The sequence below is a fragment of the Mycobacterium sp. 48b genome (assembly GCF_048282725.1).
GTDB lineage: Bacteria > Actinomycetota > Actinomycetes > Mycobacteriales > Mycobacteriaceae > Mycobacterium.
Genome location: NZ_JBLVUL010000001.1, coordinates 3336753 through 3393720, shown reverse-complemented (window position 1 = coordinate 3393720; position 56968 = coordinate 3336753). Strand labels below are relative to the sequence as shown.

Here is a 56968-nt window from a genome sequence, read left to right as displayed (position 1 = left end):
CTCGACCCGGCTCTGGCGACCGACGTGATCACGCTGCTGGGCAATCTGATCGACAACGCCGTCGACGTGTCCGTCGGCTCGGCGGCAGCACAGGTAACCGTCCGAATCGACGACTCGGCCGGGCTGCTGCTGGCCGTCTCGGATTCGGGACCCGGAGTGCCCGAACACCTTCGGGAGTCCATCTTCTCCCGCGGCGTCACGTCCAAGGCCGACGTTCCCGGCGGCAGGGGGATCGGGTTGGCCCTGGTACGCCTGGTGACCGCCCAGCACGGGGGCCACGTCGAAGTCACCGACGCGCCCGGTGGCGGCGCCCTGTTCGAGGTGCGGCTCCATGCGTGACGTACTGGTCGTCGACGACGACTTCATGGTCGCCGAGATTCACCGCCGTTTCGTCGACCGAATCGACGGCTACCGCACGGTGTCGTTGGCGCGCAACGGAACCGAGGCCCTGGCGGCCGCCGCCGAACTCCGTCCCGACCTCATCCTGCTCGATGTCTATTTGCCGGACATGACCGGGTTGGAGGTGCTGCGCCGACTGCGCGCCGAGGGCAACCCCGTCGGCGTCATCATGGTCACCGCTGCCCGCGAACTCGACACGGTACGTGGCGCATTGGCCGGTGGGGCCGCCGACTACCTGATCAAACCGTTCGACTTCGGTCAGCTGCAGTCGAAGTTGGCCGCCTTCGCGGCGCGCGCCGATGCGCTGGCGGCTGCCGGAGGTGCGGATCAATCGACCATCGACGCGCTGTTCGGCGCCCCGGCGGCCGTCCTGCCCAAGGGACTCGGCGCCGAAACCGGCCACCTGGTCATGGACGCGGTGCGCACCGCAGGAGAGGTATCGGCCACAGAATGCGCTGAGCTGGTGGGAATCTCACGGGTCAGCGCGCGCCGCTACCTCGAGTACTACCTGAGCACGGGGGCGCTCGAGCTGCGGTTGCAATACGGCGCCGGCCGGCCCGCACGCCGTTACCGGGTGCGTTGAGATGCTCCCCCGGCGCCGAAACTACGGTTTCTGACGACAATTCGGCGTTTCCGCATCAACAACCGTAGTCTCGGCGCGGCCAGAATTGGGGTAGCCCTTCCCACGCTCGACAACGAGCAGGAGACCGACCCCGAGGAAGTGCACCGGGCGATCGCAGCAGCCCGCGCCTGGTCCCCGATCGCGATGGGCCCGCACGCTCCGGAGCTGCTGAGCTATGACCTGGTCCGCGCAGGGAATCACCTCCGGACCGCTCTTCGAGGCAGCCTGAAGGTCCAAAAATTGGACCTGAAATGCGATCGCACCCGGCGACCGAAATAATGACGGCGTGACATCGAAGGTTCTGTTCCTGCGCAACGACCGCACGGCCACCGAGGCCATGCTGGCCGACGTCTTCACCCGGTGCGGATTCGACATCGACACGTTCGACGTCGTCGCGCCGGGGCGGGACGACGACCCCGCCGGAGATGTGGTTTTCCCTGACCCGACCGACTATGACGTGATCGTGCCGCTCGGCGCTCGCTGGGCGGTCTACGACGAATCCCTGGTCGACAGCTGGGTCGGAGCCGAGATGGCCATGGTGCGCCGGGCCGTCGAGTCCGGGGTCGGTGTGCTCGGGGTGTGCTTCGGCGGACAGCTGATCGCGCAGGCCCTCGGCGGATCGGTCAGCAGGTCGCCGGTGCCCGAGGTGGGCTGGTACGACGTCACCACCGACGATGAGCAACTGGTTCCGGGCGGCCGGTGGTTCCAGTGGCATTTCGATCGCTGGACGCTTCCGCCGGGTGCCACCGAGATCGCCCGGACGACCGGCGCCTCACAGGCCTTCATCCTGGGCACGGCACTGGCGCTGCAGTTCCACCCCGAGCTCGATCCGGGGCTGCTTGAGGTCTGGTTGGCCAACGATCGCGACGGCGACGTGGCCGGAATCGGCCGCAGCCACGACGAATTGCGCTTGCAAACAAAGGAATTCACCGGTGACGCGGCCGCCCGGCTGAACACCCTGGTCCGCGGCTTCGTGAACCGGGTGGTCGGGACGCAGCCGTCGACGTAGGCTGACATCAACCGGCCGATTCCTCGACGGCCGGCAACAGCACCGATGAACGCCTGGAGTCTGCGAGCGAGCAGAGAACGCATCTACCAGGACCGCCACGAAGCGGGCCGGGTCCTGGCGGAGCAGCTGGCGTCCTACCGGGATCAACCCGACGTCCTCGTCCTCGGCCTGGCCCGGGGCGGCGTCCCGATCGCCGCCGAAGTCGCCTCCCACCTACACGCACCGCTGGACGTCTTCGTGGTCCGCAAGCTGGGCGTGCCCCAGTGGCAGGAACTCGCGATGGGCGCGGTGGCCTCCGGCGGCGGTCTGGTGATCAACGACGGTCTGGTGGATCGACTCGGCATCGACGAAGACACCATCGTCGAGACGATCCGGCGGGAGACCGCCGAGATAGAGCGCCGGGAACAGGCCTACCGCGGCGGACGTCCGGCACCCGACCTGTCCGGCCGGACGGTGATCCTGGTCGATGACGGCATCGCCACCGGCGCCACCATGCTGGCCGCGGTCCGCGCCGTACGGGCGGCCCGGCGGGTCGTGGTCGCCGTACCGGTCGGGCCGCCGACCCTGAGCACTCAACTGCGGGATGAGGCCGACGAGGTGGTGTGCGCCAGTACACCGCCGATGTTCGAAGCGGTGGGTCAGGCCTTCGTGGATTTCCACCAGGTCAGCGACGACGAGGTCCGGCGCCTGCTGGCCGAGCCCGCCACGGGGCCGGGCGAGAGTTAGTTCTTGTGCTTCTCGGCGGAATCGTCGATCTCGACGTCGACGTCAGCGGCGTCGGACTCCACGGCGACATCTGATTCGGGCTCGGCGACCAACTCGTCGGGATAGTCCACCGGCGCGTCCACCGCATCGAAGGTCTCGGTCGTCTCGGTGTCGTCGGCGCCAGGTGTATCCGAGGCCACGACAGCATCTTCACCGGCACCGGCCTTCGTCCCGCGCGAGCGTTCCCGCAATGCGTCGACGATCAACAGCAGCACGCCGATCACGCTGGCACCGATACAGACCCAGGCGATCAACTCATTGCTGGTGACGACCGCGGTCACCAGCGCGGCCAGGCCGATGACGGCAAGCACGAGCGCAATGATCAACATCGTTCAACCCTAAGTGTGGTGGCCCGGGGATCGGGCCGGTTCACGACAGTGTGAGGAAGTCAGTCTCGACGGCTAGTTGTTGCCGCGGTTGAACTGGCTGAAACCACCGGCCGAGTCGTTGTTGGCGCTGGAGTCCACCGGTGCGGCCGAACCGCGCTGGCCCAGCTCTTCGAGCTGAGACTCCAGGTAGGTCTTCAGACGCGTCCGGTACTCACGCTCGAACGTGCGCAGCTGCTCCAGGCGGCCCTCCAGGACCGTGCGCTGCTGGTTGATGGTGCCCATGATCTCGGAGTGCTTGCGCTCGGCGTCGGCCTGCAAGGCATCGGCCTTCTCCTGAGCCTGACGAAGCTGGGTCTCCGAGCGGGTCTGCGCGTCGGCCAGCATGGCGTCGGCACGGGTGCGGGCCTCCGAGACCGTGGTCTCGGCGGTCTTGCGGGCGTCGCTGACCATGGCGTCGGCCTGGGCGCGCGCGTCCGAGAGCAGCTTCTCCGACTCGGCCTTGGCCGTGGAGGTCAGGCGATCGGCAGTGTCCTGCGCCAGGCTGAGCACCCGGGCGGCACGTACGGCGGTGTCCTCGCTGGGCGGCGCGGCGGGGGCGGCCGGCGCCGGCGGGGCCTCGTACACCGGCTGGGGAGCCGGTGTCGGCTCGGGCTCCGGCTCGTAGAGCGGGATGGACTGGGTGGACTGGGCGCCACCGCCGGACCGCGCCGATGCCAGCTCCTGATCGAGCTCGGACACGCGCTGCCGGAGATCGGCGTTCTCCTCGATGAGCCGAGTCAGCTCGTTCTCAACCAGATCGAGAAAGGCATCGACCTCGTCCTCGTTGTAGCCACGTTTGCCGATGGGCGGCTTGCTGAACGCGACGTTATGGACGTCCGCTGGTGTGAGCGGCATTGTCTGCCCCCTTGAAGTCTTGGACCGTCAACCGATCTCAAAGTGTAAAGCCTTGCTTGATCGCAACTGGAGTCCATCCTGTCACACCAGACCCGGCGGTTGCAGTGGAGGCCTATTTTTAAGAACGAATTTCAATCTTCTTACGCAATTGTGGACCATTCGGCAAACCCGAGATCGCGTCTCCCCCACCCGCTCGGATCGCCGACTACATGGCCGCGTTGAACGCCAACTGCATCCCGATGAACGCCGCAAGGAGCAGCACCATGATCGACAGATCGAAGCGCACGGCGCCTATCGTGAGCTGGGGAATGAGCCGCCTCAGCAGTTTCACCGGCGGGTCGGTCACAGTCATGATGAGCTCCAGCACGACGACCGTCAGCCCCTTGGGGTGCCAGTCGCGGCTGAACGACCGGATGAACTCGACGACGACGCGCGCGATGAGCAGCAGCCAGAAGATGAACAGCGCGAAACCGAGAATTTCGAAGAACAGCGACAACTGAGCCGACCTCACTACAGCAGGATGTGTGACATTGGATACAGGTCGCCGTAGGCCGGACACATCTCACACAGAAGACGTGGTCAACCGATAGTGCGACGCCGCCAGCCTACCCGGGCCCTATGCGGAGATCGGGTATGCGTGGCGGCGGCGCCGTGGCGCGACAATGGTCGCGGCTCTACTGGTAGGCGTAGAAACCGGCTTCGGCGATCCGACGCCGCTGCTCGGCACTGACGTCGACGTCGGCCGGCGACAGCAGGAAGACCTTCGTGGCGACCTTGTCGAACGAGCCGCGCAGCGCGAATGCCAGGCCGGCGGCGAAATCGACCAGGCGCTTGGCGTCGGCGTTGTCCATCGACACCAGGTCCATGATCACCGGGGTGCCGTCACGGAACCGCTCGCCGATGGTGCGCGCCTCGCTGTAGTCCTTGGGCCGCAGCGTGGTGATCTTCGCCAGCGGGCTGCCCGCTTCGAACAGTTCGGCCATCCGGCGGGGATCCATTGCCAGCGAACCCCTGGTGGAACCGGCAAGCCCGCCGAGACGCGGTGCGGGACGGTCGAATTCGCGGGGGGCGCGCATCCGGGCGTCGAACCGCTGCTCGTCGGCGAAGCCGCCCGGGTAGCCACCCCGGTAGGCCGGGCCCTCGTCGTACTCGGGGGCCTCGTAGCCGTAGCTGTCATCCTCGAATCGCTCGTCACGGGGACGCCGGGCATAGCTGCGGGCGGCGCCGCGGTCGTCGTCCTCGTAGTACTCGTCGTCGTAGTCCTCCATCGGCGCCATGCCGAAGTAGGCCTTGACCTTGTGCAGTGTGCTCATCTCGGCGACCCTTCTGCGGACGGTGGGGTTTGTGATGTCTGTGATGAAGATGTGACTGGAGTGACTACTGCGGGTGACGTTAGCGGGCGTTGCCCCATGAGCGCGGTACCGACACGCACACATGTCGATCCGTGTTTGACCGCGCTTTCGAGATCTCCCGACATCCCCGCCGACAGTTCGAGCCGGTGCTGGTAGTCGCGCTGCACCCGTTCTCGTTCGGCGGCCAGGCGCGCGAACGCGTCGTCGGGATCCCATTCCAGCGGGGGGATTCCCATCAGCCCGACGAACTCCAAGGCCTCGGCGGCGTTCGCTGATGCGCAGATTTCGTCCACGAGGTCGGTGGCATTCACATCGACGCCGCCCCGTTCGGTGTCGCCGTCCAGACTGATCTGGATGTAGACCCGCAACGGCTCGGGCCGCCTGCCCGCGTCCAGTGCGTCGCCCGCGGCCCGGTCGAGCGCGGTCAGCAGCCGGATGTTGTCGACCGAGTGCGCGGTGTGCGCCCACCCCGCGACGGCCCGCGCCTTCTTGCGCTGGATGCGCCCGACCATGTGCCAGCGAATCGACACATTCGGCAATTCCGCCCGAACTGTTTCGACTTTATCGGCGGCCTCTTGTTCGCGGGATTCACCAAATGCGAAGCACCCTAATTGGTTGAGAATAATGACATCGGAGGCCGGAAAATATTTGGTGATCGGAAGTAATTCAATTTCATTGACATTTCGCCCGACAGATTCTGCGGCGCGTGCCAGGCGCGCCCGCGCCGCACCGAGCGCAGCGGTCAACTCGGCCGTCCGGTCCGCGTCACGCCCGCGCTGCACGGTGCTCATCTCACCCTCACTCCAGGCCCGTCCGGGAATCGTTCACCGGGGCTGCTCCATCCACACGACACTCGCCAGACGCCCGGTCGGCGCGTCCCGGCGATGACTGAACAGCGCGCGGTCGGCGACGGTGCACCGCGGATCGATATCGATCGCAGTGACACCCAAACCCGTTAATTGCCGGGCGATTCCGGCCCGCAGGTCCAAGCCGGGCGTGCCGCGCGAGGTGGTGGTGCGCGAGCCCGGCAGGTCTGCTTCCACCTCGCCCGCCATCTGTTCGGGCACCTCGTAGTTGGCGCCGCTGACCGCTGGACCGAGCAGCACCGAGACATCCTCGGCACGTGCACCGGCGGCCAGCATCGCCTCCAGCGTCCGGACCACGATGCCCTTCTGCGCGCCGACCCGTCCGGCATGGACAGCCGCGATGACCCCGGCGCGCGCGTCGCCCATTAAAACCGGGACGCAATCGGCGGTCACCACGACCAATGCCAAACGCGGGGTCGTGGTCACCAATGCGTCGGCATTATCGACCGCGGTGTCGCGCGGACCGTCCACGGTGACGACATGATCGCTGTGCACCTGATTCATCCAGACCAGCGCGTCGGCCCCGACGGCCGCCGCCAGCCGCCGCCGGTTCTGTGCCACGGCCCCGGGATTGTCGCCGACATGGTCGCCGAGGTTGAACGAATCGAAGGGCGGTGCCGAGACGCCGCCGGCGCGGGTTGTCGTCACCCGCCGAATACGAACACTCACGATCCCAGTATCCGAACCCGCCGCCGGGCCCGGCTCAGTGCCGCATGAATGGCGGCACGTCGACATCGTCGTCGGCGATCCCGCCGTCTCCGTCGCCACCGACGCTCACCGTGGCTCCGTTCGTGTGTGCCGGGACGCTCACCGCATCGTTGGGCTCGAACAGCGACGTGGTCACCTTGCCCGCCCGCGCCGAGGCGATCGGCTGGGTCTGTGCCGCGCTCGGGCTGACCACCGGCTTTCGACTGGGCCCGGCGCTGTCGAAGCCGGCCGCGATGACCGTGACCCTGACCTCGTCGCCGAGCGAGTCGTCGATCACCGTGCCGAAGATGATGTTGGCCTCGGGGTGGGCCGCATCCTGAACCAGCGAGGCGGCTTCGTTGATCTCGAACAGGCCCAGGTCGCTACCGCCGGCCACCGACAACAGCACGCCCTGCGCGCCCTCCATCGAGGCCTCCAGCAGCGGCGAGTTGATCGCGATCTCGGCCGCCTTGAGCGCGCGGCCGTCTCCGCGTGCCGAGCCGATACCCATCAGCGCCGTGCCCGCACCGCTCATCACGCCCTTGACGTCGGCGAAGTCGACGTTGATCAGACCCGGTGTGGTGATCAGGTCGGTGATGCCCTGGACGCCGTTGAGCAACACCTCGTCGGCGCTGCGGAAGGCATCCATCAAGGACACCGCGGCATCGCCCATCTGGAGGAGCCGGTCGTTGGGGATCACGATCAGGGTGTCGCAGCTCTCGCGTAGCGCCTGAATACCGTTCTCGGCCTGATTGCTCCGCCGCTTGCCCTCGAACGAGAACGGCCGTGTCACGACACCGACGGTGAGCGCTCCGAGCTTGCGCGCGATCGATGCGACCACGGGTGCGCCACCGGTTCCGGTGCCGCCGCCCTCACCTGCGGTGACGAACACCATGTCGGCGCCGCGCAGCAGCTCCTCGATGTCGTCCTTGGCATCCTCGGCGGCCTTGCGGCCCACCTCGGGGTCCGCGCCGGCGCCGAGTCCGCGGGTGGAGTCGCGACCGACATCGAGCTTCACGTCCGCGTCGCTCATCAGCAGTGCTTGTGCGTCGGTATTGATCGCGATGAACTCGACGCCCTTGAGGCCTTGTTCGATCATCCGGTTGACGGCGTTGACACCGCCGCCACCGATACCAACCACCTTGATTACCGCGAGGTAGTTATGCGGGGGGGTCATCGATCGTCTTCCTCCCAGGTTGGGTGTTCACAGTGTTCCTGGCGCCGAATCTTCCCCGGGGCAAACCCTCAACCTCAACCATAGGCTTAGAGTTATGTCAAGTAGTTCCGCGCAAACAGAACGGTAGGGGGCCAGCGCCGGTGATCGCGGCAGGCGCGCCGACGCGCCGCGCGGCAATTTTTGCGGGATCTACTTGACAGTCGGCAGATCTGGGCTGGACACGTCATAGGTGTGACCCGGCTGGGTCAGCAGGGCCGCCAGCTTCAGTGCCTTCTCGTCGGTCCGATCGTTGGTTCCCCACACCACAACCCGGCCGTCGGTCAGCGTCAGGGCGATCGAGGCCACCGAAGGCGCGGCGATCCGGCCCACCTGTGCGACGACATCTGGCGGCAGGGCCAACATCACCTCGAGCGCGGCCTTGGTGGCCGGATCGGTCGGGCCGGGATTGTCGGCATCCAGATAAGGCAGCGTGGGCGGCGGCGGCTCGGTCGCGAAATCCACGCCGTCCCGGTCGAACAGATGCGGACCGTCGGGATAGTCCTTGACCACCACCGGTACCCGCTCGACCACCGTGATCCGAAGGGTCGAGGGATACTCGCGCTGGACCCGGGCGGTGGCGATGCGCCGGATCGTGGCCACCCGCTCGGCGACCGCGTCCGTGTCGACCTGCAACAGCGGGGTGCCCGGTGCCACAGCCGCAGCGGCCAGCACCTGCTCCTGGGGCACAGCGGCCAACCCACTGACCGCCACGTTGCGCGCAGACATCACCGGCGTGAAATACAGGACCAGACCCAACGCCACCGCGACGACGCTTGCCAGCGCGGACCACAACAACACCTTCAGGCCACGAATAGTGCTGCGGGCCACGGTGTTCGGGGCATCGGCGGACTGCCCGACCACCCGGCGCTTGGCCTCGCGACGAGCATGTTCGATCGCGACCGCACGGTCGCGCGCGGCCCGGCGCTCCTCACGCTCACGGCGGGCCCGGCGACGTGGGCCCTCGTAGTCCGGTTCGGCCGCGGCCGGCACATCGGACCCTGCAGCGGGCGGAACGTCGGATTCCGTAGCGGGCGGCACATCAGAGTCTGCCGCAGGCGGCGTGGTGGACCCGCCGGACTCCCCCTGAGCCGGACCTGGCTCCTCGGCAGCCTCGCCGGGACGGTCAGGACCCGGATCGGTCACGGCGAATCCGCCGACGGTCGGCCCGGTGTGGCGCGGTTCTCCTTGATGCCGAGCTCGGTCAGGATCTCCTTGCCCAGCATGGTCACGTCACCGGCACCCATCGTGAGCACTACGTCTCCGGCGCGCGCCGCTGCGGCCACCGCGGCGGCGACGGCCGAGAAATCAGGAACGTAGGTGACCGCCGAGCTGACGTGCTCGGCGACCGTGGCGCCGCTGATGCCGGGCAGTGGCTGTTCACGCGCGCCGTAGACGTCGAGCACGAAGACCTCGTCGGCGGCACTCAGTGCCGCACCGAATTCCGTTGCGAACGTCGCAGTGCGCGAGTACAGATGCGGCTGGAAGGCGACCAGGACCCGGCCCCCGGTCTGATCCGCCACGGTCCGGGCCGCGTCGAGGGTGGCCCGCACCTCGGTGGGATGGTGCGCGTAGTCGTCAAAGACACGGACACCGGACAACATGCCCACCAGCTCGAAACGCCTTCGCACACCCTCGAATCCGGCCAGCCCGTCGAGCACGGCCTCCGCCGGTGCTCCCACCTCGACAGCGGCCAGCAGAGCGGCCAGGGCGTTGAGCGCCATGTGCCGGCCCGGCACCGCCAGTCGCACCGCACGCGGATGGGGCTCACCGGTGAGCTGGATGTGAGCCACCGCTCCGGTCCCCTGCTGTTCCCAGCTCAGCAGGGTGCCGGCCAGCCCATCAGTGGACGTGCTGCCGTACCGCAACACCCGGATACCCAGTGACTCAGTGTGTTCGGCGAGCGCGGCGGCGCCCGGGTCATCGGTGCACACCACAAGGGCCCCGCCCGGCGCGATGCGATCGACGAACGCGGAGAACACCGCGGTGTAGGCCTCCTCGGTGCCGAAGAAATCCAGGTGATCGGCCTCGATGTTGGTGACCACCGCGACGTTCGGCGTGTACTCCAGCAGCGAGCCGTCACTCTCGTCGGCCTCGGCGACGAAGCACTTCCCACTGCCGTGGTGGGCGTTGGTTCCTGCCTCGCCCAATTCACCGCCGACCGCGAACGACGGGTCGAAACCGCTGTGCTGCAACGCCACGATCAGCATCGAGGTGGTGGTGGTCTTGCCGTGGGTGCCCGTCACCATCAACGTGGTGTAGCCGGCCATGAGCTTGGCCAGCACCACAGGGCGCAGGATCACCGGGATTCCGCGGCGGCGGGCCTCGACGAGTTCCGGATTGGTCTTGGGGATCGCGGCGTGGGTGGTGACGACCGCGGTCGGCCCGCCCGGCAACAGATCCAGTGACGACGCGTCGTGACCGATCCTGATCTCGGCACCACGAGCCCGCAGGGCCACCACACCACGCGATTCCTTGGCGTCCGAGCCGGACACCAGCCCACCCCGGTCGAGCAGGATCCGGGCCACGCCCGACATCCCGGCGCCCCCGATCCCGACCATGTGCACCCGCTGAAGTTCCGCCGGAAGTGAATTACCGTTCACTGCAGCTTCTTTCGTTGGGCGCGGGCGATGTCCAGGGCGACCTGCGCGACCCGCCGTGCAGCATCGGGGTGACCCGACAACGAGGCGGCGGCCGTCATCGCCGCCAACCGCGTGTCGTCGGTCATCAGCCCTGCGACAGTGTCGGCCACGAAGTCACCGGTGAGTTGGGCATCGTCGACGACGATGCCGCCGCCGGCCGATACCACCGGCAGCGCGTTGAGCCGCTGCTCACCGTTGCCGATCGGCAGCGGAACGTACACCGCAGGCAGTCCCACGGCGGTCACCTCGGCAACCGTCATCGCACCGGACCGGCAGATCGCCAGATCGGCTGCGGCATAAGCAAGGTCCATCCGGTCCAGATACGGCACCGCCACATACGGCGGTGCACCCGCCCCGGCAGGCGGCAGGTCGAGGGTGTTCTTCGGTCCGTGTGCGTGCAGAACCGAAACACCCGCAGCACCAAGGGCTTCGGCGGCCGAGGACACCGCCCGGTTGATCGACTGGGCCCCCTGTGAACCGCCGAACACCAGCAGCACCTTGGCGTCGGGCGCGAAGCCGAAGAATGCCCTGGCCTCGGCTCGCAGGGCGGCACGGTCCAGCGAGGTGATCGCCGCGCGCACGGGCACGCCGACCACCTCGACCTTGCGCAGCCCGGGCTCGGCCACCGCCGAGAGCACGCGCCGGGCCGAGACCGCGCCGACCCGGTTGGCCAGACCGGCGCTGGCGTTGGCCTCGTGGACCACCACCGGAACGGCGCGCCGACGACCGTGCAGGCCGAAGCCGCCCCGGGCAGCGAGGTAGGCGGGCAATGCCACGTAGCCGCCGAACCCGATCACCACGTCGGCCTCCACACCGGCCAGCACCGAACGGGTCTGACGGATCGCGGTGCGTACGCGCAGTGGCAACCGCACCAGATCTCCGGACGGTTTGCGCGGCAGCGGCACCGGGGTGATCAGCTCCAGGTCATAACCGCGCTGGGGCACCAGCCGGGTCTCCAGCCCCCGGGCGGTGCCGAGCGCGGTGATCCGCACCTGCGGGTCGAGTTCACGCAGCGCGTCGGCCACGGCCATGGCCGGCTCGACGTGACCTGCGGTGCCACCACCGGCGAGAACGATGGATATCCCCCGGTCGCTGCGCTCCTGCCCCCGAGGACCAGATACCGACCGGTCCGTCTTACCGTCGCTCACCCGTAACGCTGACCTTCCAAAGTTCGGGCTCGTTGGCCCTGTTTCCGCTGGCCTGCAGGATATCGGACCGAGGACCTCCCGCCCCCGGCCGGCTGCTGACCAGCAGCGTGCCCGGACCGGCGCACCGGCCGGTCCCCGCGGCGCGGCGCACGGCGGTTCCCCGCTTGTTTGGCTCCAGACTGGGTGGCCTTGGCCTGCTTGCCCGACTGCTTGCCGGACGGCTTGGCGCCGGCCTTACCGTTGGGCTTGCTCGCGGTGCGCGAGGGCGACTTACGGCGGTCGTGCAGCCGGTTGCGGGCCACCTCCAACCGGGTCGGGACATACGGCTCCGGCAGCGGCAGCCTCAGCAGCCGGTTCATTCGGTCGTCGCGCCCGGCCCGCAGCGCGGCCACCGCCTCCGGCTCGTGCCGGGCCGCGTTGGTGATCAGCCCCATCATCAGAAGTGTTGTGGCTTGCGAAGACCCACCGGCCGAGATCAGCGGCAACTGCAGCCCGGTGACCGGCAGCAGCCCCACCACGTAGCCGACGTTGATGAACATCTGGCCGACCACCCACAGCGTGGTGGTGGCCGTGAGCAGACGCAGGAACGGATCGGCCGAACGCCGGGCGATGCGCATCCCGGTGTAGGCGAACAACCCGAACAACGCCAGCAGGCCCAGTGCACCGACGAACCCCAGTTCCTCGCCGATGATGGCGAAGATGAAGTCGTTGTGCGCGTTGGGCAGGTAGTTCCACTTGGCGGTGCCCTGCCCCAGCCCGTCACCGAAGATGCCCCCGTTGGCCAGGGCGAAGCGGGCCTGCCGAGATTGGTAGCCGATTCCCTGCGAGTCTGCCGTCGGGTCCAGCCAGGATTGCACCCGATCGGACCGGTAACCGGCGGAGAGCGCCAGCACCCCGGCCGCAACGATGGCGGCCGCCAGCGAGGACAGGAACACCCGCAGCGGGAGGCCGGCGTACCACAGCAGGCCGAGCAGGATGATGCTCAGCGAGACGGTCTGCCCGAGGTCGGGCTGGGCGACGATCAGCGCCAGCGCGATCACCGCGGCAGGCACCAGCGGGATGAGCATCTCGCGCAGCGAGGCCCGTTCCATCCGGCGGGCCGCCAGCAGGTGCGCGCCCCAGATGGCGAAGGCGATCTTGGCCAGCTCCGAGGGCTGCATCGAGAACCCGGCGACGACGAACCAGCCGCGGGAACCGTTGGCCACCTTGCCGATTCCCGGGATGAGCACCAGGACCAGCAGCACGATCGTGAAGGCGAACCCGGGGAACGCCAGCCTGCGCAGGCTGCGCACCGGCATCCGCAGCGCCACATAGAACGCGACGAGTCCGACCACGGTCCACATCACCTGGCGGCCGAACACCGCCCAGGGTGATCCGTCGAAGTCGTAGGAGTAGACGCCCGACGCCGAGAGGACCATGATCAGGCCCAGCGTGGTGAGCAGCGCCGTGACCGCGATGATCAGGTGGAACGACGTCATCGGCCGTCCCAGCCACGCCCCGAAACGGGTACGCGGCGCGGTGGCGGTGGCCGACGACTCGGCGGAGCCACCTGCTGAGCCCGCGGCGGAATCGGAGGTATCGCCGGTTGCGTCCACGTCACGGCGGCGCAACCGGGCCAGGATGCCGGCCACCTCGCCTACCCGATCGCGGCGCGGACGGCGCCGGCGAACGCATCGCCACGCTGGCCGTAGCCGCTGAATTGATCGAAGGACGCGCCTGCCGGGGCCAGCAACACAGTGTCGCCCGAGGCCGCCAGGCCGCGGGCGACCTCGACGACCGCCGTCATGACCGCGTCGGAGACCGGACGGTCTGCGACTTCGATCACACGAGTCACATGATCACCAATAGACTCATTTGTCTCAAGCACCCCAGAATCCTCCCCCGTCACAACCTCGACGACGGGGACATCCGGGGCGTGTCGCGATAACGCATCGGCAACCATCTGCCGATCCCGCCCGATCAACACCACCGCGACCAGCCGATTCGCCACCTGGCTCACCAGCTCGTCGACCGAGGCGCCCTTCAGCAAGCCCCCGGCGATCCAGATCACGCGGTCGAACGCCGTGATCGACGCCTGCGCGGCGTGCGGGTTGGTGGCCTTGGAATCGTCGACGTAGCGCACCCCGTCGGCCTCCCCGACCAGCTCGGCACGGTGCCTGCCGACCTGGAACGACGCCAATGCGGCCGCGATCGATTCAGGAGGTACCCCGACCGCGCGGGCCAGCGCCGCGGCCGCCAGCGCGTCGAGCAGGCCGACCGGCCCGGCCACACTGATCGTCGCCGCATCAGCCAACTCGACGTCGGCGCCGAACGCACGGTCGACGAGCTTGCCGGCGCGGACACCGAGCTCACCCTCGGCCGGTTCGCCGAGCCGGAATCCGACCCGAACCGGGGCCGGGGCGGCGGGCAGCAGACCGGCCGCCACCGGATCGTCGAGGCCCACCACGGCGACCCGGCCGGCCAGTGCCCTCGCCTTGTCGGCCGCATAGGCGGCCATCGAACCGTGCCAGTCCAGGTGATCCTCGGCGACGTTGAGCACGACGCCGGCATCCGGGCGCAGCGAGGGCGCCCAATGCAGCTGGAAGCTCGACAACTCGACCGCCAGCAACTCTGCGGGTTGGTCGAGCACCGCCAGCACGGGATCACCGATGTTGCCGCACAACAGACTTCGCCGCCCGTCTGCCTGCAGCATCTCGTGCAGCATCGAGGTGGTGGTGGTCTTGCCGTTGGTGCCCGTGACCACCAGCCAGCGCCGGGGCGGACCGTAACGACCCGCGGCGTCCAACCGCCACGCCAGCTCCACGTCGCCCCAGATCGGCACACCGGCCTCGGCCGCGGCCGCCAGCACCGCGGAGGTGGGCGGGAATCCCGGGCTCGTCACCACCAGCGCGTAATCGGCGATGCCGTCGATCGCACCGGCCGGATCGATGACCGCGGTCCCCTGCTCGGCGTAGGCCCGCAGGGCCTCGGCACGGTCGTCGCACAGCGTCGCAGCGACGCCGAGGGGTTGCAGCGCCGCCAGGACGGCACGTCCGGTCACGCCAGCGCCGGTGACCAGCACCGGAGCCCCCGGGGTCAGCAGCGACAACAGCGACGGGCCTTCCTCACGTACCGGAAGCCCCTGGGCGTCACCGTCCACCGGGCCGGTCATGTCAGGCCCCGACTGCAGTGAGCCACTCGCTGTAGAACAGAGCCACACCCAGACCGCAGGCGATCGCCGTCAGCAGCCAGAACCGGATGATGACCGTGGTCTCGGCCCAACCCACCAATTCGAAATGGTGATGGAACGGCGCCATTCGGAACACCCGGCGGCCCGTGGTGCGGAAGGCCAGGATCTGAACCACCACCGAGGTCACCTCGGCCACGAACAACGCCCCAAGGACGACCGCGAGGATCTCGGTGCGGCTCGTCACCGACAGCCCGGCGATGATGCCGCCCAGGGCCAGCGAGCCGGTGTCACCCATGAAGATCTTGGCCGGCGCCGCATTCCACCACAGGAAGCCGATACACGCGCCCGCGGTCGCGGCCGCGATGATCGCCAGGTCCAGCGGGTCGCGCACGTTGTAGCAGCCCAGGCCCGGCGCCGTCGCGCACGCATTGCGGTACTGCCAGAAGGTGATCAGCACGTAGGCCGCGCACACCATGGCCATCGCACCGGCCGCCAGCCCGTCCAGGCCGTCGGTGAAGTTCACCGCGTTGGACCACGCGCTGACGATCACCACGCAGAACAACACGAACACCCACGACGCCAGCGTCACGGTGGCGATCTCGCGGACGTAGGACAGCTCGGGGCTGCCCGGGGTGAGTCCGTCGCCGTTGCGGAACTGCAGGGCCAGCACACCGAACAGCACCGCGGCGGTCAGCTGGCCGACCGTCTTGGCGGTCTTGTTCAGGCCCAGGTTGCGGGAGCGGCGCAGCTTGATCAGGTCGTCGACGAACCCGACCAGGCCGAGCATCGTGGCCAGCCCCAGCACCAGCAGGCCCGAGGCCGAGGGACCCTCACCGCCCAGCGCCACCCCGACCAGATGGGTGCCCAGGTAGGCCGCCCAGATACCGGCCACGATCGCCACACCGCCCATCGACGGCGTGCCGCGCTTCTTGGCATGACTGGCAGGCCCGTCCTCACGGATCTCATGGCCGAGCCCACGTTTGGTGAACAGCCGGATCAAGGCGGGTGTCAGCAGGATCGAGACCGTCAGCGCGATACCGACGGCAATCAGGATGAGTTTCATCGGTCGGCATTCCGATCGTCGACACCGGCAACCAGCGCGTCCGCCAGCGCACCCAAGCCGACCGAGTTGGACGCCTTCACCAGCACCACGTCCCCCGGCTGCAGTTCAGCCCGGAGAAGGGCCAGTGCGGCATCGGCATCGTCGACCATCGTGGACTCAGATCCCCACGAACCCTCCATCACCGCGCCGTGGTGCATGGCGTTCATAGTCCTCCCGGTTCCGACGACGATTAACCGAGACACATCTAAGCGCACCGCGAAGCGTCCGATGGCGTCGTGCTCGGTTATGGCGTCGTCACCGAGTTCGGCCATCTCGCCCAACACCGCCCAGCTGCGCCGCTTTCCATGCAGGTCACCGGCGGGTTCACCCGTTGCGTCCCCCGGGGGCCGACGGGCCATCCACGCCAGTGCCTTCAACCCGGCGCGCATCGAATCCGGGTTCGCGTTGTAGGCATCGTTGATCACCGTCACACCGTCGGCACGGGTGCCGACCTGCATCCGGTGCCGCGAGACCGGACCGGCGCCCGCCAGGGCCGCGGCGACCTGATCCAGGCCCGCGCCGCACTTCAGCGCGACCGCCGCCGCGCACAACGCATTGCCGACCTGGTGATCGCCGTGCACCGCCAGTGCCACCTCGACCTCCCCGCCGTCGGCGTGCAAGGTGAACCGCGGGCGCGCCAGATCGTCGAGGGCGACCGGGCCGGCCCACACGTCGACCTCGGAGCCCGGCTCGCGCGACACCCGCACCACGCGGGCCGCGGTCTTGTCGGCCATGGCCGCCACCGCGGTGTCGTCGACATTGAGGATCACCACACCTGAGGCCGGAACAGCCTGCGGCAGCTCGGATTTGGTGCTGGCAATGGCCTCGCGTGAGCCGAACTCACCCAGGTGAGCGGTGCCGACGTTGAGCACGACGGCGATCTGCGGCGGCGCGATCGCGGCCAGCGCGGCGATGTTGCCCGGATGGCGGGCCGACATCTCCAGGATCAGGTAGTCGGTCTCGGGCGTGGCGCGCAGCACCGTCCACGGATGCCCCAGCTCGTTGTTGAACGAGCCCGGCGGCGCAATGACCTGCCCGAGCGGCTCCAGCACCGCGGCCAGCAGATCCTTGGTCGAGGTCTTGCCGGAGGATCCCGTCACGCCGATGATCGTCAGTCCGTCGGCGACGAGCTCGGCGGCCACCGCCGCCGCGAGTCGCGCCAGCGCGGCCAGCACCGCAGCGCCGGAGCCGTCGGTGTCGAATTCCAAAGCGCCGGAGGCGACATCGGCCGCCCCGGGCTGGGGCGACACCACAATCGCAGGGACCCCCACCGGGCGCGCGGCCAGCACCGCAGCGGCCCCGGACGCCACCGCGGCCGCGGCGAAGTCATGGCCGTCGGAGCGGGCGCCGGGCAGCGCCAGGAACAAGCCGCCCGGGCCGATCGCGCGCGAGTCGAACTCGACGGTGCCGGTGACTCGGGTCGCGGCGGCCTCTTCGGCAGTGATGTCGGCCAACTCGCCGCCGACGATGTCGGCGATCCTGGCGATGGTCATCTCGATCACGTGCCCGGCTCCCCCTCTTTGACTGCCTCCAACGCCGCTGCCAGCTCGTCACGGTCATCGAACGGCCGGGTCTGGCCGCCACCGGTCTGCCCGCTCTCGTGGCCCTTGCCTGCGATCAGCACGATGTCCCCCGGCCCGGCCCAGGCCACCGCATGGTCGATCGCCGCCCGCCGGTCGCCGACCTCCACGACCTCCGCGCCCCCGGACGCCTCGGCGGTTCCGGCCACGATCGCGGCCCGGATCAGTGCGGGGTCCTCGTCACGGGGATTGTCATCGGTCACCACCACGAGATCCGCCAGTTCGGCCGCGACCCGCCCCATCGGGGCGCGCTTGCCGGTGTCCCGGTTGCCACCGGCCCCGAACACCACCGCGATGCGACGCGGACCGGATCCCCGCAGCGTTTCCAGCACCGCCTGCAGCGCACCCGGTTTGTGTGCATAGTCGACCAGAGCCAGGAACGGCTGCCCGCGGTCGATCGGCTGCAGCCGGCCCGGCACGGTCGCCGTGCTCAGTCCCGCGGCGGCCTGCTCGGGCGACACCCCGGCCCCGTCCAGCAGCCCGATCGCCAGGGCCGCATTGGCGATGTTGTACCCGCCGGTCAGCCCGATCCGGAGGTCGTGGGGCACCCCGGCAGGGTCGATCAGGGTGAACTCCTGCGCCCCGACGCCGACCGCACAGATGTTGCGCGCCTGCCAGTCCGCCGGTGCGCCCGTGGCGCTGACGGTCGTCACCTTCTCGGCGCGGGCGGCCATCGCCACCCCCGCCTCGTCGTCGACACAGACCACCGCGGCCGCGGCGTGGGTGAGCGACGAGGGGTCGAAGAGCCGGGCCTTGGCCTCGAAGTAGTCCTCCATAGTCGGATGGAAATCCAGGTGGTCACGCGACAGGTTGGTGAACCCGCCGAGCGCGAACCGGATCCCGTCGACGCGGCCCAGCGTCAGGGCGTGGCTCGACACCTCCATCACAACGGTGTCGACGCCGCTCTCGGCCATCACGGCCAGCAGCGCCTGCAGATCCGGCGCCTCGGGTGTGGTCAGCGCGCTCGGCAGATCGCGGCCGGCGATGCGCACCCCCACTGTGCCGATCAGTCCGGCCACCCGTCCCGCGGCCCGCAAGCCGGCCTCGACCAGATACGTCGTGGTGGTCTTGCCCGACGTTCCGGTCACCCCGATGACCGTCAGCCGCTCCGACGGACGTCCGTACACCTCGGCCGCCACCTCACCCAGCACCGAACGGGGGGCGGGATGGACCAGGACCGGGACGTCGAGCCCGCCCAGTTCGGCGGCGCCTGCGGCGTCTGTGAGCACCGCCACCGCACCGGCGGCGACCGCGTCGGCGGCATAGCGCGCACCGTGCACCGCCGTCCCCGGCAGCGCGGCGAAGAGGTCGCCCGGCTGAGCGTCCTGGCCACGCAGGGTCACGCCTGTCACCCGAAGTTCCGGCAGGGGATTTCCGCTAGCGGATACCGCTTGGACCTGTTCGGCGAGCGGCAGAAGGTATTGGCCGGCGGGACGGCTGGGACGCAGCTTCATGGCCATGCCACAGTACCCATCTGCGGTCCGCCGACCGCACCACCCACGACAATCGCGGTCAGGTCGCCTGCAGGGTCAACCGCGGCCCCGGATCGGCCGACAACGGAACGTTGTGACGCTGCAGCAGCCACGACGCGATGTTGTGGAACAGCGGCGCCGCCGAGGACCCCGGTGACCCGTCGGCCGCGCGGTGCGGTGCGTCCATCATGATCCCGACGACATAGCGCGGATCGTCCGCAGGCGCCATGCCCGCGAAGGTGATCCAGTAGACGTCGTCGTAGTAGCAGCCGCACGCCGGATTGATCTGCTGCGCCGTGCCGGTCTTGCCCGCGATCTGATAGCCCTCGACCGCGGCCTGCGGGCCGGTCCCCTGCTGGGCGCCCATCGGGTCGCGCTGCACGATGGCGCGGAACATGTTTCGCACCGTGCGGGCGGTCTCCGGGGTCACCACCCGAACCCCCTCCGGCCGTGGCTCGTCGGTACGGGTGCCGTCCGGCGCGATGGTGGACTTGATGATCCGGGGCGGCATGCGCACGCCGTCGTTGGCGATGGTCTGATACATCCCGGCCATCTGCAGCAGCGTCATCGAAAGACCCTGCCCGATGGGCAGGTTGGAGAACGAGCTGCCGGACCACTGATCGATGGGCGGAACCAGGCCCGAGCTCTCGCCGGGCAGGCCGACACCGGTGCGCTGACCGAGCCCGAACCGGCGGACCATGTCGTAGAACCGATCCGGTCCGACCCGCTGCGCCAGCATCAGGGTGCCGACGTTCGACGACTTCCCGAACACGCCGGTCATGGTGTAGGGCATCACGCCGTGGTTCCACGCGTCGCGGACCGTGACCCCACCCATGTCGATCGAGCCGGGCACCTGCAGCACCTCGTCCGGATTGGCCAGCCCGTACTCGATCGCCGCGGAGGCCGTGATGATCTTGTTGACCGAGCCGGGTTCGAACGGCGAGGACACCGGCAGGTTGCCCATCTGCCTGCTCTCCTGCCGGCCGATATCCTGGCTGGGGTCGAACGTGTTGTCGTTCGACATCGCCAGCACCTCACCGGATTTCGCATCCAGCACCACCGCGGAGACGTTCTTGGCCCCCGAGGCGTCCTTGGCCTGCTGCACCTGCTGCTGGACGTAGTACTGGATGTCGTCGTCGAGGGTCAGCTGCACCGTGGACCCGTTGACCGCGTCGTGCCGGTTGCGGTAGCTGCCGGGGATCACCACGCCGTCCGAACCGCGGTCGTAGGTGACCGAGCCGTCGGAGCCGGCCAGCGCCGCGTCGAGTGAATCCTCCAGCCCGAGCAGACCGTGGCCGTCCCAGTCGATGCCGCCGACGATGTTGGCAGCCAGCGAGCCGCCCGGGTACTGCCGCAGATCCTGCCGCTCGGCGCCCACCTCGGGGAACTTGTCCATGATCGCGCCGGCGATCGCGGGATCGACCGCACGCGCCAGGTAGACGAAAGTCTCGTTGCTCCTGAGCTTCTTGAGCACGGTCTTGAAATCGGGCCGGTTGTCCAGCCGCGTCGAGATCTCCTTGGCGATCTCGGTGAGCCGGCGATCCGGATCGGGAGCCTCACTCGATTTGGCCTTGGCCTCCGCGAGCTGCTTGCGGACCCGGACCGGCTGGAACGTCAGTGCCTTGGCCTCGATGGTGAACGCCAGCTTGTCATCGTTGCGGTCGACGATGCTGCCGCGCATGGCCGGGTTCACATCGGTGACCTTGAGCTGGCTGGCCGCCTCGGCGCGCAGACCCGCCGCCCGCGGCACCTGAAGTGTGAACAACTGCACGGCCGCGATCACCAGCACCGAGAGCATGACCAGATTCCCGGCACGGTGCCGGAACACGAAAGATGAGCTGCGCAAACCAGTTTCAGCTGAGGCGACCCTGGTCCGGCGAACCCGGGCCTCGTGCCCCGGCCCGGGCACGGCCTTCTTGGCCCGCTGCTGCTTCGGTGACTGACCCTGGCGGCCCGGGCGGCGGCTCATGCGGCGGGAGCCGGGGCGTTGACTGCAACGGCCGGGACATGTGCCGCCGGAGCCGCGGGCGGGCTGAACTGTTCCAGGGGGGTGACCGGGCCTGGCGAGACCGGAGCCGCAGCGGCAGCCACCGGTTCCGGCGGAGCCGGCGGCGCCGGAACCACTGCCGGACCGGGCGCGGTCGGCACCCCCGGTAGATGCATCGGCGTGGTCGCCGGTTGCGCGGAGTCAGCTACGGCCTGGGCGGGAACCGGGCCCGGTGCGGCTGCCGGCAAAGGTGCCTGCACCGGGGCCGCGAGCACGTCCGGAGCGGGAGCGGCGGGCGGCACCGGACCGGGCACCGGAGGTACGGCTCCCGGCAGGCCATGGGGCGCCTCGGCCTGCGGAACCGGAATACCCGGTACGGCAGGCGAACCCGCGCGCGGCGTCCGCACGGTCAGCTCACGAGGGTCGAGCACCCGGGGCGCCGGAGGCGCAGGCGGGGCCGGCGGGGCCTCCTCTGGCAGCGGCGTGTTCAGCGGGGGCGGCGGCACACCCTCAGCCGGCTTGGGGGTGCCGACGACGGTCCAGTTGCCGGTCGCGTCCTGCACCAGGTGCGCGGTGTCGCGCGACGGGATCATGCCCAGGTTGCGGGCGGACTCGGCAAGGGCGGGAGCGGCCTGCGCCTCGAGCACATCGCGCTCCAGCGCCTCTTTCTGTTGCAGCAGACCCTGATTGACCTGGCGTGCATGGCCCAGCTGGTAGGACCGCTCGGCCGAACCGGTGGACAGCCACAGGGTGACTGCGAGCCCGAGGCCCAGCGCCGCGATCACCAGCACGACGAACGGCACGCGAGAGATCAGGACCCGCGGATTGAGCTCGATCGAGGCGAGCCGGACCAGCAGGCGTTCCCGCAGCCGGACGCGCAGCGGTGGACGGACGACCTTGGGAGCCTTGGCCTTCCGCGCTTTCGCCCGGGCCTTTGCCTGACTCGCGCTCTTGGGGCGGGCGGGACGGGTGCCCGGCCGCTGAATCGGTCCGGTGCCCGGCGCGGTGCGCGTGGGGCGCTGCTCGGAACCCGGCCGGCGTTTGCGCGGCGGAGCCTGCTCTGAGCGCCGTCCGCCGCTTCGCGCGGGTTGCCGCACCGGACGCCTGCGATCTGACTCACGCAGCTGTTCGGGTCGCTTCACCTTCATGAGTTCCCCCCTTCCCCAACCTTTTCCAGTGCCCGCAGCCGCACCGGAGCGCTACGCGGATTGCGATCGATCTCGACTTGGCGGGCCTTCTCGGCGCCGCGGGTCAGCGTGACGAATTCGGGTTCGTGGCCTGGCAGTTCGATGGGCAGGCCGGGCGGTGTCCGCGATGCGGTGGCGGCGGCGAACGCCTGCTTGACGATCCGGTCCTCAAGCGATTGATAGGACATCACCACGATCCGGCCGCCGTCGGACAGCGCCGCCAGAGCGGCGGGCAACGCAGCGCGCAGTGAGTCCAGTTCGCCGTTGACCGCGACCCGCAGCGCCTGGAATGTCCGCTTTCCCGGATGCCCCCCGGTGCGGCGCGCCGGCGCCGGGATCGCTTCGTAGAGCAGCTCCACCAGCTCGCCGGTGGTGGAGAACGGTTGCTGCGCACGCCGTTTGACGACTTTGTCGGCAATTCGGCCTGCGAAGCGCTCCTCGCCGAAATCCCGGAGAATCCGGGCGATCGACTTGGCGTCGTAGGTGTTGAGAATGTCAGCGGCGGTGAGCGGCGCATCGGGATCCATCCGCATGTCCAGCGGCGCGTCCGCGGAGTACGAGAAGCCGCGTTCGGTCTGATCCAGCTGCATCGAGGACACACCGAGGTCGAACAGCACTCCGTCGATCTGACGGAAGCCGGATTCGGCTATGGCCCCGGCGATCCCGTCATAGCGGGTCCGCACCAGCCGCATCCGGTCGCCGAACGGTGCCAGCCGGGCGCCGGCGATTCCGAGCGCGTTGGGGTCACGGTCCAGGCCGATGACCTGCAGGCCGGGAAAGTCGTTCAGAAAGCGCTCGGAGTGACCGCCCGCACCGAGGGTGGCGTCCACCAGAACAGCGTCCGTTCCGTCGGCGTTGCGGCGGGTCAGCGCGGGGGCCAGCAGCTCGACACAGCGGTCGAGCAGAACCGGGACGTGACCGAATCCGTGGGATTCCGCGGCTTGCGATTCCGCGTGGTCCTGGGAGTCTGACTGATCTGGGGAATCTGGCACCGCTGAAACACCTCCGCTCGGATTGGCCCCTGCACCGGGGTCTCTGTCCGAATTCACGGACCTGGCGTTGGGGAAGTACGCCAGGGCCAATTCGGGCAGAGGCCTCGTTGCACGGGCTAGGTCCAGGCCAGCCGCCGTTTGGTGGTCCGCATCAGAGGATGTCGCGCAGAGCATCATCGGTGGCCGCGGAGAAGTTTTCTTCGTGGGTCTGCTGGTACTCCTGCCAGGCTTCTGCGTCCCAGATCTCCAGGTAGTCGACCGACCCGATCACGACGCACTCCTTGGAGAGGGTTGCGTAGCGACGGTGGTCCGCCGACAGGGTGATCCGGCCCTGCGCGTCGGGATGCTGCTCATCGGTGGCGGCCGCCAGGTTGCGTAGGAACGCCCGGGCATCGGGGTTCCTGCGCGACGCGTCGGCAGCGCGCCGGGCGACCTTTTCGAACTCGTCGCGCGGGTACACGGCAAGGCTGTGATCTTGGCCCTTGGTGACCATCAACCCTCCTGCCAGTGCATCGCGGAACTTGGCGGGCAACGTCAGTCGCCCCTTGTCGTCGAGCTTGGGCGTGTAGGTACCCAGAAACATCTGGACACCTCCCGCCACCCGGTTCGGATCCCGAGTCGCTTGTGAGATCCAGGCCAGGCCTTCTGCCCTCCGAACGGGGTTCCGTTTTCCCCGTTGGCCGCCACTTTACCCCACGATCCCCCACTTTGCTCCATTTGGACCGCTGAGTTTGAGGTTTCTCCCCACCCGCACCCCCAGAACACACCACACCAGCCGCCTGAACACCGACTTCGACCCGTGGAAAACGAAAAACCGCAGGTAGGAGCCTGCGGCGAGAAGGTGGGGCGTTGTGGGGCGGAAATCCCTGAGAATCGGCCGGCCTCCCCCACACCGCCCCACGACCGAGTGCGGGCGGCGTGCCCGGCGTGTCGCTGGACGACGCCGAGACAGGGTTCGGGCCGGCCCGGAACACAAAAAAGGGGCAGCCCGTTACGGGCTACCCCTTGATGCCGTCGACCGGCTCAGTCGTCGAACCGGCGACGGAACCGGTCTTCCATCCGGGTGGTGAACGAACCGCCCCCGCGCTGACGACGCTGGCGCGGCGCATTGCCGGAACCCTGGGCCGCACGATCGCGACCTCCGGTGACACGCGGCCCGGTGACGGCGAACACCACGCCGCCGAACATGACCACGAAACCCACCACCGAGAGGACCGGGAAACCACCGATCATGGTGGCCTTCACGGCCACCCCGACGACCAGCAGCGCCAGGCCCACCACGAACAGCAATGCACCCTGAAGCCTGCGCCGGGCCGATGGCGCCCTCAAGGTCCCACCACGCACGCTCGAGGCGAACTTGGGATCCTCGGCGTAGAGCGCGCTCTCGATCTGATCGAGCATGCGCTGCTCATGATCGGAGAGTGGCATTCGTCCCTCCTTGCCGACGCCGCCGTCGCTTTTCAAAATTTCTCATGCCCGCAATCACGGGCACCTAAGCCTAATGATACGAGGTCGATCCGAGCCGTACCACCTTGTTCACCTTCGATTGTAGGTCGTTCCGAGATAGCCCCGGTCGATGGGACCGACAGCCGCGGAACCGGATAATGCTGAAGATAATGAGTTCGGGAGACACCGGGCGGGCGAAAGGCGAAAGCATTGGCGACGTATCTCATCGATCTGTCGCCGGACGACATGAAGCGCCGGCTCCCCGAGGCGCTGCGCGTGTACGTCGACGCCATGCGTTACCCACGCGGAACCGAGGAGCAGCGCGCCGCGCTGTGGCTCGAACACACCCGGCGCGCGGGCTGGAAATGTGTGGCCGCCGTCGAGGTCGCCGAATCCGGCACCGGCGCGGGCGCCGAATCCAGCACCGGCGCTGAATCTGGTGCGGACCTGATCGACGCCCCCCTGCTGGGAATCGCCTACGGCTACAGCGGGGCGCCCGACCAGTGGTGGCAACAGCAGGTGATCTCCGGCCTGCAGCGCGTGGGCACCAGCCCGGGACACATCGCCGACCTGATGGCCAGCTACTTCGAACTCACCGAGCTGCACATCGAACCCCGAGCCCAGGGCAGAGGACTCGGCGAGGCCCTGACCAGGCGACTCCTGGCCGGCCGCGACGAATCGCACGTGCTGTTGTCGACCCCGGAGATCAACGGCGAGGCCAATCGCGCATGGCAGTTGTACCGGCGCCTGGGCTTCACCGACGTGATCCGCGGTTACCACTTCGCCGGCGATCCCCGGCCGTTCGCCATCCTCGGTCGCCCACTGCCGCTGTGACATCTGGCACGATGACCAGCGTGCACGTCCGACCACCGAGCCGCCTTCCCAAACGTAGCCGACGGACCCGCTTCCTGACGCTGGTGATGTTGCTGCTGATCCTGCCGATGGCGGTGGGCTGCGTCCGGGTCCGCACCTCCATCACGGTCTCCCCCGACGACCGGGTGTCCGGCCAGATCATCGCAGCGGCAAAGCCGCGCGACGCCGAGGACAAGGGCCCGCAGCTGCTGAACAACCTCCCGTTCGCCACGAAGGTCGCGGTCTCGGAGTACAGCCGCGACGACTACGTCGGCTCCCAGGCGGTGTTCTCCGATCTCACCTTCGCCGAGCTGCCCCAGCTGGCCGGGATGAGCCGCGATGCCGCCGGAGTCGACATCTCCCTGCGCCGCGCCGGTGACCTGGTGATCCTGGAGGGCCGCGTCGACCTCACCTCGCTGTCCGATCCGCAAGCCGACGTGCTGCTGACCGTGTCGTTCCCCGGTGAGGTGACATCGACCAACGGCGATCAGGTCAGCTCCTCGATCGTGGAGTGGAAACTGCGGCCGGGAATCGTCAGCACCATGAACGCCCAGGCCCGCTACACCGACCCGAGCGCCCGCTCGTTCACCACCGCGACCATCTGGCTCATCGTCGGCGCGTTCCTGGTCGCCGGAGTGATCGGGACCCTGGCGTGGATGAGCCGCGACACCTCGCCCAAGCCCGGTGACCCGGTCGCGGGCAGCGACTGACCCCGCGCACCCTCTCCGGCCGGGCTCACAGCTACGCCCGCACTCGCTTGGTACAAAACGCGTGGCAAGCTCTACGCTGAATGCACTCTCCGGACACACCGTTGACGACAGAAAGGGGCGGGCGCTGAGCGTGCAAACATCGGCACCGTCAACCGTCGAGCTGGCCGGGGCCGTCACCGACCAATTGCGCGACTACCTGCGTGAGCGCCGCCGCGACTGCGAGTACATCGGAACCGACTACGCCGAGCTGACCGAGGCCCTCGAGGAATTCGTCATGCGCGGCGGCAAGCGGCTGCGCCCCGCCTTCGCCTACTGGGGCTGGCGCGCGGTGATCGACCCGGCCGACCATCCGGCCGAGCCCGGCATACTCAAGCTGTTCGCCGCGCTGGAGCTACTGCAGGCCTGCGCCCTCGTGCACGACGACGTCATCGACGATTCGGCCACCCGCCGAGGCCTGCCGACCGTGCACCGGCTGTTCGCCGACCGGCACCGCGACCGCAACTGGCACGGCTCGTCCAAACAGTTCGGCCTGTCGGCGGCCATCCTGGCTGGTGACCTGGCCCTGGCCTGGGCCGACGACATCGTCGCCACGGCCGACATCCCGGCCGACGCGCAGCACCGCGTCCAGCAGGTCTGGCGCCACATCCGCACCGAGGTGCTCGGCGGCCAGTACCTCGATATCGTCGCGGAGGCCAGCGGCGCCGAAACGGTGGCATCGGCGATGAACGTCAACACCTACAAGACCGCCTCCTACACGGTCTCCCGGCCGCTGCAGCTGGGCGCCGCCGCAGCTGCCGACCGGCCTGACGTGCAGCAGATCTTCCACCAGGTCGGCAACGATCTCGGTGTCGCCTTCCAGCTCCGCGACGATGTCCTCGGCGTGTTCGGTGATCCGGCGGTGACCGGCAAGCCCTCGGGTGACGACCTGCGGTCCGGCAAGCGCACGGTGCTGCTGGCCGAGGCGCTCGAGTTGGCCGACAAGTCCGACCCCGCGGCCGCCGAGCTCCTGCGCACCTCGGTGGGCACCGAGCTGTCCGACGCTCAGGTGGGCGACCTGTGCCAAGCCATCGAATCGGTCGGCGCCCTGGCCGCGGTCGAGGCGCACATCGAGCTGCTCACCCACCGCGCGCTGGACACGCTGGCGGCCGCGCCGATCCACGAGCCGGCGAAGACCGGCCTGGCCGAGATCGCCCGGTTCGCGGCGAACCGGTCGGCGTAGAAGGCCGTCATCACAACATGACCACTCCCTCATGACACCCTTGCCAACTGAGACCCCGAGCACCGGGGTCGCGCAGCATGTCTCGCGTCTGGCCGCCTTCGCCGTGTCCGCCGAGGCGCGGCCGGCCCGGCTGGGTTGCCTGGGCGCAGCCCTGCTGACCATCGGCGGGCTGGGGGCGGGCAGCACCCGACTGCACGACCCACTGCTGGAGTCGCTGCACCTGTCCTGGTTGCGGTTCGGGCACGGCCTGGTGCTGTCCTCGATTCTGTTGTGGGCCGGCGTCGCCGTGATGCTCATCGCCTGGCTGTGGCTGGGCCGCCGGGTGATCGACGGCACCGCCACCGAATACACCATGGTGGCCACCACCGGTTTCTGGCTCGCGCCGCTGCTGCTGAGCGTGCCGCTGTTCAGCCGCGACACCTACTCCTACCTGGCCCAGGGCGCGCTGCTACGCGACGGCTTCGACCCCTATGTGGTGGGTCCGGTGGAGAACCCGAACTCCTTGTTGGACAACGTGAGTCCGATCTGGACGACGACGACCGCCCCCTATGGGCCGGCGTTCATCCTGGTGGCCAAGTTCGTCACGATCCTGGTGGGCGACGACGTGGTGGCCGGCACGATGCTCCTGCGGCTCTGCATGCTGCCGGGCCTGTTGTTGCTGATCTGGGCCGCACCCCGGGTGGCGCGCCACGTCGGCGCCAACGGGGCTGCGTCACTGTGGATCTGCGTGCTCAATCCGCTGGTGATCGTGCACCTGATGGGCGGCGTGCACAACGAGATGCTGATGGTCGGCCTGATGATGGCCGCGATCGCACTGACCTTCGCCGGGCGGCCGGTGATCGGGGTCAGCCTCATCGCGATCGCCGTCGCGGTCAAAGCGACCGCCGGGCTCGCGCTACCGTTCCTGGTCTGGGTGTGGATGCGCCGGCTGCGGGACAAGCGGGACATGCCCGCGGTGCGTGCGTTCGCGATCGCCACGGCCGCGTCGGTTCTGATCTTCGTGGCGGTGTTCGCGGTCATGTCGGTGTTGGCGGGCGTTGGCCTGGGCTGGCTGACGGCGCTGGCCGGCTCGGTCAAGATCATCAACTGGCTGACGGTGCCCACCGCAGCCGCCAACCTCATCAATGCCATTGGCGGCCTGCTCTTTCCGGTCAACTTCTACGCCGTGCTCGAGGTCGCCCGCATCATCGGCATCCTCACCATCGTCATCGCATTGCCGTTGTTGTGGTGGCGTTACCGGCACACCGACCGCGAAGCCCTGACCGGCATCACCCTGGCCATGGTGGTGGTCGTGCTGTTCGTGCCGGCCGCGCTGCCCTGGTACTACACCTGGCCGCTGGCGGTGGCCGCCGCGCTGATCCAGACCAGGCCGGCCGTCGCCGCAGTGGCCGGATTCTCCACCTGGATCATGGTGATGTGGAAACCCGATGGGGCGCATGGCATGTACTCGTGGGCGCACGTCCTGCTGACCACGGCGTGCGCCGTGGTGGCCTGGTACTCGCTCTACCGCGCACCCGAGCCGACGGCCGAGGCGCAGAACCAGCCGTCAGTAACCTAGCGCCTGCGCGCGGCGCAGTACCTCGCGTGCCTGGTGGGAGTGCAGTGCGTCGACCGGGCGGGCGTTGGACACCTTCTCGGTGCTGCCGTCGGTGGTGATCGTCAGAGACTCGTCCGGGGTGAACAGCCAGCGCACGATCTCGGTGTCGCGGTAGCCGCCGTCGCGCAGCACGACCAGCAGACCGGGCAGCGGCTTGACCACATGCCCCTTGTCGTCGAAGAAGATCTTCGGGACCACCAGGACGCGGTTGCGGCGCACGGCGATCAGCTGCCCGTCGCGCAACTGCTGGTGCACCTTGGTGACCGGGATGCCGAGCAAATCCGACACCGTGGGTAGGTCGTAGACGGCCTCGTCGGGGTCCAATACGTCATCGGCCGCTGGAATGCTGCTCACCGCACTGATTCTAGGACCTCGGCCGCAACTCGTAACATGTGTCCGGTGGAGCAGCAATCGGATCCACTCGTCGGCACCATGCTCGACGGGCGCTATCGCGTGGACACGGCCATCGCCACCGGTGGGATGTCCACGGTCTATCGCGGCCTCGATGTCCGCCTGGACCGTCCGGTGGCGCTCAAGGTGATGGACTCCCGCTACAGCGGGGACAGCCATTTCCTGACCAGGTTCGGCCGCGAGGCCAAAGCCGTGGCCCGGTTGAAGGATCCCGGGTTGGTGGCGGTCTACGACCAGGGCGGTGGAGGCACCGGTGGTCAGCCGCCATTCCTGGTGATGGAGCTGATCGAGGGCGGAACGCTGCGCGAACTGCTGGCCGAACGCGGCCCGATGCCTCCGCATGCCGTCGCCGCCGTGCTGGCCCCGGTGCTCGGCGGGCTCGCGGTGGCGCACCGGGCCGGGCTGGTGCACCGCGACATCAAGCCCGAGAACGTGCTGATCTCCGACGACGGCGAGGTGAAGATCGCCGACTTCGGTCTGGTGCGTGCCGTCGCCGAGGCCAAGATCACATCGACCAGCGTGATCCTGGGCACCGCCGCCTACCTGTCCCCCGAACAGGTCAGCACCGGGGATGCCGACCCACGCAGCGACGTCTACGCGGTCGGGATCCTCACCTACGAACTGCTCACCGGCGTCACGCCGTTCACCGGAGATTCCGCGCTCACGGTGGCTTACCAGCGCATGGACAATGACGTACCCGCGCCCAGCGCGGTGATCGCAGGGGTGCCAACGCAATTCGATCAGTTCGTGCGCCGGGCCACGGCCCGCGACGCCGGGCAGCGATTCGCCGACGCCGACGAGATGCGGGCCGAACTGCTCCAGATCGTCGGCGACCTCGGCCTCCCGGCGTTCCGCGTGCCCGCACCGCAGTACTCGGCGCAGCACCTGGCCGCCACCCGGGTGCATGATCTGGAAGACCCCGACGATGCCCGGGTCGAGGCCACCACCGTCGTGACGGCCGCACCGCCCTCTGCGCCGGCTCCCCCGGTGGCGCCCGTGCCGCGCCAGCCCACCCGCGAGATCACCCGGGACCGGCACGACTGGGCGCCCATCCCGGCCGAGCCCGCCGATTACTCTTTCGGCGCAGGGCAATTCGCGGGTATCGAGATGAGCGAGTTCTACTGGGCCCGCCAGCGCGCCAAACGGGCGCTGGCATTCTGGGTGATCGCGATACTCACGCTGACCGGCCTGGTCGCTGCCGCGGCCTGGACGCTGGGCAGCAACATCGGCGCACTGCTCTAGCCGGATCCGTGCGAGATCGCCCTAGCTGCGCAGCATCTCGGCGACGAGGAAGGCCAGCTCCAGGCTCTGCTGGGTGTTGAGCCGCGGATCGCACGCGGTCTCGTAACGGCCGGCCAGATCCGTGTCCGAGATGTCCTGCGCCCCGCCAAGGCATTCGGTGACGTTCTCACCGGTGATCTCGACGTGAATGCCACCGGGATGGGTTCCCAGGGCGCGGTGCACCTCGAAGAAGCCCTGCACCTCGTCGACGATGCGATCGAAGTGGCGGGTCTTGAAGCCGGTCGATGCCTCGTGGGTGTTGCCGTGCATCGGATCGCACTGCCAGATCACCTGGTGGCCCGTGGCCTGAACCTTCTCGATGATCGGGGGCAGCAGATCGCGCACCTTGTTGTTGCCCATCCGCGTCACCAGGGTCAGTCGTCCGGGCTCGTTGTTCGGGTCCAGCCGCTCGACGTATTCGACGGCCATCTCCGGCGTCGTGGTCGGGCCCAGCTTGACCCCGATCGGGTTGGCGATCACCTCGGCCAGCGCCACGTGCGCCCCGTCGAGCTGCCGCGTGCGCTCACCGATCCAGAGGTAGTGCGCGGACTGGTCGTACAGCTTGGGCGGCCCGTCCGGGTTCTCGGCGGGATCGGCCAGCCGCAGCATCGCGCGCTCGTAGTCGATCACCAGTGCCTCGTGGCTGGCGAAGATGTCGGCGGTCTGCAGATTACGGTCGGCCACCCCACAGGCGGACATGAAGTTCAGGCCCCGGTCGATCTCCCCGGCCAGGGCCTCGTAGCGGGCGCCTGCGGGCGAGGTCCGGACGAACTCGCGGTTCCAGTTGTGCACCAGGTGCAGCGACGCCAGTCCGGACGAGGTCAGCGCGCGGACCAGGTTCATCGCCGCGCTCGCATTGGCGTAGGCGCGCACCAGCCGCGACGGATCGTGCTCGCGCACCGCGGCGTCCGGGGCGAAGCCGTTGATCATGTCGCCGCGGTAGGACTTCAGGCCCAGCGCGTCGAGATCTGACGACCTCGGCTTGGCGTACTGACCCGCGATCCGGGCGACCTTGACCACCGGCATGCTGGCGCCGTAGGTCAGCACGACAGCCATCTGCAGCAGGGTGCGGATGTTGGCCCGGATGTGCGGCTCGGTGTTGTCGACGAAGGTCTCCGCGCAATCGCCGCCCTGCAGAAGGAAGGCCTCGCCGCGCGCCACGTCGGCGAGCAGGCTCTTGAGCTTCTCGATCTCCGACGGCACGGTGACCGGGGGAACACTCTCCAGGACGGTGCGCATGGCCTTCGCCGCGTCCGGGTCCCAGCTGGGCTGCTGCACAGCCGGCTTGGCCAGCGCCGAATCGAGCCGTTGACGCAGCTCGTCGGTCAGCGGAGGCAGCGGCGGCAGCTCGTCGATGGGGATGTCAACGGTCCAGTTCACCCGTTCATGGTAGCCGCCGGTGAAGGGCTGTTTTCAGGGTTGGGTCCTGCCGGATTCCCGAGCCGGAGCCAACCCCATTCCCGTCATCAGCTGGAACCGGTGCAGGTTGTGCCGCGCGTCGACCAGCGCGTCGTGGGCCTCGGTCGGCCGCGGTGGCATCCGCGGTGATCCCCGGTCCTCCCAGAATTGGCGCAACTCGCGGGTGAACCGCGGCATCGCCGGAGGCAGATCGGTCATCGGGCCCCACAGCTGGCACAGCACCACGTGGTCGTAGGCACCCACCCAGGCCCACAACTCGATCGGTTCGTCACCGTCGATGTCGAAGAAGTCCTCCAGCTCCGACCGGATCTGCCGCCGCGATCGCCACAGCTGCGAAGACGGGGACGGCAGTTTGGGGAGCACGTGCTTGCGCACCCACCGACCCGCCCGGTCCGGATTGAACTCTGTCGAGATCGCGTAGTACTCGCGGCCGTCCTCGGCGGCCACACCGATCGAGATCAACTCGATGGTGCGACCGTCGTCGATGAACTCGGTGTCGTAGAAGTAGCGCATCAGCCGATCGGTCCAGTCTTCTCGTCCAGGGCTGCCCGTGGCTGGGCGGGCGCGGGGGCCGCATGGATCTCCCGATCGAGCTGCGCATCGACGGCCGCGTCGTCGGGGAACTTCGGCATACCGGTGATCGCGTCCTGCAACCACAGCTTGGCCTGCACGACGGGCCGGCGCAGCCAGCGCTCCCGTTCCAGCGCGCGGTGCATCTTGCGGGGACGGCTGGTGTAGCGCCAGCGTGCCCACGGCGCATGCGGCCGCGACAGCCGCACCGCCCCGACGAACAACAACGGGGTAATGAACATGCCCACCAATCCAGTCCACACCTTGCCTTTGAGCAGGACGACCACCGCCAGCGCCAGGGTCAGCACCGCCACCGCGACCACGATCGCGCGCATGGCCGGCGACTGGTCTTCGCGCCAGATACCGATATCAAAGAATGACAGCGGGTTGAAACCCAGGATCAGCAGCCCCGCCACGGCCACGGCGGCGAACACCGCATCCACCGAGGTGCGGCCGTCCTCGGCCCAGTACACGTCCGACAGGTGCAGGATCAGCGCGAACTCGTCGAGCACCAGGGCCGCGCCGATGCCGAAGAACACCGCGGCCACGGTGAATTCCGGTACGCCGCCGTTGACCGCGAGCGTCACCATCGTCACCCCCGACACCATCACCAGCACCACGCCGATCACCATGTGGTGGATGTGCAGCGAACCGTGGCCCATGTTCCGGGGCTGCCACCACCTGGGCGGTCGTTCGCTGTCGGCATTCCTGCGGATGTAACGCACCACGATGCGGGTCACGAAGAACGTGAGAATGAACGCCACCAGGCAGCACAGCAGCGGCAGGCGATCGCGGGTCAGGAATTCGAGGTGGACGGTCGCGTGCACGCACAGAACTTACGCCGACCTGCGCGCGTCGCGAGTGCGGATGCGCCCACACGGGGTCGCCCCCGATAGTCTGTTGAGGACATGAGTAAGCGGCAGTCGCCCGGCGGGGCTGGTTGGGCACCGACGATCGGGTGGCGGCTTTTTCAGTTGCTCACAGTGGCCGGGTTGATCCTGGTCGGCTGGCGGCTACTGGGTCACGTGCCCTATCGCATCGACATCGACGTGTACCGGATGGGCGGACGGGCCTGGTTGGACAACCAGCCGCTCTACGCCGACGGCGCGATTTTCCACACCCAGGGCGGCCTCGACCTGCCGTTCACCTATCCCCCGCTGGCGGCGATCATGTTCGCGCCGTTCGCCTGGCTCTCGCTACCCGCGGCCAGCGTCGCGATCACCGCAACCACGCTGGCGCTCCTGGTCGTCTCGATGGTCATCGTGCTCACCCGGCTGAACGTCTGGCCGGAGACCACGATCACCTCGGAGCCGGCCTGGCTGCGCCGCTGCTGGCTGGCGATCGCGCTCGTGGTGCCTGCCGTCATCTGGCTGGAGCCGATCCGGTCCAACTTCGAGTTCGGCCAGATCAACGTGGTGCTGATGACGTTGGTGGTCGCCGACTGCGTACCGCGCCGCACTCCGTGGCCGCGCGGCATGCTGCTGGGCCTGGCGATCGCGCTCAAGCTCACTCCCGCGGTGTTCCTCCTCTACTTCCTGCTGCGCCGCGACGTCCACACCCTGCTGCGGACCGCCGCTGCCGCGGTGGTGGCGACGCTCGCCGGATTCGTGCTGGCCTGGACGGACTCGATCGAGTACTGGACCGAGACGGTGCGCAACACCGACCGGATCGGTACGGCCACGCTCAACACCAACCAGAACATCGCCGGCACCCTGGCCCGGCTCGGCCTGTCCGAGGGTCCGCGGTTCGTGTTGTGGGTGGCCCTCTGTTTCGCTGTGCTGGCCCTGACGGTCTGGGCGGCCCGACGGGTCCTGCGATCCGGCACCGATGAGGCCCCGGTGGTCGCGCTGATCTGTGTGGCGATGTTCGGCCTGGTGGTGTCGCCGGTGTCGTGGTCGCATCACTGGGTCTGGTCGCTACCCACCCTGCTGGTGACCGGCGTGCTCGCCTATCGGATGCGCCAGACGCATCTGGCCGCGCTGTATCTGGCCCTGGTGACCGTGATCGGCCTCGCCCTCATGGTGTGGACGCCCATCGCGCTGTTGACCCCGCATCACGAGACGGCGGCGTCGGTGGTGCGGCAGCTGGCCGGTGATTCGTACCTGTGGTGGGCGCTGGCGGTCATCGTCGTCATCGGCGCCGTGTCCACCTCCAGGGCCGCCGAGCCCACCGATGTGGCCGCGGCCCCGCTGGTTCCGCTCAGCGGCGGCGAGACGTCCTAACCCGCTGCGGCGTGCGGCAGCCGAGACGCGGGCTTGCTCGCGTCGACCGGCTGGCCGTTGGTCTGCTGCGCGGTCTCCTTGATGGCGGCCGCGTAGATGTCGACGTACTCCTGACCGGACAGGTCCATCAGGTCGTACATCACCTCGTCGATCACGGCGCGCTCGATGAAGCGGTTACCGGCCAGGCCGTCGAACCGGCTGAAGTCCATCGGCTTGCCGAACCGGACCTCGACCCGGCCGAACCGCAGCCCCTTCGATCCGGGCGGGTTGACCACGTCGGTGCCGACCATGGCCACCGGGATCACAGGAACTCCGGTCTCCAGGGCCAGGCGGGCCAATCCGGTCTTGCCCTTGTAGAGACGGCCGTCCGGTGAGCGGGTGCCCTCGGGGTACATACCGAGCAGCTTGCCCTCGCCCAGGATGCGCTTGGCGGTGCTCAGGGCCGCCTGCGCCGAATCCGCATCGGTCCGGTCGATCGGCACCTGGCCGACGACGGTGTAGAACCAGGCCAGGAACCGGCCCTTGATCCCGGTGCCGGTGAAGTACTCCTGTTTGGCCAGGAACGTGATGCGCCGGCTGACCACCAGCGGCAGGTAGAAACTGTCCATCACCGCCAGGTGGTTACTGGCCAGGATGGCCGGCCCGTCACTCGGAACATGTTCCAGCCCAGTGATTTTGGGCCGGCCGAGGAGGGCCAGCAAGGGACCCAACAGGATGTACTTGAACAGCCAATACCACATGGACCCTCCACCTTGTGCGCACCGCGCAATGCTCTGCGACAACTGTACCCAGGCCATGTTGTGGCTACCACAGCAAGCCCTGGATGCCTGCTGAGTCTCAGCGATGCCTCAGTCTTCTACGGAGACCGGGATGTGCTGGTAGCGACCGGGAGGCGGCGGGGGCGGGTAATCGTCGGGCGGCGGCGCGTCTGGCCCACCGTCAGGTGGCGGGCTACCTCCGCCGGGGCCGTTATCCGGCCCGTCGCCGCCGAACCCGTCGCTCCCGTCGTCGAGAACCGCGCGGATCACCGTCAGCAGGGCCACGCTGTGTTCGGCGATCACCGAGAGCAGCGGATGCTGTTCACCGTTGACCACCGCCGCCAGTGCGCACACCGGGCACCACACCTGCTGGCACTTGCCGGGGCTGCTGTCGGCCGACGCCGCGAAATTGGCCGCCGCCAACCGCACCGCCGGATCCAGCCGGTCCAGAATGTCCTGCGCCAATTGCCGCAGCTCCGAACCCAGCTCGGGATGAGACCCCGTCATGCCGGCCACACCTCCGGATTCGGACGAAAACGTACCGTCAGCTCGCTACCCCGCAATTGCGCGTCTGTCACGATGCACCGACGCAGGACAGAGGCCAACCGCACCCGGCGCCGCATTCCCGCGACGCCGATGATCAAGTCATCATCGACGCGACCCAGCGTGAGGCCGGCCGAATCGATCTGCGGCAACTCTAGCCGCAATCGGTACACAGCTTCGAGTCCAGACCCCGACTCCCGATCGACGACGGGCCGCAACGGACCCGGAGGCGGCGACCCGTCACGCCGTCGAGCACTGTCGATCAGCTCCCCCAGCGCCTTGGCGCCGATCGGTTCCCCCGGAACGTGCGGCACGAGCACCAGCTGCACATCGCCGATCGTGGCATCGAGATCCTCGAGCACCGCCTGCTGCTCGGCGATCCGCTCTGTGTACCAGTCGAACGCGGGATGCGCGGGAAGATTGTGGTACTCGAACGAATCATCTTGCACCAAAATCTGATTGACGATGATCTCGGCTACATCGACACCCATCAGAGCCAGCGACCCCAAGGTCCGCGAGGCCTCTGCCGCCACCACTCGCTCGGGGGTGAGCACCAGGTGCGCACTCACCCTGGAGCCGTCGGTGAGCAGGGTCCCGAGCCGGCGGATTCCGGAGTCGACGCGTTCGAGCAGGGTCACGATGGCCGCACTGACCGCATCTCTGCCCTGACTGCTCCTCGCGTGCGCAGAAGAACCCGACAGCCGGCGGTGCCGCGGCCAGGCCCGTTCCAGATACAGGCCGAAGGTCTCCGGCAGCGTCAGCATCCGCAGGGCATCCGCCGTCGAGGCGCAGTCCACCACCACGTGATCCCAGTGTCCGGACTCGGCGAGCTCGCCCACCTCGTGCAGCCCGAGCACTTCCTGGATTCCCGGAAGCGCCGAAAGTTCTTCGGGGGCAACATCTCCCAGATCTGACTCGGGGAAACGTGCCGCCAGCGGGCCGGCCGTCTCGACCCAGCGCGCGCCGAGCAGGGCCAGTGTGTCGAGTGCGAGCGCGTCCAGGACACCGCCCTCGTCGGACAGTCCCGTATCCAGATCACTGAGCACGCGGGTAGGGCTCCGCTCCCCTGTGGGAGCGAGCGCGATCCCCAGGACATCGCCGGTGGAATGCGCCTGATCGGTGGACACGATCAGCACCCGCCGGCCGGAAGCCGCGTCGCGAACCGCGGTGGCTGTCGCCAGCGTCGACTTACCTACTCCGCCCTTACCGACGAACAGGCTGATCCTCGCGGGAGAAGGTGAGCTCCCTTCCGGCGAAGTCACTCAGCCTCTGCTCGTTTCTTGAGGTCTTTGAGCGCCGTGTCGGTGAGCCTGCGCTCAGCCTTGCGCTTGAGCAGCCCGATCATGGGGATGATGAGGTCGACCGACAACTCATAGGTGACCTCGGTGCCGGATCCCTTGGGCGCCAAGCGGTATGCGCCTTCCAGCGACCGCAACAACGAACTGGACACCAAGGACCAGGTCACCGAGGTGCGATCAGCAGGCCACACGTAGGCCAGCACCATCGTGTCCTTGAGCACCGCGGCGTCGAGCACCAGCCGGGCGGTCTTCGGATTGCCCTGCGCGTCGGTCTCCAGGACCTCGGCTTCCTTGTATTCGGCGACCCACTGCGGATACGAGCCGATATCGGCGATGACATCCATCACCGTCACCGGATCAGCGTCGATGTAGATGGTCTGTGTCGTCTTGTCGGCCACCGCATCGCCCTATCTCCCCGCACGCGGGGTTCCCCTACTTCCCCCGCCAGGCGGGGGTGCTCTGGCTCTCGCCGAGAAATCTACCCTCCCGCAGATAGACCCGGTCAAACACGCCAGACGTCAGGCCAGTCGGGACACCCCGACCGGGCGAGTCGACTCCAACCGCTGCTTGATACCGAAGGACATCACCTTGCCCGCCACCCGGCGTTGGTGGTTCATCTTCGCCAGATCCATCTCGGCCAACTGCTTGGCCGTGGCGCCGGACGGTTCGGCGTGCAGGAAGTAGTGCAGCACCACACCGTCCATCACCTCCTCCAGCCAGACCTCCATCGTGCCGGTCAGCGCGCCGGTCACAGTCCAGCGGTGGCCCTTGTCGGCGCGGTCCTCGACGACCTTGAGTACCAGGTCCGGCCACCACCGCCGCCAGCTGGCGGGATCGGCGACCGCGGCGCCCACGGCGACCGGATCGGCGCAGACGAACGTCTCGTCGGCGATCTGAATGCTGTTCATCGCGGACTAGCTTCACACATGCGTGATCGCCTGCATACCGGGGCCGACTAGGCTGACCCGCAAAGCCGGTACCACAAGCCTGGAGGGCAAGATCGTGCGTGAGTCAGTGCGGGAATACAGCGTGCCCGCGTCTTTTGCCGTCGGCGAGCACGACAGCGTCGTCAGCTCGGTATCCGCACACGCGGCAGACACCCCCGACCACGTCATCTTCCGGCGTCTGGTCGACGGGGCATGGACTGATGTGACCTGCGCCGAAGCAGCCGACCAGATTCGTTCGGTCGCCCTGGGCCTGATCGCCGAGGGAATCCAACCCGGTGATCGCGTGGCCATCCTGTCGGCGACCCGCTACGAGTGGCCGATCATCGACTTCGCGATCCTGTCGGTCGGCGCGGTGACCGTGCCGATCTACGAGACCTCCTCGGCCGAACAGGTGCGGTTCGTCCTCGACAACTCCGCGGCGCGGATCATCTTCGCCGAGACCGACGCGCACGCCGAGACCGTGGAACAGCTCCGCGGTCAGCTGCCCGAGCTGCGCAAGGTGCTGCGGATCGACGGCGCAGGCACGCCCGCGCTGGAAGCCATGGCCGAAGCCGGCAAGTCGACCGACGTCGCCGAACTCGACAAGCGCCTGGCCGGAATCCGGTCGGCCGACCCGGCCACCCTCATCTACACCTCCGGGACCACCGGCCAGCCCAAGGGCTGCCAGCTGACCCACTCGAACCTGCTCTACGAGATCCGCGGGGCCAAGTCCTGCTTCCCGACCGAGCTGGCCCCGGGTGAGCGGATGCTGGTGTTCCTGCCGCTGGCCCACGTGCTGGCCCGGGCCATCACCATCGCGGCCTTCACCAACAAGGTCACCCTCGGCTTCACCAGCGACATCAAGAACCTGGTCCCGACCTTCGGCGTGTTCAAGCCGACGCTCGTCGTCTCGGTCCCCCGCGTGTTCGAGAAGGTCTACAACACCGCCGAGCAGAACGCGCGCAACGACGGCAAGGGCAAGATCTTCTCGATCGCCGCCGACACCGCGATCGAGTGGAGTAAAGCCCAGGACGAGAAGGGCGGCGCCGGTCTGCTGCTGCGCGCCAAGCACGCCGTGTTCGACAAGCTGGTCTACGGCAAGCTGCGGGCGGCGCTCGGCGGTGAATGCCGGGCGGCGATCTCCGGCGGCGCACCGCTGGGCGCGCGGCTGGGCCACTTCTATCGCGGTGTGGGACTGAGCATCTACGAGGGTTACGGCCTCACCGAGACCAGCGCGGCCATCACCGTGAACCGGGTCAACGACCTCAAGGTCGGCTCGGTCGGCAAGTTGATGCCCGGCAACAGCATGCGTATCGCCGAGGACGGCGAGCTGCTGGTCAAGGGCGGCGTGGTGTTCAGCGGCTACTGGGGCAACGAGACCGAGACCAATGCTGTCTTCACCGATGGCTGGTTCCACACCGGCGATCTGGGCGCCATCGACGACGACGGCTTCCTGACCATCGTCGGGCGCAAGAAGGAAATCATCGTGACCGCGGGCGGCAAGAACGTCGCACCCGCGCTGCTCGAGGATCGGCTGCGGGCCCACCCGCTGATCAGCCAGGCGATGGCCGTGGGCGATCAGCAGCCGTTCATCGCCGCGCTCATCACCATCGACCCGGAGGCGTTCCCCGGGTGGAAGCAGCGCAACGGGAAGGACGGGGGCGCCTCGGTCGGCGATCTGGCCGACGACCCGGACCTGCTGGCCGAGATCGACCTGGCGGTCAAGGAGGCCAATCAGGCGGTGTCGCATGCCGAGTCGATCCGCAAGTTCCGGATCCTGCCCGTCGATTTCACCGAGGACACCGGTGAGCTGACCCCGACGCTGAAGGTCAAGCGCAAGGTGGTGGCCGAGAAGTTCGCCACCGACATCGCGGCGCTGTACGGCTGATCCCGCGGGCTCAGCCCGAGAGCAGCCCGGTCAGCCGGGCGCCCTGAGAGCGCCACTGCCAGTTGTCGACTGCCCAGTGGCGTCCGGCCACGCCCATCGCCGCAGCGCGGCCGGGATCGGCGAGCAGGTCGCCGACTGCTGTCGCCACCGCCGCCACATCGGTGCCGTCCACCACGGTCCCGGTCTGGCCGTCGAGCACGGTTTCCGGCGCACCGCCCGAGGTCCCGGCGATCACCGGCACCCCGCACGCCGAGGCCTCCAGGTAGACGATGCCCAACCCTTCTACGTCCAGGCCTGCCCCCCGGGTACGGCACGGCATGGCGAACACATCGGCCATCGCATGGTGGGCGGGCAGTTCCGCGGCGGGCACCGCACCGGTGAAGGTGACGTCGGAGGTCACGTCGTGCGTGTGCGCGAGTTGTTGCAAGGTCGGCAGATACGGTCCCCCGCCGACGATGACCAGCGCCGCGTCGGGAATGCGGCGCCGGATGGCGGGCCAGGCACGGATGAGCATGTCTTGGCCCTTGCGCGGCACCAGGCGGGAAAGGCACACCACCACCGGGCGCTGCCCCAGCCCGTAGCGGGCCCGCAACTCGGCCCGGGCCACCGAATCGGGCACGAAGCGATCGGTGTCGACGCCGGGCGACAGACGTTCCAGCGCCGCATGGGGACCGAAGGCCGACGCGAACCTGCCGCGGGTATAGCGGCTGATGAACGTCACGACGTCGGCGTCGTCTCCGATCCGGCGCAGTGCGCTGCGCGCCACCGGCAGCATCGACCAGCCGACCTCGTGACCATGGGTGCTCGCCACCACGCGCCCGGCCCCGGCCCGCCGGGCCAGTGGGCCCAGCAGCGCGAGCGGCGCGGCCGCGCCGAACCACACCGTCTCGATGTCGTTCTCGGCGATCAACCGCTGCATGCGGATCGCCACGGTCGGTTCGGGCACCATCAGCGAGGTGGGATGCCGCACCACGCGATAGCCGGCCGCGGCGGCCCGCTCGTCGTAGTCGGCGGCGCCCTTCCATTTCGGTGCGTACACCGTGAGCTCGTGCGAGCCGTCACGCACCAGCTCACCGACGAATGCCTCCAGGTACGACTGGATACCGCCGCGACGCGGTGGAAAGTCGTTGGTGACCAACAAAACCCGCGTCATCGCGGCTGACTGTCCATGCGCGATCCGGCTGCGCTCCGTCTGCTCCCCATCGGCGACAGGCTATCCGGTCAGCCAGTGCCGCCACCCGGCAACCACGGCGTCGAGGTCGGAACCCAGCGTCTCGCGTATCGCGGTGGGCACATCCGGGTGACCGTGCCCACAGGCGCGCAGGTACAGCTCACGCAGCTTCGGAACGCCGTACGCGTCGGCCACGTAGCGGCTGAACCACCACGCCCGGTCGTAGGCCAGGCTGCGGGCGGCGCCGGGTGTGTCGAGGTCCGTATCGGTGGGCACTTGGGCCAGGACCGCGGCGTCGGCCGGTGCCGCGGTGGGCGGCCTGCCGACATAGTCGGCCACGCCTTCGGTGAGCCACCGCGGTGCGTCGGCCGCGGTCGCCGACCGGGCTGCGTAATGGAACAGCTCGTGGCGCAAGACAATTCGTAACGCGGCCGGGCTCATGCCTGCGGCGCCGGGGGCGAACATGATGCGCGCAGCGGTGGTGGTCGCGGCGATGTCGGGGGCTCCGCCGGCCAGTACCCGGAACTGCTGATCAGACCCTGCGACCGCGATCTCGATGTCCCGCGGCCAGTCCGGACCCCAGAACGCGGTCACCGTGGCGGCGGCCTCACCGAGTTCGGAGCCGAGGCGGCTCAGCAGGGCCTGCGATTGCGTTCCGCCCAGGGCCAGCAGCCGCGCGGTGCGCCCGTCGGGCAGCACCGACACGGTTTCCGGATCGGGTTGCGGAGCGGTGGATACGACGGTGGTGTTCGACGCGGCCGGCGGCGGGGACGGGCGTGGGCCCGGCGATGACCTCCACAGCAGCGCCGCCGCCAAGGCCAGTTCGACCAGGAGTACCGCTACCAGCAGGCGCCGCCGGGCGGTCGGGGGGACGCCGTTGTCGAGGCGCTCGGTACCGACGGACTCGTCAGTAACGACGGACGTTGTAGATCGGCGCATTGTTGACCGGGGCGACCCGAACCGGGGTGCCGTAGGTCGACGCGTGCACCATCATCCCGTCGCCGATGTAGATGCCCACATGGGAGGCATCGGAGTAATAGGTCACCACGTCGCCCGGCTGCATCGAGTCCGCCGAGACCGGCTGGCCTCCGCGGGCCATGGCCTGGCTCGAATGCGGCAGCGCGATGCCGGCGTGCTGGAACGCCCACATCACCAGACCTGAGCAGTCGAAGGAGCTGGGACCGGCCGCACCCCAGGAGTAAGGCGAACCGATCCGGCTCAACGCCGCCTGGATGACGGTGCCGGAATGGCCGCCGTCTCCACCGGGCAGCGCACCCTCCGGCGGGGCGACGTCACCGGGCGGAATCCCGTTCGGCGGGTCAGCCAAGATCGCGGGATCCTGCGCCGGCGGCAACGCCTCGGGCGCGGGCACCGGCGGGGTCGGCGGCAGGGCCGTCATCGCTTCCCGCTGGGCCGGGCTGAGCGCCTGGTACTGCGATTTGACGATCGCGATCTGCACCTGAAGCTGGCTTTGCTTGGATTGCAGGTCGGCGCGCACTGCGGCGGCCTGCTCGGCTGCGGTCTTGGCGTCGGCGGCCGATTTCGCCGACTCCTTCTCGGCCAATGCGGCCTTTTCGCCCACCGAGCGGAAGTTCTTCATCTGCGCCGACATCTCGGTCGCCATCACGCGCTGCACCGCGAGTTGCTCGATCAGCTGCTGCGGCGAGCCGGCAGTCAGGATCGCATCCACACCCGAGGTACGACCCCCCATGTACTGGGCTGCAGCTACCTTGTTGACCGAAGTCTGAAAGATTGCCAGCTGCGACTTGGCGTCGTCGACCGCCGCGGTGTCGTCGGCATGCTTCTTTTCCGCACTCTCCTGTGCGGCAAGCTTGTTGTTCAGATCCAGCTGCGCCGAGTGCATGGCCTCGGTGGTCTGCTCGGCCTGGCGAGACAGCTCATTGAGCTTTGCCATCGCATCGTCGGCGGGATCGGCCTGCGAACTCGCGGCCAGGAAGCCGGATATCAAGGTCAAGCCCGCGATTGCACCTGCAATGGGTCGCTTGACACGACTTGTGGGCCGGTGCGCGCGCTCGTGCCTCAAGTTTTCGTCCTCACAACTGGGAATACCGAGCCGCCTCGAACTGCTCTTAGGTCTCAGATAGGTTACGAAACGGCATCGGGCTTGTCCAACAGAAGCTGCAAATTTAACAGCCCTCCCTGGATATTTTCCTGTGCACGAAGCGCTGCGTGTCGTCAGGCGACTCCGGATCTGCCGCTCCGGTGAATCGGAACGAGTCGCAGCCGCGGCGCAAGGCCCACGTCAGCGAGCACTTCCAGGGCCTGCCGCTCGTCATCCAGCAAAGTTTCCGGCACTCCGAGCAACACACTCACGACGCAGTCCTGGCACCCGGGCCCGCGAACCGCGCAATCGTCGCAGTCGATGGTCACGCCGCCGGGGCCCAGCTCGTCGGGGCAGGGCTCGTCGGCATAGGACCAGTCGTCCCGCCGTACTCCGCTCATCTTGACCGTCCTCTCGATCGGTGTTGGGCGCACGCTATCGCCGGGCACCGACAAGTGACGGCGCGCCGAGGAGCCGCGACACGCGGAAGGCCGGCCGCAGTTTGTCGGGGCCTGGACCTACCGTCATCGACATGGGCCAGCGCAACATCGCCGAAGCGGGGCAGCTGGCCCTGAGTCTGGGCGCCGGCCTGGATCCTGACTTCGCCCCCTCCCTCGCCGACACCACCTTCGTGGTGGTGGACCTGGAGACCACCGGGGGCCGGGCCACCGCGAAGGCACCGGGCGACGCCTACGACGCCATCACCGAGATCGGCGCGGTCAAGGTTCGTGGCGGCGAGGTGCTCGGCGAGCTGGCCACCCTGGTCGATCCCGGCCGCGCCATCCCGCCGCAGATCGTCGAGCTCACCGGTATCACCACGGCGATGGTGCGCGACGCTCCGAAGATCGACAGCGTCCTGCCCGCGTTTCTCGAGTTCTCCCGGGGGGCGGTACTGGTCGCCCACAACGCCGGATTCGACATCGGGTTCCTGCGCGCGGCCGCCCAGCGGGCGGAGCTGGACTGGCCCCGGCCCCCGGTGCTGTGCACGGTGAAACTCGCCCGCCGCGTGCTGACCCGGGACGAGGCGCCCAGCGTGAAACTGTCGGCACTGGCCCGGCTGTTCGGTGCGTCCACCACGCCCACCCACCGTGCCCTCGACGACGCCCGCGCCACCGTCGACGTCCTGCACGGCCTCATCGAACGGGTCGGCAATCAGGGCATCCACACCTTCGCCGACCTCAAGAACTACCTACCCGACGTCACACCGGCCCAGCGCCGCAACCGCTCGCTCGCCGACCGGCTGCCGAACCGGCCAGGCGTCTACCTCTTCCGCGGCCCCTCCGACGAGGTGCTCTACGTCGGCACCGCGGTCGATCTGCGACGGCGGGTCCGGCAGTACTTCACCGGCGCCGATCCGCGAGCGCGGATGAAGGAGATGGCCTCGCTGGCGCGCGTGGTCGACCACGTCGAGTGCGCCCACGACCTTGAGGCCGGAGTGCGTGAGCTGCGTCTGCTCGCGGCCCACGCACCGCCGTACAACCGGCGGTCCAAGTTTCCGCAGCGTTGGTGGTGGGTGGCGCTCACCGACGAGGCGTTCCCGAGGTTGTCGGTGGTGCGAAATCCCGGTCACCGCACCGCTTTCGGACCGTTCTCCGCCCGTTCCGACGCCGTGCAGTCGGCCATCCTGCTGGCCCGGTTCACCGGCGTGCGCACCTGCACGGCCCGCTTCGGCGCGGCCGCCACCCACCGCTGCCCCGAGGTGGAGCTGTCCCCGTGCCCGGCCCCACAGGACATCGGGGCCGCGCCGTACGGGGACGCCGTGCAACGCGCCACCGCGCTGATCGACGGCACCGACCACTCCGCCCTGGCGGCGACATTGGCTCACATCGGCGAACTGGCCGCGGCCCGGCGCTACGAGACCGCCGCCAGGACGCGCGATCACGCGGCGGTGGCCATCGAGGTGCTGTGGCGGGGGCAGCGGTTACGTGCCCTGGCCGATCTGCCCGAACTCGTGGCCGCCCGCGCGGACGGCAACGGCGGCTGGCATTTCGCGGTGATCCGCTACGGCCAACTGGCCGGTGCGGGCACCGCGCAGCGCGGTGTGCCGCCGATGCCGGTGGTGGACGCGATCTGCGCGGCCGCGCAGGTGATCCTGCCCACCGCAACACCTTTGGGTGGCGCACTGGTCGAGGAGACTGCGCTGATCGCCCGCTGGCTGACCGCACCGGGTGTGCGCATCGTGCGTACCGAAGGCGGCCCGGACGGGGATGCCGAGACAGCCGGCGGCTACGCGACACCGATCGGCGCGGCGGGCCGCTATGCGCAGTGGGCGGCCACCGCCCGCTCGGCCCGATTGGCCGCGGCCCAGCAGCAGAACTCAGAACTGGAGACTGAACCGCACCCAACGCGCGAGCAGTTGTTCGGCCGCACCCGAGTCGATGGCCTCGGTGGCCCGCGCCAGACCGGCCTCCCACGCCGGCACCCACTTGGCGTCGCTGGCTAGCCCGGCATGGGCGACCATGGCGCCTGCCGCGTTGAGCACCACCGCGTCACGCACCGGCCCCTTGGCCCCACCCAGCACCGCGCGTGCCTCGGCGGCATTGGCGGTGGCGTCACCACCGACCAACTCACTGATGTCGGCACGCTTGAACCCGAAGGCCGCCGGATCGAACTTCAACCGGTCCACCGTCCCGGCCTGAACGCGCCAGATGGTGCTGGTGGTCGTGGTGGTCAGCTCGTCCAGGCCGTCGTCGCCGTGCACGACCAGGACGCTGGAACCGCGGGCCGCATACACCCCGGCCATCACCTCGGCCAGGTCGTCGAATGCGCAGCCGATCAGCCCGGCCCGGGGCGCGGCCGGATTGGTCAGCGGTCCAAGCAGATTGAAGACCGTCGGAACGCCGATCTCCCGGCGCACCACCGAGGCGTGCCGATACGACGGGTGGAACTGGGGCGCGAAGGCGAACCCGATGCCGATCTCGGCGACACTGCGGGCCACCTCGTCCGGGCCCAGGTCGATCCGCACCCCGAGTGCCTCCAGGGTGTCGGCACCGCCCGACAACGAGGACGCCGCCCGATTGCCGTGCTTGATCACGGGAACACCGCAGGCCGCCACCACGATGGCCGCCATGGTCGACAGGTTGACCGTGTTGGCTCCGTCGCCGCCGGTACCGACGATGTCGACGGTCTCGTGACCGATCTGGTCGGTCGGCACCCGCCGGGCGTGCGACAACATGATGTCGGCCAGCTCCCCGACCTCCGCCGAGGTCGGCCGCTTCATCTTCATCGCCACCGCGAAGCCGGCGATCTGGGCCGGGGTCGCGACCCCCGTCATGATCTGGTCCATGGCCCAGCCCGCATAACCGTTGGGCAGGCTCTGCTCTGTCGTCAGGCGCCCGAGGATGAGCGGCCACGTCGGCGCCGGCACAGATGCGGACGCGGACGAGAACTGAGGAGAAGATGCAGGAGCCACCGCCGAATGCTATCGCCCGGGCGGGACTCGACTCCGGGGCGCGGGGAACCCAACGCGACACGAATCCGACCAATTGCTCGACCCGGGTGGAGTTCGACAACTACAAAGCGTCATACTTGCGGATGTGACGAGCGCTGTAGGTACCTCGGGAACGGCAATCACGTCGCGCGTTCATTCGCTGAACCGGCCGAACATGGTCAGTGTCGGCACCATCGTGTGGCTTTCCAGTGAACTCATGTTCTTTGCTGGACTCTTCGCGATGTATTTCACGGCGCGCGCGCAAGCCGGTGGCAACTGGCCGCCCGAGCCGACCGAACTCAATTTGGCCCTTGCTGTTCCGGTGACGTTGGTCCTGATCGCGTCATCCTTTACCTGCCAGATGGGCGTGTTCGCCGCTGAGCGCGGCGACGTGTTCGGGCTGCGCCGGTGGTATGTGATCACGTTCCTGATGGGCCTGTTCTTCGTACTGGGCCAGGGATACGAGTACATCCACCTGGTCGAGCACGGCACCACCATCCCGGGCAGTGCCTACGGATCGGTCTTCTATCTGGCGACCGGTTTCCACGGCCTGCACGTGATCGGCGGATTGGTTGCGTTCATCTTGCTGCTGGCCCGCACCAAGATGAGTAAGTTCACGCCCGCGCAGGCCACCGCGGCGATCGTCGTCTCGTACTACTGGCACTTCGTCGACATCGTCTGGATTGCGCTGTTCGCCACCATCTACTTCGTCCGATGATCGGCCGGCCGATGTTCGATTCGATGAGAAGGGGTTCGATGACCAGCAAGTCGCGCCGACGACTGCGCCGACGACTGTCAGCAGGTCTCCTGCTGTTGGTCGGCCTGTCAGTCGCAGGTGGTGTTGCGGCCACGCTGACACCCACACCGCAGGTCGCAGTCGCCGACGAATCTCAGTCGGCGCTGCTGCGCACGGGTAAGCAACTGTTCGACACGTCGTGCGTCTCCTGCCACGGCGCCAACCTGCAGGGTGTGCCCGACCGCGGGCCCAGCCTGATCGGCACCGGCGAAGCCGCGGTGTACTTCCAGGTGTCGACCGGTCGTATGCCCGCGATGCGCGGTGAGGCCCAGGCACCGTCCAAGCCCGAGCACTTCGACGAGAACCAGATCGACGCCCTCGGCGCGTTCGTCCAGGCCAACGGTGGCGGCCCCACCGTGATCCGCGACGAGAACGGTGCCGTGGCCCAGGAATCGCTGATCGGGTCCGACGTGGCCCGTGGCGCGGACCTGTTCCGGCTGAACTGCGCGTCCTGCCACAACTTCACCGGCAAGGGCGGCGCACTGTCCTCCGGCAAGTACGCGCCCGACCTCGGTGACACCAAGCCGGCGCAGATCTACACCGCGATGCAGACCGGCCCGCAGAACATGCCCAAGTTCTCGGACCGGCAGCTCTCGCCGGAAGAGAAGCGCGACATCGTCGCCTACGTCCGCGAGTCGGCTGAGACCCCCAGCTACGGCGGCTACGGCCTCGGCGGTTTCGGCCCCGCTCCTGAGGGCATGGCGATGTGGATTATCGGAATGGTCGCCGCTATCGGCGTGGCAATGTGGATCGGGGCACGAGCATGACCGACAACACCCCGAAGATTCCCAGCGACGACGAGCTCGCCTCGATGTCGCGTGAGGAGCTCGTCGAACTCGGCGGCAAGATCGACGGCGTCGAGACCATCTTCAAGGAGCCGCGCTGGCCGGTCCCCGGCACCAAGGCGGAGAAGCGCACCGAGCGGCTGGTCGCGTACTGGCTTCTGCTCGGCGGGCTTTCGGGCCTGGCGCTGCTGCTGGTCTTCCTGTTCTGGCCGTGGGAGTACCAGCCCTTCGGTTCGGAGGGCGAGTTCCTCTACTCGCTGGCCACCCCGCTCTACGGCCTGACTTTCGGCCTGTCGATCCTCGCGATCGGCATCGGCGCGGTGCTGTTCCAGAAGAAGTTCATCCCCGAGGAGATCTCGGTTCAGGACCGCCACGACGGACGCTCCCCCGAGCTGCACCGCAAGACCATCGCGGCCAACCTGACCGACGCCCTCGAGGGCTCGACCGTCAAGCGCCGCAAGCTCATCGGCTTGTCGCTGGGCATCGGTCTCGGCGCATTCGGGGCCGGCACCCTGGTGGCGTTCATCGGCGGGTTGATCAAGAACCCGTGGAAGCCCGTCGTACCGACCGCCGAAGGCAAGAAGGCCGTGTTGTGGACCTCGGGCTGGACGCCCCGGTTCCACGGCGAGACCATCTACCTGGCTCGCGCGACCGGCCGTCCCGGCTCGTCGCCGTTCGTCAAGATGCGGCCCGAGGATCTCGATGCCGGTGGCATGGAGACCGTCTTCCCGTGGCGCGAGTCTGACGGCGACGGCACCACCGTCGAGTCCGAGCACCACCTCACCGAGATCTCGATGGGTGTGCGTAACCCGGTCATGTTGATCCGCATCAAGCCGGCCGACATGCCCCGCGTGGTCAAGCGGAAGGGCCAGGAGAGCTTCAACTTCGGTGAGCTGTTCGCCTACACCAAGGTCTGCTCGCACCTGGGCTGCCCCTCGTCCCTGTACGAGCAGCAGACCTACCGCATCCTTTGCCCGTGCCACCAGTCGCAGTTCGACGCGTTGCACTTCGCAAAGCCCGTATTCGGTCCGGCTGCGCGCGCGTTGGCGCAGCTGCCCATTACCATCGATAAAGACGGCTACCTGGTCGCCAACGGCGACTTCGTCGAGCCCGTCGGACCGGCATTCTGGGAGCGCAAATCATGAGCCCTGACCTTGCCAAGATCGCAGGAGCCCAAGGCGATGCGATCGATTCCCGCTACCACCCCTCGGCCGCGGTACGCCGCCAGCTGAACAAGGTGTTCCCCACCCACTGGTCCTTCCTGCTGGGTGAGATCGCGCTGTACAGCTTCATCGTGCTGCTGATCACCGGTGTCTGGCTGACGCTGTTCTTCGACCCGTCGATGGCACACGTCACCTATGACGGTGTGTACCAACCGCTGCGCGGTGTGCAGATGTCGCGGGCCTACGAGTCCGCACTCGACATCAGCTTCGAGGTCCGCGGCGGTCTGTTCGTCCGCCAGATCCACCACTGGGCCGCGCTGATGTTCGCCGCGTCGATCATGGTGCACATGGCTCGCATCTTCTTCACGGGTGCGTTCCGTCGCCCGCGTGAGGCCAACTGGGTGATCGGCTCTCTGCTGCTCATCCTGGCGATGTTCGAGGGTTACTTCGGCTACTCGCTGCCCGACGACCTGCTGTCCGGTATCGGTCTGCGCGCCGCACTGTCCTCGATCACCCTGGGCATGCCGATCATCGGCACCTGGCTGCACTGGGCGCTGTTCGGCGGGGACTTCCCCGGCGAGATCCTGATCCCGCGCCTGTACGCGCTGCACATCCTGCTGATCCCGGGCATCATCCTGGCCCTGATCGGCGCGCACATGGCGCTGGTGTGGTTCCAGAAGCACACCCAGTTCCCCGGCCCCGGCCGCACCGAACACAACGTGGTCGGCGTGCGCGTCATGCCGGTGTTCGCGGTGAAGTCGGGTGCGTTCTTCGCGATGATCACCGGTGTGCTCGGCCTCATGGGCGGCCTGCTGACGATCAACCCGATCTGGCAGTTGGGCCCGTACAAGCCGTCGCAGATCTCGGCCGGCAGCCAGCCCGACTTCTACATGATGTGGACCGAAGGCCTGGCGCGTATCTGGCCGGCCTGGGAGTTCTACCCGTTCGGCCACACCATCCCCGCGGTGGTCTGGGTCGCGTTGATCATGGGCGGTGTCTTCGGCCTGCTGATCGCCTACCCCTTCATCGAGCGGAAGGTGACCGGCGACGACGCGCACCACAACCTGCTGCAGCGTCCGCGTGACGTTCCGGTGCGTACGGCGATCGGCGCCATGGCGATCGCGTTCTACATGGTGCTGACCCTGGCCGCGATGAACGACATCATCGCGCTCAAGTTCCACATCTCGCTGAACGCGACGACCTGGATCGGCCGTATCGGCATGGTGGTGCTGCCGGGCATCGTGTACTTCATCGCTTACCGGTGGGCAATCTCCTTGCAGCGCAGCGACCGTGCGGTGCTTGAGCACGGCATCGAGACCGGCATCATCAAGCGCCTGCCGCACGGTGCCTACGTCGAGCTGCACCAGCCGCTGGGACCGGTGGACGATCACGGCCACCCGATCCCGCTGGAGTACCAGGGTGCTGCCCTGCCGAAGCGGATGAACAAGCTCGGTTCGGCCGGCTCACCCGGCACCGGTAGCTTCCTGTTCGCCGATCCGGCGGTCGAGCACGATGCGCTCACCGAGGCCGCACACGCCTCCGAGCACAAGGCACTGACCGCCCTGCGCGAGCAGCAGGACCGAAATGGCAACGGGGAGACCAACGGTCACCACTGACCACTCCCCTACCCCGAACAATCGCCGCAGCCTCTTCGAGAGGTTGCGGCGATTGTCGTATGTGCGGCCTATCGGTCCCCACGGTGCCGCGTACCGCCCGGGTCCTGCCTCGGCGAACGTCAGGACCATCCAGAAGGTGTGCCAGGGCTGGCCGTAGACGAAGCCGTGGTTCTCCGGACCCGGCCCGAGCCCGGGCTACACGTACGAAGCGCTGTGGCGCAGATCTGGCAGCGAAATCGCCGTGGCGCTACGGCACGTGAGCGGACGATCTGAGCTGTGCACGAGCACGACGCACCATCACCGTGGCGGTACTCATGGGCCTGACGTGTGTCCCGTTCTGAACCGAGGGGCCGGACCGGGTTTCAGGCCTCGTGCGGGCTCAGGACGGCAATGTGCCGAGTTGGCGCAGCGCCACGACCGGCAGCGCGACGATGCCCGCGGTGACCAGCGCGGCCAGGCCATAGAGACACCAGGCGGCGACGTTGCTCCCCGTGGCCATCAGATAGGTGGCCAGCCCGACGGCCGCGGTACCCAGGCCGATGCCGCAGGTGACCGCCAAGGTGAACCTCAGCCACACCGCCTCGGCGGCGGCGTTGGTCGCACCGGTACCCGCGGTGTAGCGACTCATCGCGACCGGAGCGGCCCGGTAGCTGCCCCCGATCGGGCGCGGTGAGCGGGCCGGCGGCTGGGGCCGCCGTCCTCCGGGCTGGCGGTTGTCGGCTTGGGCGCGGGCCCGCAGCAGCAAGGGCACCGCGCCGGCGATCACCACCACCGACAGGCCGATCACGGTGTAGAGCACCCATGGGGTGTCGGCATTCTCAGAGCCCTGTGGATGGCTGCGTCCGAGGTCCACCAGGGCGACGACAGCGGCCACCCCGGCGCCCAGCGCGGCCAGCCACACCGCAGCGCATGCGCCCAGCAAAACCCGATCGGTGTTGTCGAGTTCGCTGATCGGGCCCGACATCAGCAGGCAGTCTGTGCGGAGTTGTTGGCATTGGACGACAGCACGGTGCCGTCGCTGGCCGTGATCGAGCAGTTCAATCTGCTGACCAGGAACAGGCTGGACGCCTCGACCGAACCGACGTCCGAGTTGGAGATGGGCGTCATCGTGAAGGTCCACGGGATGTAGACGTTGCGCAAGGTGCGCCGGTTTCCGTTCCCGTCGACATAGGTGATCGTGATGATGTCACCCGGCGCCTTGGTGCCGGTCACCGAATAGGTGACTTGACGCGGCCCGGCGTGCGTCGTGGTGGTGGTCGGCGGCGCCGTCGTGGTGTTCGGGGCCGGCGCAGGCGCCTCGCTGGGCGGCGCGGGCGGAGGAGGCGGGGGCTCGGTCACCGTCACGGTCTCGGGAGGCGGCGGAGGCGGAAGCTCCTCCGACGTCGGCGGTGGCGGAGGAGGCGGTGGCGGAGTCGTCGTGGTGATCTCGTCCTGCACCGGCGGTGCCGAGGTGGTGGTGCTCGGCTGCGGGGTCGCCAGGTTGGCGGTGTCGTCGTCCCGGGTCACCAGGACGGCCACCGAAGCCACCAGGGCTACTGCCGCGATGATGGCGGTGATACCGACCACCCAGGGCCAGCGCGGCGGCGGGGCGGTGTCGACGAGCTCGGTCGCCGCGTCGTAGTCGTCGTAGTCGTAGAGCGCCACGTCGGCAGGCACGTACGGCCCGCTGGTGAACTGCTCGGACTCGGGCGCGGAGTACGCCTGCGAGTAGAACTCCGTCTCGTCGCCATCCGCGTCGGCGCCCGCGACCTGCGTGGGCTCCTCGGGTGCGGAGTGCTTTCCGGGTTGATCCGGCAAATCAGAACCGGAGGCACCCGGTTCCGGGGGATTCGGCCCGCTCATCTACGCCTATCCTTCTCGACAACTTCACTGCCACGCGGAGCGAGACGAAACCGTCCGCTGGTGACAGTGCCCCGGCAACATTACCCAACGAGGAGATGCCGGCGAGTCCGGCGCTGCCGGTGGCGGATGAAGTGACGGCCCGATTGTGACCTTGACCAGGCCACAATCGGCACGCCGTCGGACGGGTCAGTGCTTCTCAGGTCCCCAGTAGTACTCGAAGACCAGACCGCTCACCGCCATCAGCACGAAGCAGACACCCGCGACGATCAGCCAGGGAAGCCACAGGGCTGCGCCCACGGCGGCGACCGAGAAAGACAGCGCGATCAGGATCGGCCACCAGCTGTGCGGCGAGTAGAAACCCAGTTCCCCTGCGCCGTCGCTGATCTCGGCGTCTTCGTAGTCCTCGGGGCGGGTGTCGAGGCGACGCGCCACGAAGCGGAAGAACGTGCCGGTGATCAGGGTCAGGCCGGTGGTGAGCACGAGCGCGGTGGTACCGGCCCACTCCACGCCACCGTTGGCGAACATGGCCGTCAGCACGCCGTACAGCACCGCCGACAGGGCGAAGAACGCCGTGAGGATCTCGAACAGTCGAGCTTCAATATGCATTGCGTGTAGCCCCTACTTGCTCGCCTGCGGTGCCTGCTCACCGCGTCGGGTGTCGAACGGGTGGGTCGTGACAGCCAGAGGCTCCTGGTTGATCGCGGCCAACGCCTCGGCATTGGTCTTACCTGCCGTGCGCTGATCGATGTAGGCCTTGAAGTCGTTGGGTTCGACGACCCGGACCTCGAAGTTCATCATCGAGTGGTAGGTACCGCACATCTCGGTGCAGCGCCCGACGAACGCGCCGGTCTTCTCGATCTTGCTGACCTGGAAGATGTGGTCCGAGTGGTTGGCCTCGGGGTTCGGCATCACGTCGCGCTTGAAGAGGAACTCCGGCACCCAGAAACCGTGGATCACGTCCGCGGAGTTGAGCTGGAACTCGACTCGCTTGCCCGCCGGGAGCACCAGCACCGGGATCTCCGTGGAGCTGCCCAGCGTCTCGACCTTGTCGAAGTTCAGGTAGGTGCGATCCTCGGGGTTCAGGCCACGCACCGCGCCGACGCGCTCCTGGCCGTGCTCATCCTCGCCCTCCGGCTTGGACGTCATCGCGGCCTTGCGCTCGGCGTCGACACCGTCGTAATCGAATGTGCCGTCGGCGTAGTCGATCTTCTGGTAGCCGAACTTCCAGTTCCACTGGAAGGCGGTCACGTCGATGACGACCTCGGGGTTGGGGTCCTTGTGCAGCATGCGCTCCTGGACCACCACGGTGAAGTAGAACAGCACCGAGATGATGAGGAACGGGATGACCGTCAGCATCAGCTCCAGCGGCATGTTGTAGCCGAACTGGCGCGGCAACTCGGTGTCGCCCTTCTTCTTCCGGTGGAACGCACTCGACCAGAAGATCAGGGCCCACACGATGGCGCCCACCACGAAGGACGCAATCACGGAGCCGATCCACAGCTCGCGGTTGAGTTTGCCCTCTGGGGTGATTCCGGTCGGCCAACCGAGCGCGAGTGCGTCCTGCCAGCTGCAGCCGCTCAGCAAGAGGGCTGAGCCACCCAGGACAATGGTCAACAACGCCGCTCGGGCCACCTTCTTAAGCCCGCGAGGTGTCACGTTGGCGCCTCCTAGATCGGTATTTCGCGACCGCGACCGGTCGTTGTTTTGCGAATACTACGCAGCGTAGACCACGCCGGTCCACGGGAGCGAAGCGACTCGGGAATGGCGTCGCGACGGCCCGGGTGGTGGTCTCGGGGACCCGCCGGATCAGACATACTGGCGCGGTGTGCGGACTGCTCGCCTTGGTAACTGCCCCTACCGGATCCCACCCGGGTGACGCCTCCCCCGACGCCGGATCTCCGCTGGTCGACGCGGTGGCGAACGCTTCCCACCTGATGCGTCACCGGGGTCCCGACGAGCCCGGCACCTGGGCCGACGCGACCGGCGACGGGCGCGACGGCACCGTGGTGCTCGGCTTCAACCGGCTCTCGATCATCGACATCGCGCACAGCCACCAACCGTTGCGGTGGGGACCCGCCGACGCGCCGGACCGATACGTGCTCGTTTTCAACGGCGAGATCTACAACTACCTGGAACTCCGCGAGGCACTGCGGGCCGAGTTCGGTGCCGTGTTTCACACCGACGGCGACGGCGAGGCCATCGTCGCGGCCTACCACTACTGGGGTACCGACGCGCTGAATCGGCTCCGCGGCATGTTCGCGTTCGCGCTGTGGGACACCGTCGAGCGCGAAATGTTCTGCGCCAGAGACCCGTTCGGAATCAAGCCGCTGTTCATGGCCACCGGGCCGGGCGGCACCGCGGTGGGTAGCGAGAAGAAGTGCCTGCTCGACCTGGCCGGCCCGCTCGGCCTGGATCTGAGCATCGACGAGCGGGCGGTGCAGCACTACACGGTGCTGCAGTACGTGCCCGAACCCGAGACGCTGCACCGCGGTATCCGCCGGCTGGAGTCGGGCAGCTACGCACGGTTGCGGCCCGGCGGCCGGCCCGAGGTGACCCGCTACTTCGTCCCGAAGTTCAACGCCGTGCCGTTCGTCAAGGGGTCCGAGCAGGCCCGGTACGACGAGATCACCGCCGCGCTCGAAGATTCTGTCGCCAAGCACATGCGCGCCGATGTCACGGTGGGTGCGTTCCTGTCCGGCGGCATCGACTCGACGGCGATCGCGGCGCTGGCGATGCGGCACAACCCCCGGCTGATCACGTTCACCACCGGCTTCGAGCGTGAGGGCTTCTCGGAGGTCGATGTGGCCGTGGCCTCCGCCGAGGCGATCGGCGCGCGGCACGTCGCCAAGGTGGTCAGTCCGGCCGAGTTCGTCGAGGCGCTGCCCGAGATCGTCTGGTATCTGGACGAGCCGGTGGCCGATCCGGCGCTGGTGCCGCTGTTCTTCATCGCCCGCGAGGCGCGCAAGCACGTCAAGGTGGTGCTGTCCGGGGAGGGCGCCGACGAGCTGTTCGGCGGATACACGATCTATCGGGAACCGTTGTCGCTGAAGCCGTTCGACTATCTGCCGCGGCCCGTGCGCAAGTCACTGGGCAAGGCTTCGAAGCCGCTGCCGGAGGGCATGCGCGGCAAGAGCCTGCTGCACCGCGGCTCGCTGACCCTCGAGGAGCGCTACTACGGCAATGCCCGCAGCTTCTCCGACGAGCAGCTGCGTGCGGTGCTGCCGGGCTTCCGGCAGGAATGGACGCACACCGACGTCACCGCCCCGGTGTACGCGGCGTCGCAAGGCTGGGATCCGGTGGCTCGCATGCAGCACATCGACCTGTTCACCTGGCTGCGCGGGGACATCCTGGTCAAGGCCGACAAGATGACGATGGCCAACTCGCTGGAGCTGCGGGTGCCGTTCCTGGACCCCGAGGTGTTCGCGGTGGCGTCCCGGCTGCCCGTCGATCAGAAGATCACCCGTTCGACGACCAAGTACGCCCTGCGGCGCGCGTTGGAGCCGGTCGTGCCCGCACATGTGCTCAACCGGCCCAAGCTGGGCTTCCCG

At 68.4% G+C, this 56968-nt stretch carries 54 protein-coding genes and 1 pseudogene (2 of these 55 only partly in view); 17 read left to right on the top strand and 38 right to left on the bottom strand.

Going from position 1 to position 56968, the window contains the following annotated elements:
- The 4 genes from ACNQR1_RS16455 to ACNQR1_RS16440 all read left to right on the top strand — a co-directional run.
- On the top strand, positions 1-339 hold the final stretch of the coding sequence (locus ACNQR1_RS16455; protein ID WP_418047250.1) for an ATP-binding protein. The gene continues 1287 nt to the left of window position 1, outside the view; 339 of the gene's 1626 nt are visible here — the last part of the coding sequence; the start codon falls outside the window, past its left edge; its stop codon occupies positions 337-339.
- Positions 332-982: a response regulator gene (locus tag ACNQR1_RS16450; protein ID WP_418047249.1), complete on the top strand. Its 651-nt coding sequence runs from the start codon at positions 332-334 to the stop codon at positions 980-982. Before ACNQR1_RS16455 ends, ACNQR1_RS16450 begins: the two co-directional genes overlap by 8 nt.
- 325 nt (positions 983-1307) lie before the next feature.
- Positions 1308-2030 carry a type 1 glutamine amidotransferase gene (locus ACNQR1_RS16445; RefSeq protein WP_418047248.1) on the top strand — a complete coding sequence of 241 codons (723 nt, stop codon included), beginning with the start codon at positions 1308-1310 and terminating at the stop codon, positions 2028-2030.
- Between the two features lie 45 nt (positions 2031-2075).
- Positions 2076-2756: a phosphoribosyltransferase gene (locus ACNQR1_RS16440; protein WP_418047247.1), complete on the top strand. Its 681-nt coding sequence runs from the start codon at positions 2076-2078 to the stop codon at positions 2754-2756.
- On the opposite strand, the gene ACNQR1_RS16435 is transcribed toward ACNQR1_RS16440, so the two are convergent.
- From ACNQR1_RS16435 to ACNQR1_RS16340, 20 genes are all read right to left on the bottom strand, one after another.
- Positions 2753-3124 (bottom strand): hypothetical protein, encoded by a 372-nt coding sequence (locus tag ACNQR1_RS16435; protein WP_418047246.1) that lies wholly within the window; start codon positions 3122-3124, stop codon positions 2753-2755. The genes ACNQR1_RS16440 and ACNQR1_RS16435 overlap by 4 nt on opposite strands.
- Positions 3125-3196: 72 nt before the next feature.
- Complete coding sequence (locus tag ACNQR1_RS16430) at positions 3197-4018, bottom strand: DivIVA domain-containing protein (protein ID WP_418047245.1); 822 nt, start codon at positions 4016-4018, stop codon at positions 3197-3199.
- Positions 4019-4223: 205 nt separating this feature from the next.
- Complete coding sequence (locus tag ACNQR1_RS16425) at positions 4224-4514, bottom strand: YggT family protein (protein ID WP_036449468.1); 291 nt, start codon at positions 4512-4514, stop codon at positions 4224-4226.
- 178 nt (positions 4515-4692) lie between these two features.
- Complete coding sequence (locus tag ACNQR1_RS16420; protein WP_418047244.1) at positions 4693-5331, bottom strand: cell division protein SepF; 639 nt, start codon at positions 5329-5331, stop codon at positions 4693-4695.
- On the bottom strand, positions 5328-6161 hold the full coding sequence (locus tag ACNQR1_RS16415) for a YggS family pyridoxal phosphate-dependent enzyme (RefSeq protein WP_418047243.1): 834 nt from the start codon (positions 6159-6161) through the stop codon (positions 5328-5330). Before ACNQR1_RS16415 ends, ACNQR1_RS16420 begins: the two co-directional genes overlap by 4 nt.
- 33 nt (positions 6162-6194) lie before the next feature.
- Positions 6195-6905, bottom strand: a complete 711-nt coding sequence (pgeF, locus tag ACNQR1_RS16410) for a peptidoglycan editing factor PgeF (RefSeq protein WP_418047242.1) — start codon at positions 6903-6905, stop codon at positions 6195-6197.
- Positions 6906-6939: 34 nt separating this feature from the next.
- Positions 6940-8100 carry a cell division protein FtsZ gene (gene ftsZ / locus ACNQR1_RS16405; RefSeq protein ID WP_418047241.1) on the bottom strand — a complete coding sequence of 387 codons (1161 nt, stop codon included), beginning with the start codon at positions 8098-8100 and terminating at the stop codon, positions 6940-6942.
- 189 nt (positions 8101-8289) lie between these two features.
- Entirely contained in the window at positions 8290-9129 is an 840-nt protein-coding gene (locus ACNQR1_RS16400) for a cell division protein FtsQ/DivIB (protein ID WP_418050391.1), read from the bottom strand.
- 149 nt (positions 9130-9278) lie between these two features.
- Positions 9279-10697 carry a UDP-N-acetylmuramate--L-alanine ligase gene (gene murC, locus ACNQR1_RS16395; protein ID WP_418050390.1) on the bottom strand — a complete coding sequence of 473 codons (1419 nt, stop codon included), beginning with the start codon at positions 10695-10697 and terminating at the stop codon, positions 9279-9281.
- Between the two features lie 38 nt (positions 10698-10735).
- Complete coding sequence (gene murG / locus ACNQR1_RS16390) at positions 10736-11860, bottom strand: undecaprenyldiphospho-muramoylpentapeptide beta-N-acetylglucosaminyltransferase (RefSeq protein WP_418050389.1); 1125 nt, start codon at positions 11858-11860, stop codon at positions 10736-10738.
- 62 nt (positions 11861-11922) lie between these two features.
- On the bottom strand, positions 11923-13404 hold the full coding sequence (gene ftsW, locus ACNQR1_RS16385) for a putative lipid II flippase FtsW (protein WP_418050388.1): 1482 nt from the start codon (positions 13402-13404) through the stop codon (positions 11923-11925).
- Between the two features lie 158 nt (positions 13405-13562).
- Positions 13563-15077, bottom strand: coding sequence for a UDP-N-acetylmuramoyl-L-alanine--D-glutamate ligase (gene murD / locus ACNQR1_RS16380; protein WP_418047240.1), 1515 nt, complete (start codon positions 15075-15077; stop codon positions 13563-13565).
- 1 nt (position 15078) lies between these two features.
- Positions 15079-16158, bottom strand: coding sequence for a phospho-N-acetylmuramoyl-pentapeptide-transferase (gene mraY, locus ACNQR1_RS16375; protein WP_044523707.1), 1080 nt, complete (start codon positions 16156-16158; stop codon positions 15079-15081).
- Entirely contained in the window at positions 16155-17699 is a 1545-nt protein-coding gene (locus tag ACNQR1_RS16370) for a UDP-N-acetylmuramoyl-tripeptide--D-alanyl-D-alanine ligase (RefSeq protein ID WP_418047239.1), read from the bottom strand. Before ACNQR1_RS16370 ends, mraY begins: the two co-directional genes overlap by 4 nt.
- Complete coding sequence (locus ACNQR1_RS16365; RefSeq protein WP_418047238.1) at positions 17696-19237, bottom strand: UDP-N-acetylmuramoyl-L-alanyl-D-glutamate--2,6-diaminopimelate ligase; 1542 nt, start codon at positions 19235-19237, stop codon at positions 17696-17698. The genes ACNQR1_RS16370 and ACNQR1_RS16365 overlap by 4 nt, the downstream gene beginning before the upstream one ends.
- Positions 19238-19289: 52 nt before the next feature.
- A complete protein-coding gene (locus tag ACNQR1_RS16360; RefSeq protein ID WP_418047237.1) occupies positions 19290-21218 on the bottom strand; it encodes a peptidoglycan D,D-transpeptidase FtsI family protein in 1929 nt (642 codons plus the stop codon).
- A complete protein-coding gene (locus ACNQR1_RS16355; protein ID WP_418047236.1) occupies positions 21215-22384 on the bottom strand; it encodes a hypothetical protein in 1170 nt (389 codons plus the stop codon). Before ACNQR1_RS16355 ends, ACNQR1_RS16360 begins: the two co-directional genes overlap by 4 nt.
- Entirely contained in the window at positions 22381-23589 is a 1209-nt protein-coding gene (gene rsmH, locus ACNQR1_RS16350) for a 16S rRNA (cytosine(1402)-N(4))-methyltransferase RsmH (RefSeq protein ID WP_418047235.1), read from the bottom strand. Before rsmH ends, ACNQR1_RS16355 begins: the two co-directional genes overlap by 4 nt.
- Positions 23567-23998, bottom strand: a complete 432-nt coding sequence (gene mraZ, locus ACNQR1_RS16345) for a division/cell wall cluster transcriptional repressor MraZ (RefSeq protein WP_418047234.1) — start codon at positions 23996-23998, stop codon at positions 23567-23569. Before mraZ ends, rsmH begins: the two co-directional genes overlap by 23 nt.
- 440 nt (positions 23999-24438) lie before the next feature.
- Positions 24439-24843, bottom strand: a complete 405-nt coding sequence (locus tag ACNQR1_RS16340; RefSeq protein ID WP_418047233.1) for a DUF3040 domain-containing protein — start codon at positions 24841-24843, stop codon at positions 24439-24441.
- A 228-nt stretch (positions 24844-25071) separates the two neighbouring features.
- Here ACNQR1_RS16340 and ACNQR1_RS16335 point away from each other — a divergent pair, with 228 nt between their 5' ends.
- The 4 genes from ACNQR1_RS16335 to ACNQR1_RS16320 all read left to right on the top strand — a co-directional run bounded on the left by ACNQR1_RS16335 (position 25072) and on the right by ACNQR1_RS16320 (position 29200).
- Positions 25072-25695: a GNAT family N-acetyltransferase gene (locus ACNQR1_RS16335; protein ID WP_418047232.1), complete on the top strand. Its 624-nt coding sequence runs from the start codon at positions 25072-25074 to the stop codon at positions 25693-25695.
- Positions 25696-25706: 11 nt separating this feature from the next.
- The gene (locus ACNQR1_RS16330) at positions 25707-26423 is read left to right on the top strand and encodes an LppM family (lipo)protein (protein WP_418047231.1); all 717 of its coding nucleotides are present in this window, start codon (positions 25707-25709) and stop codon (positions 26421-26423) included.
- Between the two features lie 130 nt (positions 26424-26553).
- A complete protein-coding gene (gene idsA2 / locus ACNQR1_RS16325; protein ID WP_418047230.1) occupies positions 26554-27642 on the top strand; it encodes a bifunctional (2E,6E)-farnesyl/geranyl diphosphate synthase in 1089 nt (362 codons plus the stop codon).
- A 31-nt stretch (positions 27643-27673) separates the two neighbouring features.
- A complete protein-coding gene (locus tag ACNQR1_RS16320) occupies positions 27674-29200 on the top strand; it encodes an alpha-(1->6)-mannopyranosyltransferase A (protein ID WP_418047229.1) in 1527 nt (508 codons plus the stop codon).
- Here the strand turns inward: ACNQR1_RS16320 and ACNQR1_RS16315 are convergent.
- Positions 29189-29593 (bottom strand): Rv2175c family DNA-binding protein, encoded by a 405-nt coding sequence (locus ACNQR1_RS16315; RefSeq protein ID WP_418047228.1) that lies wholly within the window; start codon positions 29591-29593, stop codon positions 29189-29191. The two genes, ACNQR1_RS16320 and ACNQR1_RS16315, sit on opposite strands and share 12 nt — an antisense overlap.
- Positions 29594-29629: 36 nt before the next feature.
- Between ACNQR1_RS16315 and ACNQR1_RS16310 the strand changes: the two genes are divergently transcribed.
- Positions 29630-30892: a protein kinase domain-containing protein gene (locus ACNQR1_RS16310; RefSeq protein ID WP_418047227.1), complete on the top strand. Its 1263-nt coding sequence runs from the start codon at positions 29630-29632 to the stop codon at positions 30890-30892.
- 21 nt (positions 30893-30913) lie between these two features.
- On the opposite strand, the gene ACNQR1_RS16305 is transcribed toward ACNQR1_RS16310, so the two are convergent.
- Genes ACNQR1_RS16305 through ACNQR1_RS16295 form a run of 3 tightly spaced genes read right to left on the bottom strand, consistent with a single transcriptional unit; the run spans position 30914 to position 33747 of the window.
- Positions 30914-32311: a class II 3-deoxy-7-phosphoheptulonate synthase gene (locus ACNQR1_RS16305; RefSeq protein WP_418047226.1), complete on the bottom strand. Its 1398-nt coding sequence runs from the start codon at positions 32309-32311 to the stop codon at positions 30914-30916.
- 33 nt (positions 32312-32344) lie between these two features.
- Positions 32345-32863: a polyadenylate-specific 3'-exoribonuclease AS gene (locus ACNQR1_RS16300; RefSeq protein WP_418047225.1), complete on the bottom strand. Its 519-nt coding sequence runs from the start codon at positions 32861-32863 to the stop codon at positions 32345-32347.
- Positions 32863-33747 (bottom strand): hypothetical protein, encoded by an 885-nt coding sequence (locus ACNQR1_RS16295; RefSeq protein ID WP_418047224.1) that lies wholly within the window; start codon positions 33745-33747, stop codon positions 32863-32865. The genes ACNQR1_RS16300 and ACNQR1_RS16295 overlap by 1 nt, the downstream gene beginning before the upstream one ends.
- Positions 33748-33828: 81 nt before the next feature.
- On the opposite strand from ACNQR1_RS16295, the gene ACNQR1_RS16290 reads away from it, so the two are divergent.
- Positions 33829-35142 (top strand): glycosyltransferase 87 family protein, encoded by a 1314-nt coding sequence (locus ACNQR1_RS16290; RefSeq protein WP_418047223.1) that lies wholly within the window; start codon positions 33829-33831, stop codon positions 35140-35142.
- On the opposite strand, the gene ACNQR1_RS16285 is transcribed toward ACNQR1_RS16290, so the two are convergent.
- The 5 genes from ACNQR1_RS16285 to ACNQR1_RS16265 form a co-directional block, all read right to left on the bottom strand.
- The gene (locus ACNQR1_RS16285; RefSeq protein ID WP_418047222.1) at positions 35139-35882 is read right to left on the bottom strand and encodes a lysophospholipid acyltransferase family protein; all 744 of its coding nucleotides are present in this window, start codon (positions 35880-35882) and stop codon (positions 35139-35141) included. The genes ACNQR1_RS16290 and ACNQR1_RS16285 overlap by 4 nt on opposite strands.
- 108 nt (positions 35883-35990) lie before the next feature.
- On the bottom strand, positions 35991-36407 hold the full coding sequence (locus ACNQR1_RS16280) for a hypothetical protein (RefSeq protein ID WP_418047221.1): 417 nt from the start codon (positions 36405-36407) through the stop codon (positions 35991-35993).
- Positions 36404-37705: an ArsA family ATPase gene (locus ACNQR1_RS16275; RefSeq protein ID WP_418047220.1), complete on the bottom strand. Its 1302-nt coding sequence runs from the start codon at positions 37703-37705 to the stop codon at positions 36404-36406. Before ACNQR1_RS16275 ends, ACNQR1_RS16280 begins: the two co-directional genes overlap by 4 nt.
- Positions 37702-38139: an SRPBCC family protein gene (locus tag ACNQR1_RS16270; RefSeq protein ID WP_064883117.1), complete on the bottom strand. Its 438-nt coding sequence runs from the start codon at positions 38137-38139 to the stop codon at positions 37702-37704. Before ACNQR1_RS16270 ends, ACNQR1_RS16275 begins: the two co-directional genes overlap by 4 nt.
- Before the next feature lie 120 nt (positions 38140-38259).
- On the bottom strand, positions 38260-38649 hold the full coding sequence (locus ACNQR1_RS16265) for a polyketide cyclase / dehydrase and lipid transport (RefSeq protein ID WP_418047219.1): 390 nt from the start codon (positions 38647-38649) through the stop codon (positions 38260-38262).
- A 106-nt stretch (positions 38650-38755) separates the two neighbouring features.
- On the opposite strand from ACNQR1_RS16265, the gene ACNQR1_RS16260 reads away from it, so the two are divergent.
- Positions 38756-40555 (top strand): AMP-dependent synthetase/ligase, encoded by a 1800-nt coding sequence (locus ACNQR1_RS16260; RefSeq protein WP_418050387.1) that lies wholly within the window; start codon positions 38756-38758, stop codon positions 40553-40555.
- Positions 40556-40565: 10 nt separating this feature from the next.
- On the opposite strand, the gene pimB is transcribed toward ACNQR1_RS16260, so the two are convergent.
- The 4 genes from pimB to ACNQR1_RS16240 all read right to left on the bottom strand — a co-directional run bounded on the left by pimB (position 40566) and on the right by ACNQR1_RS16240 (position 44189).
- Positions 40566-41708, bottom strand: coding sequence for a GDP-mannose-dependent alpha-(1-6)-phosphatidylinositol monomannoside mannosyltransferase (gene pimB, locus ACNQR1_RS16255; RefSeq protein WP_418047218.1), 1143 nt, complete (start codon positions 41706-41708; stop codon positions 40566-40568).
- 60 nt (positions 41709-41768) lie between these two features.
- The gene (locus ACNQR1_RS16250; RefSeq protein WP_418047217.1) at positions 41769-42665 is read right to left on the bottom strand and encodes a peptidase; all 897 of its coding nucleotides are present in this window, start codon (positions 42663-42665) and stop codon (positions 41769-41771) included.
- A complete protein-coding gene (gene ripC, locus ACNQR1_RS16245; RefSeq protein ID WP_418047216.1) occupies positions 42634-43770 on the bottom strand; it encodes a peptidoglycan hydrolase RipC in 1137 nt (378 codons plus the stop codon). The genes ACNQR1_RS16250 and ripC overlap by 32 nt, the downstream gene beginning before the upstream one ends.
- A gap of 152 nt (positions 43771-43922) precedes the next feature.
- Positions 43923-44189 (bottom strand): hypothetical protein, encoded by a 267-nt coding sequence (locus ACNQR1_RS16240; protein WP_418047215.1) that lies wholly within the window; start codon positions 44187-44189, stop codon positions 43923-43925.
- A gap of 131 nt (positions 44190-44320) precedes the next feature.
- Between ACNQR1_RS16240 and ACNQR1_RS16235 the strand changes: the two are divergent.
- Positions 44321-46168: pseudogene (locus tag ACNQR1_RS16235) on the top strand (DEDD exonuclease domain-containing protein); the annotation flags it as partial.
- Here the strand turns inward: ACNQR1_RS16235 and trpD are convergent.
- Positions 46106-47200 carry an anthranilate phosphoribosyltransferase gene (trpD, locus tag ACNQR1_RS16230; protein ID WP_418047214.1) on the bottom strand — a complete coding sequence of 365 codons (1095 nt, stop codon included), beginning with the start codon at positions 47198-47200 and terminating at the stop codon, positions 46106-46108. The pseudogene ACNQR1_RS16235 and the gene trpD sit on opposite strands and share 63 nt — an antisense overlap.
- A gap of 124 nt (positions 47201-47324) precedes the next feature.
- On the opposite strand from trpD, the gene ACNQR1_RS16225 reads away from it, so the two are divergent.
- Genes ACNQR1_RS16225 through ACNQR1_RS16210 form a run of 4 tightly spaced genes read left to right on the top strand, consistent with a single transcriptional unit; the run spans position 47325 to position 51578 of the window.
- On the top strand, positions 47325-47936 hold the full coding sequence (locus tag ACNQR1_RS16225; protein WP_082940089.1) for a cytochrome c oxidase subunit 3: 612 nt from the start codon (positions 47325-47327) through the stop codon (positions 47934-47936).
- Positions 47937-47947: 11 nt separating this feature from the next.
- A complete protein-coding gene (locus tag ACNQR1_RS16220) occupies positions 47948-48781 on the top strand; it encodes a c-type cytochrome (RefSeq protein ID WP_418050386.1) in 834 nt (277 codons plus the stop codon).
- Positions 48778-49944 (top strand): ubiquinol-cytochrome c reductase iron-sulfur subunit, encoded by a 1167-nt coding sequence (locus ACNQR1_RS16215; RefSeq protein ID WP_418047213.1) that lies wholly within the window; start codon positions 48778-48780, stop codon positions 49942-49944. Before ACNQR1_RS16220 ends, ACNQR1_RS16215 begins: the two co-directional genes overlap by 4 nt.
- Positions 49941-51578: a cytochrome b gene (locus ACNQR1_RS16210; protein WP_418047212.1), complete on the top strand. Its 1638-nt coding sequence runs from the start codon at positions 49941-49943 to the stop codon at positions 51576-51578. The genes ACNQR1_RS16215 and ACNQR1_RS16210 overlap by 4 nt, the downstream gene beginning before the upstream one ends.
- A gap of 379 nt (positions 51579-51957) precedes the next feature.
- Here ACNQR1_RS16210 and ACNQR1_RS16205 read toward each other — a convergent pair whose 3' ends face one another.
- The 4 genes from ACNQR1_RS16205 to ACNQR1_RS16190 all read right to left on the bottom strand — a co-directional run bounded on the left by ACNQR1_RS16205 (position 51958) and on the right by ACNQR1_RS16190 (position 55076).
- Positions 51958-52542, bottom strand: a complete 585-nt coding sequence (locus tag ACNQR1_RS16205) for a DUF2561 family protein (RefSeq protein WP_418047211.1) — start codon at positions 52540-52542, stop codon at positions 51958-51960.
- The gene (locus tag ACNQR1_RS16200; protein WP_418047210.1) at positions 52542-53420 is read right to left on the bottom strand and encodes an MmpS family transport accessory protein; all 879 of its coding nucleotides are present in this window, start codon (positions 53418-53420) and stop codon (positions 52542-52544) included. The genes ACNQR1_RS16205 and ACNQR1_RS16200 overlap by 1 nt, the downstream gene beginning before the upstream one ends.
- 186 nt (positions 53421-53606) lie before the next feature.
- On the bottom strand, positions 53607-54026 hold the full coding sequence (locus ACNQR1_RS16195) for a cytochrome c oxidase subunit 4 (protein WP_418047209.1): 420 nt from the start codon (positions 54024-54026) through the stop codon (positions 53607-53609).
- A gap of 12 nt (positions 54027-54038) precedes the next feature.
- Positions 54039-55076: a cytochrome c oxidase subunit II gene (locus ACNQR1_RS16190; protein WP_418047208.1), complete on the bottom strand. Its 1038-nt coding sequence runs from the start codon at positions 55074-55076 to the stop codon at positions 54039-54041.
- A gap of 167 nt (positions 55077-55243) precedes the next feature.
- On the opposite strand from ACNQR1_RS16190, the gene asnB reads away from it, so the two are divergent.
- A protein-coding gene (gene asnB, locus ACNQR1_RS16185) for an asparagine synthase (glutamine-hydrolyzing) (RefSeq protein ID WP_418047207.1) crosses the window boundary here: on the top strand, positions 55244-56968 show its 5' portion. The gene runs 252 nt beyond the window's last position; only the first 1725 of its 1977 coding nucleotides appear in the window; its start codon is at positions 55244-55246; its stop codon lies off the right edge, out of view.

Excerpts from the sequence above, each read along its gene's own strand:
- ACNQR1_RS16340 (WP_418047233.1), bottom strand. The coding sequence starts at position 24,843 with ATGCCACTCTCCGATCATGAGCAGCGCATGCTCGATCAGATCGAGAGC.
- ACNQR1_RS16440 (WP_418047247.1), top strand. The coding sequence starts at position 2,076 with ATGAACGCCTGGAGTCTGCGAGCGAGCAGAGAACGCATCTACCAGGAC.
- ACNQR1_RS16365 (WP_418047238.1), bottom strand. The coding sequence starts at position 19,237 with ATGGCCATGAAGCTGCGTCCCAGCCGTCCCGCCGGCCAATACCTTCTG.
- ACNQR1_RS16280 (WP_418047221.1), bottom strand. The coding sequence starts at position 36,407 with ATGACGGGGTCTCATCCCGAGCTGGGTTCGGAGCTGCGGCAATTGGCG.
- ftsZ (WP_418047241.1), bottom strand. The coding sequence starts at position 8,100 with ATGACCCCCCCGCATAACTACCTCGCGGTAATCAAGGTGGTTGGTATC.
- ACNQR1_RS16415 (WP_418047243.1), bottom strand. The coding sequence starts at position 6,161 with ATGAGCACCGTGCAGCGCGGGCGTGACGCGGACCGGACGGCCGAGTTG.
- ACNQR1_RS16215 (WP_418047213.1), top strand. The coding sequence starts at position 48,778 with ATGACCGACAACACCCCGAAGATTCCCAGCGACGACGAGCTCGCCTCG.
- rsmH (WP_418047235.1), bottom strand. The coding sequence starts at position 23,589 with ATGCTCTGCGCGACATCCTCTGATGCGGACCACCAAACGGCGGCTGGC.
- ACNQR1_RS16300 (WP_418047225.1), bottom strand. The coding sequence starts at position 32,863 with ATGCGCTACTTCTACGACACCGAGTTCATCGACGACGGTCGCACCATC.
- ACNQR1_RS16430 (WP_418047245.1), bottom strand. The coding sequence starts at position 4,018 with ATGCCGCTCACACCAGCGGACGTCCATAACGTCGCGTTCAGCAAGCCG.
- ACNQR1_RS16200 (WP_418047210.1), bottom strand. The coding sequence starts at position 53,420 with ATGAGCGGGCCGAATCCCCCGGAACCGGGTGCCTCCGGTTCTGATTTG.
- ACNQR1_RS16450 (WP_418047249.1), top strand. The coding sequence starts at position 332 with ATGCGTGACGTACTGGTCGTCGACGACGACTTCATGGTCGCCGAGATT.
- ACNQR1_RS16435 (WP_418047246.1), bottom strand. The coding sequence starts at position 3,124 with ATGTTGATCATTGCGCTCGTGCTTGCCGTCATCGGCCTGGCCGCGCTG.
- ACNQR1_RS16320 (WP_418047229.1), top strand. The coding sequence starts at position 27,674 with ATGACACCCTTGCCAACTGAGACCCCGAGCACCGGGGTCGCGCAGCAT.
- ACNQR1_RS16330 (WP_418047231.1), top strand. The coding sequence starts at position 25,707 with ATGACCAGCGTGCACGTCCGACCACCGAGCCGCCTTCCCAAACGTAGC.
- ACNQR1_RS16360 (WP_418047237.1), bottom strand. The coding sequence starts at position 21,218 with ATGAGCCGCCGCCCGGGCCGCCAGGGTCAGTCACCGAAGCAGCAGCGG.
- ACNQR1_RS16205 (WP_418047211.1), bottom strand. The coding sequence starts at position 52,542 with ATGTCGGGCCCGATCAGCGAACTCGACAACACCGATCGGGTTTTGCTG.
- murC (WP_418050390.1), bottom strand. The coding sequence starts at position 10,697 with ATGGTCGGGATCGGGGGCGCCGGGATGTCGGGCGTGGCCCGGATCCTG.
- ACNQR1_RS16290 (WP_418047223.1), top strand. The coding sequence starts at position 33,829 with ATGAGTAAGCGGCAGTCGCCCGGCGGGGCTGGTTGGGCACCGACGATC.
- ACNQR1_RS16240 (WP_418047215.1), bottom strand. The coding sequence starts at position 44,189 with ATGAGCGGAGTACGGCGGGACGACTGGTCCTATGCCGACGAGCCCTGC.
- ACNQR1_RS16220 (WP_418050386.1), top strand. The coding sequence starts at position 47,948 with ATGTTCGATTCGATGAGAAGGGGTTCGATGACCAGCAAGTCGCGCCGA.
- ACNQR1_RS16285 (WP_418047222.1), bottom strand. The coding sequence starts at position 35,882 with ATGTGGTATTGGCTGTTCAAGTACATCCTGTTGGGTCCCTTGCTGGCC.
- mraZ (WP_418047234.1), bottom strand. The coding sequence starts at position 23,998 with ATGTTTCTGGGTACCTACACGCCCAAGCTCGACGACAAGGGGCGACTG.
- murD (WP_418047240.1), bottom strand. The coding sequence starts at position 15,077 with ATGACCGGCCCGGTGGACGGTGACGCCCAGGGGCTTCCGGTACGTGAG.
- ACNQR1_RS16250 (WP_418047217.1), bottom strand. The coding sequence starts at position 42,665 with ATGCGCCGATCTACAACGTCCGTCGTTACTGACGAGTCCGTCGGTACC.
- ACNQR1_RS16420 (WP_418047244.1), bottom strand. The coding sequence starts at position 5,331 with ATGAGCACACTGCACAAGGTCAAGGCCTACTTCGGCATGGCGCCGATG.
- pimB (WP_418047218.1), bottom strand. The coding sequence starts at position 41,708 with ATGACGCGGGTTTTGTTGGTCACCAACGACTTTCCACCGCGTCGCGGC.
- ACNQR1_RS16310 (WP_418047227.1), top strand. The coding sequence starts at position 29,630 with ATGTGTCCGGTGGAGCAGCAATCGGATCCACTCGTCGGCACCATGCTC.
- mraY (WP_044523707.1), bottom strand. The coding sequence starts at position 16,158 with ATGAAACTCATCCTGATTGCCGTCGGTATCGCGCTGACGGTCTCGATC.
- ACNQR1_RS16355 (WP_418047236.1), bottom strand. The coding sequence starts at position 22,384 with ATGAAGGTGAAGCGACCCGAACAGCTGCGTGAGTCAGATCGCAGGCGT.
- ACNQR1_RS16265 (WP_418047219.1), bottom strand. The coding sequence starts at position 38,649 with ATGAACAGCATTCAGATCGCCGACGAGACGTTCGTCTGCGCCGATCCG.
- ACNQR1_RS16195 (WP_418047209.1), bottom strand. The coding sequence starts at position 54,026 with ATGCATATTGAAGCTCGACTGTTCGAGATCCTCACGGCGTTCTTCGCC.
- ACNQR1_RS16210 (WP_418047212.1), top strand. The coding sequence starts at position 49,941 with ATGAGCCCTGACCTTGCCAAGATCGCAGGAGCCCAAGGCGATGCGATC.
- ftsW (WP_418050388.1), bottom strand. The coding sequence starts at position 13,404 with ATGACGTCGTTCCACCTGATCATCGCGGTCACGGCGCTGCTCACCACG.